This is a genomic window from Bacillus sp. RZ2MS9, assembly GCF_001816185.2.
Lineage (GTDB): Bacteria > Bacillota > Bacilli > Bacillales > Bacillaceae_G > Bacillus_A > Bacillus_A cereus.
Map to the genome: position 1 here is coordinate 2655662 of NZ_CP049978.1, position 57671 is coordinate 2713332.

Genomic DNA, 57671 nt, shown 5'->3' on the forward strand with positions numbered 1-57671 from the left:
GAACTATAAATCCTACACGATTATAGTCACCGTCTATTTTTATCTTAGCGTATTTTCCAAATTCATCTTCACCAGTAAATTCATAAGATGTACCATTTGCATTTTCTCCCCATAACCAAAGATTCCAGTCTTTTGTATTTCCAAGCTTTTCTTTGTAATGAATGATAATTTCAGTTGTTTTCGAATTTGAAACTGCCTTCACACTCTGAAAAGAGAAAACAGATGATAACATAATGATTAAAGTAAGTAATAAAACTGTTTTGTTAATTAATCTTTTTGTAATTTGCACCACATACACCCTTTCTTCAAATATTACTAACGATTTATTATGCTTTCACTGAATAAAACTGCTTAAATTTATCTAGAAATCTCTTTAACTTCACCTCCATATTGGCTATTTTCACGTATGTATTTCAATGACCTTTTAATACGAAAGCGTTTGCATTAACGCTTAAAAAAATAGATTTGTTTATGCCTTCATATATTTGTAAATACTAAAAGATCAGGGAAATCATTTTAAAGCAATCGTTTGTTATCGCTTTCATTTTATAGACTTTCTATCAAGAGGTCAATATATTATTAATTTTCTGTTTTTATACACTTTAAACCTTATTGATTTGTCACTACTTCTTAAAGAGAAAGCGCCTCATTATTGCTTAGTCAGTTTATTTTCAATAATACATTGCTACGTAAAAAAACAGCTAATATCCTTAAAATGACATTAGCTGTTTTTTCATAATGTATTAATATATGAATGAGAACTATATTTCTAAATTACTTAATTTTTGCTGCATCAAATGCTTTTTGAACTGCTTGAACTTCAGCTGTATTCGCACCATATTTATTAGTTGCCACTCGAATACATGCTGATCTCAATTCTTTGAAATTAGAAGTCATGTTTAACTCATCTGTATTTGCATAATAGAAAATATCAAACATTTTATCTTCACCAATTCCTTTAACAGTTACTCCGTTATGAGTTCCGCCTTTCGCAATGAGATACGCAACTTTATTAATAATACTTGAATTAAAATGAACACCGCCTTGATCCCATCCATTAAAATCGTTAAATTCACTGTAATCATCTGGATAAGGTACTCCAAGTGAAGATGGAACAGAAGCTGGGTTTTCCATATCACGGAAAACAGATCCCGTTTGTTCTCCCATTGTCCAGTTGAATTTTCCATTATTTACGTATTTCTCAATAGATGTTCCCATAATATCAGATAATGCCTCATTAATCGCACCGGATTCTCCGTAATATTCAAGATTAGATTCGCTAGAAGTAACAGCGTGTGTAAATTCATGTCCAGCTACGTCATATGCTTTAACAATAGGATCGCCATATACAAGCATACTTCCATTATTAGCACTTAATGCATTCTGCCAATTTTTCGGATCATTCGTCTCTTCAGAATCCCAAGCGTGTACAACTGAAACTACTTTTTGTCCTTTATTATCAAAGCTATTACGCTTGTATTTATCTTTATAAAAATCAAATACTTTTGTTGCTAAGTAATGAGCACTTACTGCTTTCGGATCGTTAAATGTTGCCGAAGTACTAGTCGCTAATGTACCAGGATAATAGCTTTCTTCTTTAGTAATATCTCTGTAATTCACATCATATGTTTCAATGCCTTGCCCTCTTGTATAATCAGCAAGAGCATATTTGCCATTACTTTGTTTAGAGATACCAAATGAACGAGAAATACCTAAATCATCTTTTCCTGTTCCAGTTAATGATGTAAGACTGCTTTGTTTACTTTTCTTTAAAGCTCCAACTAGTTTGTCACTGGCTTTTAAGTTAGATTCTTGTACCATATTTTTTAACATATCACCATTTTGTGCATTTACTAAATAAGTACCAGAAACATAGTTTGGTGTTGCAGCTTCAAAGGTAACTTGGTATGCATTTTTAGCTTGTCCATTATTTTCATCAACAAAAATAACCTCTTTAACTTCCGGCTCAGAAATAAACTTGAGATCGTTTCCGTACTTCGTATAAATAAATTGTTTTGCTTCATCTTTTGATAGATTAATAGGTTTTTTCAATTCTTCTTGTTTTAAATTTTGTGCGCTATCACCTGAAACACTTTTAATAACACCATTATTATCTACGTGTGCAGTTAATTGATGTCCATATACTTCTTTTCCTTCGTATGTTTGTTGCATACGCACAAGTGTAGTTCCATCATACGAACCACGTTTTTGAAGAACTTTATAATCTACTCCTGCTTCTCCATTGACTTGTTTTTGGGACAGAGCTTGCTCTGTTTTCTCCTTAAGTGCATCCTTTACTACATTTTCTGGTGCCTTTTGTGACGGTTGTGTAAGTTCACCCGAACGGAACGATTCCTCTTGAATTTGGGCTTGTAGTTGATCTGTTTCCTCTGCATGACCTACGCCATATGGTGCCACAGCTGTTAAAGCTAATCCTGTTGTTAATGCTACCTTAGTTAATGTCTTTTTGTTTTTCATTATTTCACCTCGTATAATTTTTGAAATAGAAAGCTTGTACAAAGTATACTGTCTATTTCTGTCGAAAAAAAGAGAAAATACGAAATTTATGTAACATTATGCAAAATTACATAAATTGTGGTCAATATTATAAATAATGAACGGAACACATATGTACATTAATTTGAATAAAAGAGAATCCTTATAGACGCTCATCCAATTGGTTAGTTATTAATTATCTATATTCATTCTAATAAAAGTATACTTACATCTAAATAACAACATAAAAACCCACTCTTTACTATTGTAAGAGTGGGTTTCATACTATTAAAATAACAATCACTATAAGAAACCTTATAATTTATATTTTTTTAGTAATCCTATTAAGTTTTTTATAAAATTCACCTTTTGTCTTTGCATGATTAAACTCATTTGGATTAATATTTGCTTTTTGTGAGAGTGCTACAATTTCTTCTTTTGAAATTGAGTCTTTCGTATTTATAGATGCTATATTTGTGTATTTTCCGTCTTCTGTTTTTGGAATTTCTAAAATCCCTTTATTCACGAGATCAACTACAGCCTTATGCTCTGAAGAATGTAAATCTACACCAGTAATTTTCCAATTACGCATAACTTTTGGAGTGTATACACCATTCTTTACCTCTTTTAAATATGTAATAGCAAGGTTACGAATGGTTCCGCCTGTTTCTCCAAATGCATTCTCTTGTTTAGATGACCAAATTTGTTCAAACTTACGCCCCTCTAAAGCTCCCCCTTTTGCCTGAAGAGCCTCCATTCTATATGCATTCATTCCCAGCGTCATAACATCGCTCGTTTTGATTGGTTTGTTTGTACGAATAGAGCGTAAATTTGTAATTCTACTTCCATATGGTTTTGTTAAGTCAATTTCGTATTTTACTCCTCCAAAGAAATCGTTCGTACTGTATTTAGATGCACGGCGGGTTTTATCAAAGCTAACGGTTACATCTCCGGCACGAGATGAGTTAAAATATCCTGCTGCCCATTCCATATAGTCTTTTAAATCTTTTCCAGAAATCTTATATACTGTAATTTCTCCCAAGGCATATTGGTAATTGTACGCAATATCTTTTTTCTTAATAGGACCTATATCCAAACGGGCATAATCATTATCAATTTGATGGGCTACTACATCTGCTTTACTGTAGTAGAGCATGACTTCATGAAAGAAATCTGATAAAGGTGTTTCTTGAATCTGAACACTTGGAATACCCTTTATTTCATTTTCAGGAACAAGATTTCTACCCTTTAATTGAGCGACTACAACATTTGCATCTCCTCTCGCATATTCATGAAAAGGTGTTAATGTTTCTTCAAGTGTAGGATCAGATAATATCGTTGTTCCATCAGCATTTTTTACAGGTATAGCGGTAGCAGTTTTATTTTTTAAAGTCAACTTCCCATCTTGCTTTGTAAAAGTAAGGTCAATACGTGAAATATGTGTTCCATATTTATCTGGTTCTGTAATAATTACGCCATTTACAACTTCTTTTTTTACAAGTTTATGCATGTGAGCCGCAAAAATAGCGCTTAGTTCCGGACAAGCATTTGCAATATCTTGAACACCAGTACCAGGGATACCATTCTCATTTTCTAATCCCATATGCATAACTCCTACCATTACATCTACTTTACCTTCTAATTCCTTAATTGCCTTTTTCGTCTCTTCTACCGGATTTTTCACCACTAAACCATCTAAGTGATCTGTCCCTTTTTCAAAATCACTAATCATTGGTGTATTCATACCAATAATCCCAACTTTAATTCCACCTTTTTCTACAATTGTATATGCAGGAAGAAAGCGCTCTCCATTTTCCTTATAAATATTTCCTGCTAACGTTTTTCCCTTATATTGCTCACTAACTTTTTTCAATGTATCTAATCCAAAATTGAATTCATGATTTCCAAATGCCCAGGCGTCATATCCCATTGTATTCATCGCTACCATCATTGGCGATTGTGGTTTATCGTTGAATAATTCTACTGAGTTTCCTTGAATTGTATCCCCAGCATCTACTAATATGGTATTTGGATTTTCTTGACGGACCTTCTTTATAACCGTATAAAGCTGCGTCAAACTTCCACTCATATTTGCTCCATCAAGCGCATAATCCCAAGGCATAAATCTACCATGAATATCTGCAGTACCTAACAATGTGATATTAACTTCAGATTCCTCAGCCTTAGAGATAGGTGGTTTGACTATTACTGCTGTTCCAAGCAGTAATAGAATTACAAAGTAACATACATAGTTCTTCCATTTCATTTTTTGCATAATAATAATATTTCTCCCCTTTTTGTACTTTCATAAAGTTGCTTGAACTTTAAAAATGTAACTTATTATTCAGGAAACTTCAACTACAAAAGATAATTTTGAAGGTGGTTCTGTTGCAAAATAAAGAGAATAAATTGCATACATCCCCTAACAGAATTGTATTTTATCGTTTCCTGACAGAATACCCCTTCCTTAAGCGTGTGAAGAGTACTTTCAAAATAAGGACATATCATTCATCATCATAAAATCATTATTTCAATTTACTAAAATTCGCATATAAAATATGTTATGATGATTATTTTTTTGAATTTCATTGTCGAAGTATTTCCTTCTCAATGAAAATACTTCCAAAAAAATAACCCCGCTCTTCATTTAAGACGGGGTTACACTTATACAGAAAATCGGATAGTTTCATATTTTCTTAAGCTTATTGGTTACTTTCAACTAATTTCATTCTATTTTTGTTTTCTTCTGAATCAATATGAATCAACCGTTTTCCCTGTTTATAATACGCATCAATAAATAGGGAATGATTTTTACTTTTCAATTTCACAAAGTAATTTTATCTCTTTTATTTGTGAAATATGACGCTGTTCATGTAAATAAATCAGTTCTATCCACTGATCAAGGGATAATTCTCCAAGAGCTGGATGCATCACTGCTTTTTTCGCTAATATAGACTCATCTTCTATTGTACTCAGGAAACGCATCAATTCTTTTCTTGATTCGTTTAGCATATTGAGCATTTGCTCCACTTCAAATGGTTCTATACTTGGTTCAATCATTTCTGGAGCTATAAACTTTTTCGTTCTATCTAATAAAATAGTGTGAATTTCTTTACGCTCATTTTGGGTACTATCTAACTTTTTTAATCCTGATGAAATAACTGTTATAACTCTCTCATCTAATAAAACTAAATGATGACAAACTTGTGCAATACTCCATTTATCCTTATCTGGTTTCCTATTAAATTGAGCATCACTCAACAAATTAATTTCCTCAACTAATTGATCTCTCGTTTCATAAAACTTGTCATTTACAAATGTATCCATGTGGATTCTCCTTTCATTGCAACCTACATACTTAAATTCCTACGCTAGAAATATTATCTTCAAAAAAAGTTTTTCTTTCACTACTATTCCAATTTCATTTTAAAGCTACAAATGAAATTATTTGTTTTTTATATCTTTTTAATTGGCACAAATAAATTAACCTTTAACTTTCCGTCTAGATCTTCAGCAACATTATTTAAGCAAAACTCTAAATTATCTCTATCATAATCTGCATCATACTCACTATTTGGTAGCCACTCTGCATACATGTATTGATACGCTTCACTTAATTTATGAGGTTCATCATAGAACTGGTATAGACCATATGTACCTCCATCTAATCTTTTAAATTGCACCTCATGATGCTTTTCTTTATCGAAGTTTTCAGGAATCGTAACACATGCATCATGCCGGCACTTATGACTTGCAACAAGTTCAGGATTATCTAATGATATTCCGATAAATGATTGCTCTGGTGGATAAAGTTTATTTTCAATTGACCAATTCAGTAACTTTCCCCAGTGATCTTGTGGTTCAAAGTAGCTACCAGTTCGTCTTATATATGCTACTTCTAATGGTGGAAATTTTTTTATAAAAACTTTCATTTACATCTTCTCCCCTATAAATATGTACACTGTTTATTTAGCTTTCTTTAAATATTTATTCCTTCTTAAATAAAAAGAATCCTCTAATCACATGAATTTTAATTGAAATACAATTGATTACTATTACTACTACTAAAGTAGTATGTACTTTCATACTTTTATTTGATTTTAAATTCTTTTTAAATCGATATATTAATTGTAAGAAAATAAAAAGGTGGAGGATTTTAATTGATTAAAGGAATATACGAAGCGCATTTACCAGTATAATGTCCTATCAATTTATCATTAAATAAATGTAAAAAATGACCCTATTTATTCATTTTTAATGCGTATGTATGTACATTTGTTAATTTATTCGATATATTATGGGTATTGAATGATTACGTGAAGTGTATAGGTCGCTTATATAACACCTTATATTTTTATATCCGTGAAAACTACAAAGTGTATGAAAATCCATTTGTCAAATGAATTTAGTGCGGAAGGAGGTTTGTGGTTACTTCATAGGGTATAATAATCAGTTTTTTACTGATAAAAATATAGGAGGCGACATAATGTTTCGTACGATTTCAAATTTCATGAGAGTAGCTGAGATAAGAAGGAAAATCCTTTTTACACTAGCGATGTTAATCGTTTTTCGAATTGGCACGTTTATTCCAGTTCCTCATACTAACGCAGAGGTATTAAAAGTACAAGATCAAGCTAACGTTCTAGGTATGTTAAACGTATTTGGCGGAGGAGCATTGCAACACTTCTCAATCTTTGCTGTAGGTATTACACCATATATTACAGCTTCCATCATAGTGCAGTTACTACAAATGGATGTTATACCTAAATTTTCGGAATGGGCAAAGCAAGGAGAAATGGGCCGTAAGAAATCAGCTCAATTCACTCGATACTTTACAATCATTCTCGCATTCATACAGGCCATCGGAATGTCTTATGGCTTTAATAATATAGCAGGTGGACAATTAATAACAGATCAAAGCTGGACTACATACTTATTTATTGCGACAGTTTTAACTGCAGGTACTGCATTTTTACTTTGGTTAGGCGAACAAATTACCGCTAACGGAGTTGGTAATGGTATTTCGATGATTATCTTCGCAGGTCTCGTTGCCGCCATTCCAAATGTTGCAAATCAAATTTATTTACAACAATTCCAAAATGCTGGCGATCAGCTATTTATGCACATAATAAAAATTGTTTTAATTGGACTCGTAATTTTAGCGATAGTTGTTGGTGTTATTTACATTCAACAAGCTGTACGTAAAATACCGATCCAATATGCAAAAGCTGTTTCAGGAAACAATCAATATCAAGGAGCAAAAAACACTCATTTACCGCTTAAAGTAAATAGTGCTGGTGTTATACCAGTTATCTTTGCTTCTGCATTTTTAATGACGCCGCGTACAATTGCGCAGCTCTTCCCTGATTCAAGCGTATCAAAATGGTTAGTTGCAAATCTTGATTTCGCACATCCAATTGGAATGACACTTTATGTCGGTCTTATCGTTGCTTTCACATACTTCTACGCATTTATTCAAGTAAATCCTGAACAAATGGCTGAGAATTTGAAAAAGCAAAATGGATATGTTCCTGGTATTCGTCCTGGTAAAGCAACTGAACAATATGTAACTAAAATTCTATACCGTTTAACATTTATCGGTGCAATTTTCTTAGGTGCTATTTCTATATTACCGCTCGTATTCACGAAAATTGCTACGTTACCACCTTCTGCTCAAATTGGTGGTACAAGCTTACTTATCATTGTCGGTGTAGCACTAGAAACTATGAAGACGTTAGAAAGCCAGCTTGTAAAACGTCATTATAAAGGCTTTATTAAAAAAGTGAATTAATTATTAAAAACACAGTTGGTTATTTTTCCAACTGTGTTTTTGATTTTATCAGTCCTGTAACATACAGGGCTATTGCTTTATTAAATTACATCTCCTTCTCTAATAACCGCCCTTTTTTGAAATAAGTCCGTAGTGTTGAACGATTGGCCAAAAATACACCAATCAATATAAGACAAGCCCCCATTCCCATTGTAGGATTTAAAGGTTCTCCTAAAATGATATATCCCACAATTATTGCAATTAATGGTGATACATATAACCACGTCGATGGAAATACTGGATTTGTTTTTGATAAGAGCCAGTAATATAATCCGTGTCCACCAATCGATCCGATAAATATGAGATATAAAATAGGCCATTGCACACTCCATGAAGTTAATACGGTTACATTTGGTTGTTCTACAATAATAGATGCGATTAGTAGTAAAATCCCTCCATAAAACATTTGAATACCGTTAATAAGAAATGGTGATACATTTGATAAATCTGACAGTATTTCTTTCGAACGAATAGAGCCTATTCCGTAAAATAACTCCCCTATAACTAACACAATACAAGCAATACTCCATATGAAACTTACTTGTTGATGCATTCCTGGTAAAGAAACAAATATAACACCTGCTAGTGCAATAACTAAAGCAACGAGTTGTTCCATTTGTAATTTCTCCCTATTCCTCTTTGCTTGTATTAATAAAATCATCATTGGTCCCGTAGCAGAAAGAACAGCAGCTAATCCCGAAGAAATATATTGTTCTGACCAATATAAACTTGCGAATGTCATAAATGTTAAACAAAATCCAGCATACATAATGCGTTTTGAAAATATATGTGGCATAATTTCTTTTCGCTTTAATTTAAAAATAATCATAAGGATTATGCCCGCTAAAAAGAAGCGAATTCCTGCTGAAAACAACGGTGGCGCCCCTGCTTCAATTCCAATTTTTATCGTTAAAAATGTTGTCCCGAAAATAATACATACTAAAATGTAATTAAAAATGACCATTTTGCTTCCTCCTTTTTACTCTTAGAATGAGTATAGAGGCTATGGTGTATAACAGTGTATCGGTACATATAACAGTTACTTCAAGTTGTAGTTGATTCCCTATATATTTTTCGCTTTAATTAAGTTAAAAAGAAAAATAGGTGAACCTATGAAAATTGTATTGCGTAAAGAAACAAACATACCGTATTACAAGCAAATATATATGCAAATTGTTGACAGAATACAAAGTGGTATGCTTTCACATGGTGAATCTCTTCCTTCTTTACGTTGTATGGCCACAGATTTACAAATCAATGTATTAACAGTTCGTAAAGCGTATAAACAGTTAGAAACGAAAGGGTATATACGCATCGAACAAGGAAAAGGTGCTTACATATATAAACGGGTAAAGAAAGATTTCAAACCAATTCCGTATAAATGGCAACAAATGAAAACGATTAATGTTATGCGTTCTCAATATGCAATGAATAAGCACCGTAAATATTATAATTTTTCACAAGCAATTCTGTATCCTCGTCTGTTACCAAATCCATTTTTGGCAGATGAAATGCATAAATTGCTGGATAAAAATCCGATGTTGTTAGCAACTTATGGGCCAGTTCAAGGCGATTATGAATTGCGAGTTGAAATAGCAAATTACTTAAATGAACACCAGAAATTAGTGACAGACCCATCTCAATTATTAATTACAAGCGGCGCACAACAAGGAATTGATTTAATTGCTCAAACATTATTAAAACCTGGAGATATTGTATTAGTAGAAAGTCCATGTTACAGTGCTGCGCTTGATATTTTCATCAATAAAGGTGTTCAAATCATTCCCGTTTCTCTTGATAATCATGGAGTTCGCTCCGACTTAATTGATGATATTTGTCAAAGTAAAAATCCCGTTTTATTGTATACGAATCCCACCTTCCAGAATCCGACAGGTACAGTAATGAGTAAAGAACGAAGAATGGAACTTATAGAACTATCGGAGTTATATCAATTTTTTATTATTGAAGATGATTCTTTCGGAGAAATATATTTTGAGGATGCTATAATCCCGCCCCCAATCAAAAGTTTTGATAAGGATGGCCACGTAATATATATAAAAGGATTTAGTAAAACGTTAGCACCAGGACTGCGTATCGCGGCACTTATTGCCGATGGTCCTATTTTTGAATGGCTATATGCAGTAAAAGGTTCAATGGATATCGGTAGTCCTTTATTAACACAGAAGGCACTTCTACCGTTTTTACGTGCAGAACGTATGAAAAACCATTTAGAAAAATTACGTACAGCTTTACAAATGAGACGTGATTTAACAATTGATATATTATCGCCATTAAAAGAACTACACTTTGAAATACCAAATGGAGGTTTTAATTTATGGGTGACACTACCTGATTCGATAGATCCCTTTACCTTATTACAAAAAGCAAATGAAGTAGATGTCTCTTTTTTACCAGGAACAGCTTGTCTATTAAATTACGAAACAAATGATAACCAATTAAGAATTAGCTATTCAATGTTAAACGAGAAAGATATGGAAATTGGATTAGAAAAATTACACGATACAATACGAAACAGTATTTGTTAGAAGTAATATCACAATAGCTAACAATAAATAATACCTGAAAATGAAAATGTATAGTATGGGATATTATTTATTGTTGAGCTTTTTCGTTATTCTGAACAACCGGTTTTAAAACTTGTCTTTCTTTTAATTCTTCAACAATACCATATTGATCAATAACAATTGCTTTCATTTCCTCTCCTCCTTGCTGTTTATTTTAATAACATACAATTATTTCTCAAAATTTTTTGCCTTGAATTAACATATAATTATTTTTGGGGGTAATTATGCAAGAAGCATTATAAAGTGAAACTTTAATCAACCCTCGCCAATCGGGCTTTTCCGGGAAGTTGGTCCCCTCCCAACTTCTTTACTTTCCCGGAATTTTGAAATGGGACTCTTACTGCCCGGAAAATAGCGGGATAAATTCCAATACGAATCTTACACACATCTTAGAATCATCCAAAATTGTTTTATTAATTAAATTCAAAAGAAATGAGGCTAACTATATGAGTGAAAAGATATTTAAAATAAACGGAATTGATATATGTACAGAAAGCTTTGGGAACCCTAAGAACCCTGCTATTTTATTAATTATGGGCGCTACATGTTCCATGGTTTATTGGGATGAAGAGTTTTGTGAGCTGTTGGCTAGTACGGGGAAGTTTGTTATTCGCTTTGATAACCGTGATGTTGGGCGCTCTGTTGCCTATGAACCTAGAACTTCCAATTACACAGTAACAGATATGGCTGAAGATGCAATTGGAGTACTAGATGCTTATCATATTGATAAAGCTCACCTATTTGGCATGTCATTAGGTGGTATGATTGCTCAAATTGCCGCTGTAAAACATCCCGAAAGAATTTTGACGCTAACTTTACTAGCGACTAGTGTAATAGGATCTGATGACAATACTCGCGATTTACCTCCAATGGATGAAAGGATTTTAACACATCATGTAAATGGCACAAGTATAGATTGGGCAAATAAAAATGATGTGGCAGAGTATTTAGTTTCAGGATCTCGTCTATTATGTGGATCAGAACGAATATTTGATGAAAATAGAGTTTATAAACAAGTAAAACAAGAAATAGAACGCGCAAACAATTTATTAAGTATGTTTAATCACGCTTTACTTCAAGGTGATGATGCATATGAAGGTGTACTTCAATCCATACAAGCACCTACATTAGTTATTCACGGAACAGACGATACAGCACTACCATTTGAACATGGCCTCGCACTAATTGATGAAATTCCAAACTCAGTACTATTAACCCTTAAAGGGGCAGGCCATGAAAACCATCCAGATGACTGGGAAAGCATAATTAATGCTGTTTCTAAACATACATCTAAAATTTAGATAAATAACTAATGGAAGGGTCACAAATTGTATTGTGCCCCTTCCATTTACAAACAAAACCCCATCACTGTATTCGTATGTATAGTGATGGGGACTTCTTATATTTTTCTATGTTTAAAAAAATGGACAATCTAATTGATCAACAGATTCCCATAATTTTTTTTTTGCATTTTCAGTGGATGTATTTGTGTCTAGTGTCATGTTTTTAAAAGGGTTTACTTCGACTTTTAATAAGGATGAAGGCTCCACATATAATGAGAAAACATGGCTGCTTGGTAAAGCTTTAGAAACATCAATATCTCCTACTTGTTTAAATAGTTGCTGCGCAGCAAAGAAGAAGAAATTAGTTGGATTTGATTGTTTATTCAGCCACGCAAGCATTTCAGGTGATACCGATTTATGAATATTGATTTTTACTCGATCACCACGTTTATATCGCCTAGATCGCATACTTCCACCAACTAACTTATCGTTAAGTTTGTAAATCCTAACTCTTTTTGCTTATGCTCTCTATATTTTGGCGAACAAGTATAGACTAATAATCCTCGTGCATTTGTAAATAACGGATTATCTACAAAGATTACATTTTTGAGTCGTCCTTTTTGCTTTAAAATCATTTTTAAACTGTTTTTAATAATTACTGCACCCCCGCCATAAATAAACACGTATGGATCGTCTTTCATATCATCAATTTTATTTATAATATCTGTTGCAACACGCGCTGCTAAACCTAATAGCGCTGGCTGTGATTCCTCAACTAATAATGTATTTCTCGGATGCTTATCATTTAAATAAATTTGATTGAATTCTGTAATGCTATCAATCGTTTTAGTTGGATACTTCCGGTTCCATCTCGTAATGATTTGTAGTAACGTCTCTTTTACACCATAAGATAAACCTTTACTTAGTTGCGGACGGAAATTCACCCCTAATGAAACGACTTCTTCTGTCGTCCCTGCGCCAATATCAAAAGAGAGTAGAGTTTTATCTACAAAATCAATTTCAGAAACTTGATTTTGCTCACATTCTATTTTATGTTTCACAACATTTCCTTCTTCATCGTATACAATGCCCCACGTCCCAGAAGCACCCTCAGGTAGGCATTTACAATACTCAATTGAAACATTAATTGTCACATCGCGTCCGTTCGGATAATGGAAAATAACCTTATGATTTCCCATATAACGTTTTGCATTTTCAGCAGCTATTTCTTGTGTAATAAGCTGCATAGGAAGAGCGACAGATAAATCATAACGAATATTAATATGGCTAGAAGTTGGACTTTGACGCATAGCGCTTACCGCCAAACCTGATAGTATTGTAATAACCATTAACTCATCCGTTGACTTATTTGATTTCTTCTCTACCTCAGTACCTTTTAATTGATCTTGAATGACTTTTTCTCCAACGATGTATCGTACATTATTTAGCATTAACGATGGCGAACTTATAGTCACATCAATGTGGTTTTCTAATTCAGATAATGAAACATCTACCTCATCTAAGAGTCCTGTAGGCTCACCTATATATAAAGAATAAATACTCGGAATAAAAATAGGGTCTTGCCCTTTCACCATTAACTTCAAACCGTTGTTTCCTGCATCTGCACCAGCTTTTAAAAGTATAGACATAACTACCCCCTAAATTAATCTGACATCCCTTCCAAATATATGCGAGCCCATTCTTTTACATTCAAATGTATTGTAATTTTTTATTTATCATAGAACTAAAATATTACATACTTACATATTTCGTGTAAAAAGTATTTGACATGATACTTTTCCAATTTTATACTTATATTTGTAAAGAGTTTTTTACAATCGAGGGGGCAATTATTTATTGAATACTAAAAAAACTATTTTTATAATCATTGTTTTAGCATTAATTGCAATACTAGTACATGGCACATATAAATACATAACTGAAGGTTCTATTTTGGGTGGTACGATTTTTGCAATTTCGTTAATACTTAGTAATTTAATTAATTACATTACTTGGGGAGATCCCCACGGTGTATCAGAAGAAAGTCAAGATGAAATGGGACAACAAATTACATATAAAAGCTTTAAAATTGCATATTTTGTGCTTGTAATTGTAATGTTCCTTATATTAATCTTCTCTGAAGGATTTTCTATGGGGGCTAATTTAGATGGAGTAAAAAACCTCCCTCTGTTCATCGCAATTTGCTCTTCCTTCTTTATTTATCCTATTGTCGAACTCGTAGTTGCAAAACAATATAAATAAAAAGATGAGGTTTTCTACATGTAGAAAACCTCATCTTTTTATATTTACATACCCTCTACAATTGCTTTTAATTTGTTCACAGTCCGCCAATTCCTAACTGTAGCTGGTGTATGTAACTTCTGAAACTGGTTCATTAATTTAGAATTTCGAATGCTATTTTTGAAAAACAAATAAACGACTTTCTCATCTATATAGCAATCTTCAAGTTCACTTTTAAATATAAGCAATTGACTACTCTCTTCTTCAGAAAGTACATTCGCTAAAAAAGCAACATGAACACTTTCTCCTTCTAACAATGAATGAACTTCATACGGACATTGCTTAATAATATTTATAAATTCATCATGTGTTCTTAGCATGACTGGAACATCGAAATCAAATTCATTTTTTATTTCCGTTTGTATTCGGTCTTTTAGAAAGTTTATATCTTCCTCAGATTCGAACACGATATTACCACTTTGTATATACGTTTTCACTTGTTTTAACCCTATTGATTCAAACACTCGTTTTAACTCAGCCATTTTGATTACTTTATGTCCACCGACATTGATTCCTCTTAGTAATGCAATATAAAGTGTCATACTATTCCCCCCACAATAAAATGAACTTATCAATTGAATCGATTTCCCCACTCATATTTCTCGGATATTTGTTTTAATTCTTCTAACATATCATGAATAGATAATACCTCAAATAAAATAATATACTCACTTGAAAAATGGTGATGATAATGATTTGGTTTATAATCTTTTAAATCATTTTTATAACTCCAAGTTGAGATATTAAAAAATTCACAAACTAACACTGTAAGAAAAACTGCAATCCCAGTTTTAATCACTCTTCCCCCAACGATATTCCATTTTCTATCTTGATTTATTTTTTATATCCTTCATTTCTATTTCATTTTATATACATATATTGTATATTATTAAAATAAAAAAACCTACTACATGAATATTCAAGAGTAAGTTTTCTATCTCATTATTTCATTATAGACAAATGCATTATTATTTGTTGGCCTATTGGTCCCATTCTTCTAAAACCTTTATCTTGGAAGCCGACTTTTGCATATAAATTTTGTGCAGGAATATTTCTTTCATTCACAGCAAGTACAACTTCATTTTTTATTGGAAAATAACGTTTTACAAACTCGTCTAATAATAACAATGACTTTTTAGCGTATCCCTTTCTTTGTCTATTGTGATTTATAGAAAATGAGGTTAAAAGTAAAGCGTTTTTATTGTCTGTGAATTCCTGTACTCTATCGCCTGTTTGCAATGCGAAAAGACCCACCGGTACCCCATTGTAATCTAAAATAACAATCACATTTTTTGTACGATCACTTTTTGCTTTCTCCAGTAATGCGCTTGGATCTGATGTAAACTGAACTTGTTCACTTGGTAAAGTAAATGTTTGTATAACTTCTTTATATTTCTCCTTATACGGAACTAATTGAATTTCCCCTGTGTGTATGTTCATGCTAAACTCTCCCATTTTTTAGCTTATTAACTTATACCTTGCTGTGCTTTTGAATGCACTCTTCCATCTAAAAAGGTAATTTCAACAAATGAATTTGGATTGTTTCCTTTCCAAGCAAAAATTTGTTTAATTTGTGTAGAATGTTCTACCCCTTCTTCTATAAGTAAATCTCCTTCAAAACCAATTAAATCTTTCACTTCTGTATAAGTCATCCCTTCATTTATACTCGAAAAATGATTTATATTGATAGACTCTTTCTGTTGCCTTTCCATCACAGTAGAAGAAGTTGCTGTTTGATTTTTCACTTCTTTTCTCTGTTCACACGCTGTCATACTGAAACCTAAGCATAAACTAAACAATATACATGCGCTTTTTTTCATCATAACAGTTGTCCCTCCCATCATAATTAAACCATATTTTTCCTTAAAAATAAACTGAATATTTAATATTATATTTAAAAACCTCGTACAATTAAGTACGAGGCTAATTTCATTTATTCAAATGATTATTTGATTGATCATCCTGTTCTTTTCTTAACTCTTGTTCTTCATCTTTCGGTAATTGTTTATCATTATCTTTAATTGGATTCGTTTCTCTATTTTCTATCATATCATTTGGAACTTGTGGCATTACTCGGCCCACAATAGCGGCTAATTCATCTAGTATACCTTCACCTGTTTTTCCTTTTTTAATTTGCTTTCCGATTTGTTTGAGCCGTTCATACGTATCAACATCTGCTACAACGACTGCATTAGCACCGTCAGGGTCATTTTTTAAACTTTCTGCAACAGAGTATTTAATTGATTCAACTCGAGTTCGATCAAGTTTTGCTTTTACATCAATACCTACAATAGCATATTTTCCAACAACGACCGCTGTTGCATCATTCACACCTGGCACACTTGCTGCTAAAGATGCTAAATGATCTGCTGCTTTTTCATTTGGCTTATTTGATTTATTCGTATAATTAACATTTTTCATTGAAACATTTTTTTGTTCCGGCTTTTCATTTGGATTGTCTTTTTTTCCAATACTGCATCCAGTTATAACGAAGCAAAGCATCAATATATATATTAGAGTTTTCATTATTTTCACCACTTCACTATTAAGGTTTAATCATAAATTTTTTCAACAGCTTGCATTTTCTTTACCTTTTCCTCGGCCCCGCTATTAGCATTAATGAATATTTGGTACGTATCTTTTCCTAAAGTGCCTACAAATTCATAGCAAAGTACTTCATTATGCAAATCATTGACTACTAAAGCTTTACGTTCTTCCATGACTTTTACATCCGGATTGATTTTCTTTCTTGCTTCTGCTGCAGTTAGCTTTGCCGATGGAACTGTTCGCTTTTGATGTGACGCTAAATATTCTTTTGCGGAGAACCCAACGATAGAACCATCATCTAAAGCAATTTTCATTTGGATTGCTTCTGGATAAATTCGTACTCCATTTTCATTTACTACATACGTAAATACACCAACATTATCATATTGAGAGCTATCATAAAGCTCCATATTATTAAACTTATGGTCCTTTAAAAATTTCAAACCTTTACTACCTGCATCGTTTAAACTAACTTTCTGTTCTTTAATTTCGCGGTTATTCATAACCCAAATTGGATATCCGCCTTTTCCGGTAATATCCATATAGAACTCGTTGTTCGTTGCTTCATCTTTAATTTTCACACTATAGAAGGATTCTTTCGCACCTTTTCCGCTTTTCTCAACATCTACTTTTTCATTTCCTTTTAAATTCAAAAACGATTTGGCAATTTTCGCCGCTTCATCTTTAGAAATTGCCTTTCCTTCCGCTTCAAATCCGCCTTTTTTATTTTTTTGCGCACTTGTAAAGGTCGGTCCGAAGTTTGTAGAAGAATATGATGTTACGTTTTTCTCTACAGTTTTCAATCCATCAATAATTGTGTTATCTGCTGGATCGCGATTTGATGCAAGTGCCATTTCTACATCCATCCAGCGTAAATTATTTTTCAAAACAAGATGTTGTACTTTTCTTAGTTCATCTTGTATATTTCCTGCATTTGAATATAAAGTTTGCAACGTTTTATATTCTTGCTCATTTAACGGTTCTTTTTCTAAATCACGAATGGCTGCACGGTAACTAAAATCACCGATATTCGCTAAAAATTCTTCCGTTTTATTAAATGGCATTAATGTTAAAGGAAGTTGCCCTACATCTGAGCGAGCTTCAGATGTTAAACGCCATACATCCGCTAATGCAGGTGATAAAGATGATCGTGAATTCATCGCAAGTGTTGTGCCAATTTTATCGTGTAATAAATCGACTTCGTATGCTAAATCATGGAATGCACGTTGATAGCTATTTTCCGCTCGAATTAAAACTGCATTTTTCTCTTGGTGCTCTTTATAGCCCCAATAGCCTGTTCCTACTACACCGACTGTTAATAATACAATGATAATACCTCGTAACATTGTCCCACCTCCCCTCTATTTACAGAAAATATGTTTACCGATTTTTTTAATTTGTGGACGAGTCCAAATCCATTTACTAGTCGCGGTATCTGGATTGAAATAATATAAAGCATTTCCTGTTGGATCCCATCCGTTAATCGCATCTAAAACTGCTTTTTTTGCTGTTTCATTTGGCGTTAAATATATTTGCCCATCGGCTACCGCTGTAAATGCTCTAGGCTCAAAGATTACACCTGAAACAGTATTTGGGAATGACGCACTTGTAACACGGTTCAAAATGACAGCAGCTACTGCAACTTGTCCTAAATACGGTTCACCACGCGATTCTCCGTATACTGCGTTTGCCATAAGCTGAATATCATTTTGAGAATAACCGTTCGGAACATTTGTCCCTTTATTTTGAGGTGGTTTATTCTCTTGTGCAGTGCCACCGCTATTTCCTTTATTCGTTGTCGTCCCTTTATTAGCAGTTGACTTGTCATACTTCGTTGCCTTCACGAGCATTTGCTTCGTTTTAGCTCCAGCTAAACCATCAACGGGTAATCCGAATTTCTCTTGAAAATTCCGAAGTGCCCAATATGTACCCCATCCGAAAACACCATCCACTTTTCCCGTATAAAACCCGTTATATTTCAAACGAGATTGCAGTTCAATGACATCTTCGCCAGATGCTCCTCTTTGAATAACTTGATTAGAAAAAGCTTCTACATTCTTTAATTGTATACTACTGACCATTAAAGACAGTCCTATGAACGCAAGTAAAACTGCTATTTTAAAAATAGCTTTTTGGCGCATAATTTTCCCTCCTTAATTACGGAAATGATTTCTTGGTTATGTTTTGTAAAAGCCTCGCTTTTATGTAAAGAAGACAAAAAAATCCAAACTCATATCGTTGAAAAAATATGTAAACAATATACAAAAAAGATAAAAGGAGTTCATCATGAAGAAATTGTTAAAGCGTGTCGCACTTGTCATTCTGTTCCTAACAACATGTTCAAATATATATACAGGCTCATCAATTGTTCATGCGCAGCCGCCGTATGCCAAATGGGGTAAGCTTGCCGTAGAAAAGACGAAAGAACAATACCCAAAAGCAGAAATTATTGACTATCTTCATATAGGTAGAAAACCAAAAACAGTTCAAATAACTGTTGAAAAATTTAAATTGTGGTTACGTGAGAACGGAAAAGAATACGGTGTTTTTGTTGATGTAGAATTTGAAACGAAGACGGAGAAATTTATAAAGTTGTCGTTTCAGAAGACGAGTAGATAAAGTGAAACCTTAATCAGTGGGGGTTTTGTTCATCTCCCACTAATCATCAGCCCTCACCAATCGGACTTTTACGGGCGGCCCGACAAATAGCTGGATAAAGTGAAACCCCCACTGTTAAAAACAGACACAGTGGGGTTCTTGCATTTCTAAAATTCTTTTCTAAAGTTTCGATTCCCTAAAAATCTTACCAATATACAAATAGCACCAATTACAACTGCTATCCCTATACTGTATAAAAGTACTTTACCATATCCACCTATTCTCGGATCTAAAAACGGATATGGATACCAATTCACGATTGGACCACGTATTAAGCTATATACAACGTAAAAAAACGGGAATAAAAGCCAACTTGCAGCTTGTTTCCAAGTGATTTTCTTAATAGGTGGATTTAAAATCCAATCTAAAAGCATTGTAATCGGCATGATATAATGTAGCACAGTATTTACCCATGGTATTGCCGTTTGAAGTGACTCTTCTAACCCTCTTAGTAACAAAAAATAAATGAGTCCTGTCGTAAGTATATATACCGTCGCCGCACCACGAAGTATACTAAACTGCTCTGAGCGACCAAATGTAGCTGTTCCGATACTACTTAAAAGGAGAATACATGCAACTAAAATGTTACTTTCGATAGTAAAGAAACTAAAAAAGTTAACTGGATTGAACGGTTTCACTTGTGCCCTGATTATGAATTGCGTAATAATGGCGCTACATACTAGAAGACTTAAACAGAATCTAAATAAAGATAAAATTTTTTCATCCTTCATACATTCCCTCCTTTTCTTATATATAATTAGAATTTCCCTGTACATGCTCAATAAATAGTTTTAATGGAACGAGCCCACGTTTTGGCATATGACTACTTATAATAGCTACTACTTCTAACTGAGGAATGATAACGATGTATTGTCCGCCGTATCCCATAGCGAAATATATACAATACGGTATGTGAAATCTTTCGGTATGTAATACCCACCAGTGATATCCATATGCGCCGACATGTTCATATGTTTCAAAATGCGCCCTACTTGACTCTTCTAACCATTTCGCTGATACAATTTCTTTTTCATTCCAATATCCATTTTGCAAACATAATTTTCCTAATTTTAATAAATCGGTAGATTTCATTTTCATACCGAAGCCGCCGACATATATACCCTGCGGATCTTGTTGCCACTCGTATTCGTTAATTTCTAATGGATTAAATAAATATTTCTTTGCAAACCGCTCTGTCGACATTCCAGTAGCTTCTTGAATAATATAGCTCAGTAAATGAGAAGAACCTGAATTATAATTCATTTTTGTAGCAGGTTCTTCAATTATTGGCTTTTCTAATATGTACTGTACCCAGTTCTCTGATTCTACAAAGTCATTTGGGAATACTACTCCATTCCCAAACTCTTTCCAGTCCTCACCAGTAGTCATTGTTAATAAGTGATATAGTGTTAAATTATGTTTTCCCCTAGGTACATTTTCAATCCACTCTGTGATCGGTGTATGTATATCATTTATATAGCCCTTATCAACTGCAATACCAATTAATAAAGATACGATACTTTTTGTAATCGAATTTATTTTATATAAGTTATTTGCACATTCGGGTGTTTTATAATACTCAGTTGTTAATTGTCCTTTTTGATAAACAAGAAATGTATTCACTTTTTTCTTTTCGAATTTATTTTCTAGTTGCTTGAAATCCAAAAACTTTACCTCCATTTAAATAGTTAATCCATTTATTATATCTTGTTCCTTCATTTTAAACATAATTGTGCTCAAATAAAAATAAACCTGTCAGCCATAATGAACTGACAGGTTTATTTTTATAATTTCGTACGAACATTCCAAAGCTCTGGGAAGAATTGTTGATCAAGTACTCGCTTTAAATAAGAAACACCGGAGGATCCACCTGTACCCATTTTATGTCCAATAATTCTTTCTACTGTTTTCATATGACGGAAACGCCATTGTTGTAGCCAGTCTTCAATATCAATCAATTTTTCAGCAAGCTGATATAAATTCCAATATTTTTTCACATCCGCATACACTTCTAACCATGCTGCTTCTACTGTTGCATCTTCTTCATAAGGCTGCGTAATATCACGGTTTAACACATCTTTATGAATAGGGAATCCTTCTTTTACTAATGCTTGAATCGCGACATCATATAGACTTGGTGCATGTAGCGCTTTATGAAGTCGTGCATGTAATTCTGGATCCTTTTCATAAATTTTTAATGCATGTGGCGTTTTATAGCCAAGTGCATACTCAATCATACGATATTGATACGATTGAAAACCTGAAGCTTGACCGAGTGAATCACGAAACTCAATATATTCTGATGGTGTTAATGTCGCAAGAATATCCCAAGATTGAATAATTTGAGACTGAATTTTTGATACACGTGCTAACATTTTAAAAGCTGGTTGTAATTTATCTTGTTTAATAGATTCAATCGCCGCATTTAGCTCATGTAAAATGAGCTTCATCCAAAGCTCACTTGCTTGGTGAATAACGATAAATAACATTTCATCATGATGGTCTGATAATCTTTTTTGAGAAGATAGTAAACTATCTAATTGTAAATATTCCCCATACGTCATATTCTCTTTAAAATCCGTATGAATCCCTTTTTCCATAATTACTTTTTCATTTTCTTTCATATTAGCCAAACGCCCCTTTTATATGATTCTACTTATATTGGTCTAATAACGGCTCGAACTGGACTTCCATCCGCATCAGTTAATGCAAGTGGTAATGCAATCAATTCATAATCACCGTCTGCTACATGATCTAGTACGACATTTTCTAAAATATGAATTCCATGTTTAAATAATTGATGATGCGCTGCTAATTCTTTATCATCTAGCGGATCAACTGATGGGACATCTACTCCGATTAAACGAATACCTTTCTCCGAAAGAAAAGGTGCTATGTCTGCACGTAAATGAGGGATCACATCTGGAAATTCTTCAGCTTTTCCATGTGAAGATGTACGTAATAATAATCGTTCTACACCTTCTAAATGAAAGCTTTCTAATTCCTTTTTTCCGATGCTTTCAAGATTAGAAACGTCAATAATCCGTGCTGGGCCAACATAAACTTGAACATCTAAATCCAATACTTTCTTTCCATCATTATCAAAATGAAATGGTGCATCAATATGAGTGCCTGTATGAATACTCATCGTTAACTTTCCAACATTTACTGAGCCACTTTCTTCTTTTGACCATGAAACTTCATATGAGAACGGTGTGTCTCCTGGCCACGTTGCAATATCATTATTTAGCGGTTGTGAAATATCAATCCACTCTGATGTTTTCATGCTTATGCCACAACCTCTCGCTTATTTTCAAACTGTTTATACTCTTCTTCTTTCATAATTTTCTTTAATATTTGTACAGATTTCCACACTTCTTCATATATGTTATATAAAGCGACCGGCGCAAGTCTTACTCCATTAGGTGCTCGGAAATCAGGGATAACTCCATTTGCTTTTAGCGCTTTACAAATACGTGCTGCTTCTGCATGTTCTAAATATATGTGCCCGCCACGTTTTTCATCCTCTAATGGATTTCCAATTGTAAATCCGAAATCTTTTAATTCGTGATCAATTAAATTCAGCATATATCTTGTAATATGTAAAGATTTTTCGCGTAAACGTTCAATACCAGCATCTTTAAACATTTCAAGAGAACCAATTAAAGGTGCTGTACTTAATACGTGCGGTGTACCAATTTGATAAGCACCTGCATGATCGGCAGCTGTTAATGTATGCTCCATATCAAACTGTTTATCTTTTCTAGAACTAAACCATCCAGACAATCCTGGCAGTCTATTAAAATGTTTACTATTTACATAAAGGCCTGCAACACTACCCGGTCCTGCATTTAAATATTTATAATTGCACCAAACAGCAAAATCGACATCCCAATCTTTGAAATGATGCGGAATAGATCCTATTGAATGGCATAAATCAAATCCAATGTGAATGCCGCGTTTATGAGCTTCCGTTGTTAAACGTTTCATATCAAGAATTTGACCACTTCTATATAAAACAGAAGGTAATAAAATTAAAGCGATATCATCTTCCATCGCATGGATAATATCTTCTTCAGAAAGTGTTCTACCATCTCGGCTTTTCACTCTTACTAAATGCTCCTCTGGATCTAATCCTTTTAAACGAATTTGACTTTGAAGTGCATAAATATCTGATGGGAAAGTCAATTCATCCGCAAGTATTTTTGTACGTATTCCTTTCGGCTCATAAAACGTCGCAATAACTTGGTGTATATTCGCAGTTGTGGAACCGGTTACAATAGTTTCTTCCGGTAAAGCTCCAATAAGAGGGGCTGTAAGTTTACCTAATTTCTCTGAAAGGAAAAACCACGGATGCTCACCTTCTGTCCAGCCGTCAATACCATACTCTTTCCACGAATCTAGCAAAGTAAGTAATGATTTCTCTGCTCTTTTTGAAAGTAGCCCTAATGAGTTTCCATCTAAATATATAGTACCTTCTTTTTTATAGAATTCAGTTTGAAAATCTTTCAGTTCATCATGTTTATCACATTCAAGCGCATACTCATAAGTTGGTTGAAATGGTTCTTTATACATGGTGTCACCTTCTCTTAATTTTCTTTTTATTCTAACTAATTGAAATATATCACCTTAATTGATACAACGTCAATGATATTATGTCAGTTGACTTTATATATGAACTTCTTTTACAATACAATTATATTTTCAGATATTTCAGTATAAAGAGGTGATTCTTTGAAAAACAGTACCCTTTCATCAAGAAAACACCGCTCCTTAGAAACGAAGAAGAAACTATTACACTCTGGTTACACTATTTTTATACGTAACGGATTTCAAAAAACGACAATTACACAAATTATTAAACATGCAGAAACCGGATATGGTACAGCATATGTATACTTCAAAAACAAAGATGATCTCCTAATTAGTTTAATGGAAGATGTTATGAATCGTTTTTATAATATCGCTGAACGCTCTTTTTCTCCACAAACAAAAGAGGAAGCACGTATAATGATCCAAAATCAAGTTAGAGCATTCCTGCAATTAGCAGATGAAGAACGCGCTATTTTGCAAGTTGTAGAGGAAGCGATAGGATTATCAAGAGAAATACGGCAAAAATGGGATGAGATTCGGGAACGTTTTATAACAAGCATTAAACAGGATATTACTTACTCTCAAGAAAGTGGATTAGCACAACCTAATTTAAATAAAGAGATTGTAGCACGCGGTTGGTTCGCGATGAATGAATCGTTTCTTTGGACTATTATGCAAAATGACAAAAAGATTAACTTAGAGGAAATTGTGTATACGTTAACGGAGATGTATACGACCGGGTTATATAAATAGCACACCTTCAATAAATAAGGTGTGCTATTTTACATCTATAAAAATATATTATCCGGGTATGGTAGTGCTAAAGGAGGCTTTTCAGAAAATGAGAAATATTGTAGTTTTAAAGATTCACCATCTATCGATTTCAGTTTTCCACTAGTAATTTCACATTCAAACACAACAACAATATATTCTACTTGATCGCCATTCGGATATATATGACGGAACCTTTCCCCTCCAAATACCCCTTTTTGTTTTTTCACTTGTACTTTCAATCCTGTTTCTTCCCATACTTCCCGAATTACTGCTTCTTCTGGAGTTTCTCCAGGTTCAATTGCTCCAGCCGGCAAACTCCAATATTCTCCGCCAGGATATTGAAATAAGAGTTCTCCCTGCTCGTTTTTAATAACTGCAGCTACACTTGGCATGAATATTAGTTCATGTCCTAATTGCTCCCGGATTTTTTTATAATATAGCGACATCGACATATAATTCTCTCCCACTCCATTAATGAATAACTGTATTTTCTGACATATATTCTATAATAATACCAATAACAATTTCTATATAGAAAGGATAAGAAAATGACCCAAGTACAACTAGTAAATAGCTTTCTATCATTTTTAGGAACGACAAAACAGCCTACTAGCTTAAAGTTTTTAAATGAGCTTATTAAAGCTCATCAAGAAAAAGTAAAAGAACCAATACACTTATCAAATATGAAAGAACTTATTTCAAGGTCTAACGATTGGCATACATCTCCTGTATTAAAGAAAATTCAGATTTTCGGTTATATCGATGGTATTCCAACTTCTATTAATGATAATGTTTTAAAACGATATTTCCAAGGTAAGAAAAGAGAACAAATCATTACATCTTCTGAACTTAATTATTGGATAACAGAAAGATTTTGTGTTGATAAAGAAATATATGAAAGAGCTATTGAGATTTTCAATGAAAAATTTTCAAATAGAATATTACAAACAAGTTCTTTAATATCTTTAGGCTGAGGTAAATAGCTAGTTGAAGGAGCAATTTCAAAATTAAAGCTTATATGTCCACATCCAGTTAGCCACATATAGTGACATTTCAACTCTTCATCGAACATATATTTCACAATATCTATAAATAATAAATCTCCTGCGTATTGCAACAGAAACTCCATATTCGAGCTACAAGTATAATAATTGTCAATGTCATCAAGATTTTTTATATTATATTCCGCCAAATCCCATAAAAAATCTTCTTTTAATATATTTTTAATTTTTTCAACAATGCTTATCCCCCCGAATTTTCCCAAGAATAACTCTCTAATCTACTTAAAATAATTTCAGTAAATTCTTCAGCAATGTCCTTAGAAATCTCACCACGATTTCCAATAATATCCCAAGCAATATTAATTGAAGTCCATCTCATCAATGAATTCTTTTCAAATTTTAAAAACTCTATTATTTCCTCCTCTTTCATTTCACTTAGAATTGCTTTTAATTCACTTTCTTCTAATTTACTTCTTTGATCATAATCAGTTTGATTTAGTATTTTTACATATTCCTTACTTTCTTGATAAAAAGCAATCTTTACTTGTTCTGGTGATAAATCCGCTAATAGTTTTTCAATTTCTTCAGCGCCTATTTCTTTACCTTTATTTATACATTTGAAATAACATCCCATTTTAACTTTTCATTAATTTCACTCATAAGTTGGGGTATTACTACTTCACCATATTTTTTAAAACATTCATGAGTTCCTTCGTAATTTTAAAATAAAGTTTGATTAAAAATATCGTGTTAACCCGTATTCTATGGTCAATAAAAAGAATCCATTTTGAAAAAGATTGATCAAAATGGATTCTTATCCAGCAGGTTTATGTTTTGGTTTTATAAAAAAGTTTGATCATTTTCTATCAATGAAAACAATTAATTGACTATTTTTATTATGAAGAGGTCGGAGCAGGAAATTCATCAATTTTGATACGAAGTAAACTATAAGGTTTCTGTCGTAAGTCTTTTCCATAATGAAATCTAGGCTGTCGATGTAATTGGTTCACAATGACATACAAATATTGATCCGGACCAATTGAAAAAGTATCCGGCCACAAAATTCTCGGATCATGTGCGATAGCTTCCATTATGCCATTTGGCAATATCTTACGGATACTGTTGTTTTCATAATCTCCAGCATAAACAGCTCCCTTTGCATCGGTGATCATTCCATCAGACGCACCTTTTTCTCCCCAATACTCCACATGATAAGGTAAATTCATGTCCGGTATCGTTCTGTCTCTCAAGGCTTCTGTTGAGATCGAGAACAAATGCCGACTGGTTAGTGGAGCAAAAAATAATATCTTTCCATCGGGAGAAATCGCAAGACTATCAGACGCCAACCTAAATGGAGAAGTTGAACCGTCTTTGTTTCGATTCATTAAAATTTGACCTTCTACTTTCGGTAAAAAATAGGGATCGGGTGAAGTTGAATTTGCTCCATTTAACCGTCTAAACGCGTTTCCATTTGATAAATCTACGACGATAATAGCTCCTGGTCCTCTTGAAGATGAATCCGTTATATAGGCATAACCTGCTTTTCCAACACGAAAATCAAAACGGACATCATTCAGATAAGTTGTAGGCAGGACAACATCTTCTGTAAAGGTATATACTTTTCTTATTGTATTGGTTTCTAAATCAACAGCGACTAATTTTGCCCCCCCTTTAATAGGTTCAGAAAAATTGGGTGCCGCTGTATCTAATATCCAAAGCGTTCCCCTTCCATCAGCAACTACACTTTGGACACTGATGAAAGTCATTGGGATATTCTCGGGATTAACCAAATTGGTTTGTAAATTAGGATAAGGCTGCAATTTATCCTCAAAAATTTCCGCCACCGTAAATTTAACATCGTCTCCCCATTTCGGAAAGCAAATGAAAATACGACCGGTTTCTGAAACAGTAACACCTGTAGGCATAGCCCCATAAAATGCATAAACTAGTTCTAAATTACCGAAATATTTTTCACTAGGTAACATAGGTTTCATAATATCCTCCTCAAGCATTCAAACGGGATATCTCCTATATATGATTTATATTTTTTCTAGTGCATGTTTCTTAATAAGTTTTTCTATACGAAAAGATGATTGAATTGATTGTTTTCGAAATTTAATAAGTCTGTCAGAAGAAAGGAAACATTTTAATTTAAAGGTCTCCAGATGAAGTAGAATTCAATTAGCAGGTAGCGAAGTTCAACATTCCCGAATCAACGTTAAGCTAGTATAAAAAATGGGGAAATATCCCCCTTTAAATTTGTGAAAAAATGTACTTAAGCTAAACTGCCCGTTAGTTTAAGTGTAACACTTCACAAACAATATTTTGAGTATTCTTATTATTCCTGTTTCCTCAACAATCTGGCCCTTTAATTGAACAATACAACTGAAATTTAAGGGCCAAAAGAAAAATCTTATATTAATACAGGGTTTTATCAATCTTTTTTATAAATTATCAAACTTTATTTTAAGTCAATACTACACTTTATTCCATGTTCCATGAGTGACTAACGGGTGCTTTGAACAAGAAAATAAAGGGGAGTACATATTATACATGACTAATATGCGCTCACCTTTATTTTTTTAGGATTTTTAGCTTTTAGGTCTTGATAATAATTTTTAGTGGTTTTATTAACAATTTATATTTAGTAAAATTGCTTTTTATGAATTTAATATAAGTCCAAAGAATTTCCTGGTCAATATAATAACGTATATCAGCACACTTTTTCTTTATTCAGTCTACTTACAATTCCAACTATAAATTTATATTCAATCCTCCTCTTCTTAGTTTTTTTAAACCCTTCTTTCGTATCAAAAATAAAACACGTTTTCCGAAACCAAATTCGTACATATAAAGACTCAAAATAAATAGGTTTTATAATTCCTCGTTCCTCAAATTCAGTTCCATCTTTATTTTCAGTTTCTGTTCGAACGAACCACCTATTTCCGAAGCCAATTTCAATATACTTCACATAAGTCCCCCTTTCGGAAATTAATTTCTAACTGTTCTATTATTTCCCCGGTAAGCGCACATTCCGACAGAACATGAGCCCACAAAGAAAAAGTAGATTGCAAAAATCTACTTTATAACTTATATTTTTGCATTCGTTTATAAAATGTACTACGGGGTACATTTAATAGTTTTGCAGCTAACGAAACATTTCCATTTGTCTTTTGTAATGCTTCAATCATGCTATCACGCTGTATTTTTTCGCGAAAATGTAATGTATGTTCTGTTTTATTTTCAACTTGTAACTCAAGTTGTTGTTGATTTCCCCTCATTGTTTGTAACAAAAAATCTACTTGTTTTTCGCATATTTCCCGTCCTTGCGACAAAATGTAAATGCGTTCTAATACATTTACTAGTTCCCGAATATTTCCGGGCCATGTATGTTGTAAAAATTGATTGTATATACTCTTTGGAAATACAACATTCCAATTCTTCTGTTCGCAAAAGTGTTGTATAAAATATGGGATATCCTCTTTTCTTTCTATTAACGATGGAACATATAACGGATAAACGTGCAAACGATAATATAAATCTTGACGGAATTTCCCTTCTTCTACTAACCGTAGTAAATCTTTATGTGTGGCAGTAATAATACGAATATTTACTGGTACCAATTTTGAACTCCCAATTGGAGTTATTGTGCGTTCTTGTAAAACACGCAATAATGCTACTTGCATCTCTGGTGGTACTTCACCAATTTCATCTAAAAATAATGTTCCTCCGTTTGCTTGTTCAAATTTCCCTTTATATCCTTGACGTCGCGCACCTGTAAACGCACCTTCAGCATAACCGAACAATTCACTTTCCATTAATTCTTTAGGCAAAGAACCGCAGTTAACAGCTATAAAGGGCCCGTCTTTTCTTGGACTATTTTCATGAATCGCTCTCGCGACATATTCCTTTCCTACTCCTGTCTCACCACATACATACACACTAGCATCAGTCGGTGAAACAAGCTTAATTTCTTCTAGTGTGTGTTGAAATGCTCTGCTTGTCCCGGTAACTCCTGAAAAAGTAATCCCTTTTATAAATGTGAGAGCAGAATATGTATTCATTTGTTTATTTTCCTTTAAATACATACATTTCCCAATCATTCTTTCATTACTATATACTGGTATCTCTAATTTAGTTTCCAATCCATGGTGCATTAACTCTTCAAGTTTCATTCTTGACCAATTATTTATTCGTTCACGAACGCTCTTACTCGCAGAAACGATAACATCACGATGATTACAAATAACTACTTGTTCATCACTATCAATGACATCTAAAAAACGATGGATTAAGTGTAATTCATTTTGATGAACTCTTATGCTACATTCACGTTCTATCGCATGTGCAATTGAAGTTACCATACCGAGCATATATGGATGCGAAAATTCAATCGGACACGAGAAATCTAGAACACCAATTAATTTCCCATCATCATTATGAATGGGAGCAGCCGCACAACTCCAGCTATGAGATGCCACGGTGTAATGTTCAGCACCACTTATCATAATAACTTCTTCAATTTCTAGCGCTGTTCCAATTGCATTTGTACCAACAGCTGATTCCGTCCATTTTACACCTTCAATAAAATTAATATGTTTCGCTCGCTTTAACGTTTGTTTATTTCCACTTAACGATAGAACATAACCATCTGGATCGATTAATAATGCCATCATTTGTAGTTCATCAATGGTTTTTCTCATATTTTGTATTTGAGGTAATGCGATATCAAGGAAAATTTCACTCTTTTTCTTTTGTTCTTGAAAAATGTTAGAAGACAAAATTTTCTGACCTTTATTCATGTGAGGATTAACATTAGCCTGTTTACATCGATGCCACGATTCTGAAATTCTTTGATTTATGCGATTTGAATCAAGAACACCTTCATTAACAAACTTTTTCCATGTATGTAAGTAAAACGGTGAAGCTAACATTGTATCATCTCCCTTTTAATTGTTTTGGAGATTTATAAAACATACTTTTATTATAAAACTGAATAAAAGCGTTTTCAATACAACTAGCAAGACGACACAAATATGTTAATAATTTGAATATCTTAATGCACTTCTTTATTCTTTTTTAGTAGCACTATATTTTGTATAATGGACGCAAAGAAAATACATAACCAAAACCACTTTTGTGGATTACCATTTATAAAGAAAACAATCACGGCTATTGCAAATAAAATAGTGGATGCTAAACTAAAATATAATTTTGTTTTAATTTCTCTTATCCCTCACCCCTCTGTTACTTTACAGTACATACTAACTCTTCATTTTTCATCTCTACTATGTACTCCTGTAAAACATATTCTTTCCCTCCATGGTTTTCATACCATTCATGTATTCCTTTAATATGCCTCTCGTCACTTCTAATTTTCGATTCTATTTCATTATACTGTTCATAACTATCATATTCCCATATGGCAAATACTTCAGACGTACCATTCTTATTATCTTTCATCCAGCGTCCTATTAGCCTAGAACCATGCTTTAATTGATTAGGTAAGTTCGTGTGATTGAAATGATCATTAAATACTTCTATGAATTCATTTTTCACTACATAGTACTTCCTTCTGTAAAACATACTTCTTCACCTCTTTCATGAAAAGTATTAGTAAATCTTCCCATCACTACCGTATTATAATACTTTCCATCCGATAGTCTTTTGTCATTTTTCAAAATGCCTTCTACTTCAAAACCTAATTTTTTATAAAGATGAATAGCTTTCTCGTTTGTCTCTAATACTTGTAAAGATATTTTATTTACTGCATTTTCGTCAGCCCATTTAATAGATTGTTGTAATAGGCTCTTCCCCATTCTATATCCCCAAAACTCTTTTAAAATACAAACGCCAAACTCCACTTTATGAGATAATCTCTTAAAATTTGATCCTTCACATCTTGAAAATCCAACAATTCGATTGTGCACTTCTACAACTAAAAAGAGATTCTTCGTTTCTTCACTATCTGTTTTTATTATTTTTTGAAACCCTAGGTCATCTATAAATCCCTCTCCAGCATCTCTATCCATATTTTCAGTTTCTCCATCAATCTGAACTCTAATTTTCGATAACTGCTCAGCATCTTTTTCAGCTGCAGAACGAATTGTATAAGTTAATCCATTTATATGATACTCTTGCTCTTTTACAATCATGTCAAACTCCTTTCAAATCAATATAATGGCGCTATTACAACTTGTTTACCTTGTTTCTCAAATTCCTGAACAGTTTCTTTACTAGCCTCTTCGTCAGTTATAATAAGGTCAACTTCTTTTAGAGACTCTCCTCTTATAAAACAATCTATTCCAAGTTTATTATGCGGAGCTAAACAAATATTTCTTCTAGCAATTTCACTTACTCTTTTACTAAAATAAGCAACTTCAGGTGTTGCAGTACTAATACCTTGTAATGAAATGCCTCCACCTGTAGAGAAATAAAGATCAATAGAAAATCTACTTATCAATTCAGAGGCAAATGTATCAGTAATATTTCCTGAAGGCTTTACTTTTCCACCAATTAAATATGTATCGATGTTCTTATATTCTCTTAGATGACCAGCTATTTCTATAGAATTCGTAATAACCGTAAATGATACTTCCGGTAAATATTTCAGCATCGCATTATGAACGGGAGCCCCGCCAATAAAAATAGAATCATCTTCTTGTATATAAGATGTCGCAACTTTTGCAATTGTGTTCTCATATATTGAGCTATCACTATAACGTTTAGCTGGTTCCGCAGCTAAGTTCCTCACTCGCGTAAGTTCAATTGCACCTCCGTGCGTTCTTTTTAATAAACCATCCTTTTCCATAATAGACAAATCTCTTCTTATAGAATCAATAGACATTTCAAATCTTTCCGCAAGTTCCTTTGCGATTACTCTTCCATCTGTATTAAGTAGTTCTAAGATTCTCTCTCGACGTTCTTCAGTAAACATGTTATCACCACCGTTATTGGAGATTCAGAAACTTAAACTTTATTTTAATTATATGTATGCCTCTTCTGTTTTACAATATTTTCAGTTCTTATTTATTCCGTTTTATACAGTCTTCTCCCCCTTTCTATCCCATTAATTTGCCAACCGAATAAATGTATATCTGTATATTACGCAAAAATACTTTCATTTACCTTCCTGTTGATGTAAAATTATTCCTATGTTTTACTTTTTAATACAGAAAGGGATTACTATGAAATCATTAATCAAAACGACATGTACAGCATTATTATTTACTGGAATATTAACAGGATGTAATAGCAATACTACATCAAAACAAGAAAAGAGCGCTCTCGAAAAGAATGCAATGCACTATGGAGAAATAGTTAAAAACGAATACTATAGAGCAACAGTTGAAAATGCAAAGTTTGAAAAAATAGACAAAGAGCGGCGCCTTACTACTCGTGTTATGATTAATAATGTTCGGGACGATGGACAAACTATTGATCTTTCGGAAATAAAATATTTCATACAAGATGAAAAAACTGGTCAGAAATATGAAGGTGAAGCTCATCCGATAGATGACGAGCACTATAAAAATGTTCCACACGAATTCTCTTTAACTACTGACGTTGTGTTTGAACTGAAAACTTCACCAAAAGATTTAAATAATATGTATTTATACATAGATAGCAAAGCTGCGCCGTTAACAAATACATATTGGAAGCTTGATAATTTAGTATCTAAATAGAAAGACCAGTCTTAAATGACTGGTCTTTTTACATTCATACATTTACCTTTCATTAACACTTATATTCATTTTCTAATAACAACTTGAATAACATCAGCTAAACCAGTGTGCCCTTTCCCTTCAACTCGCTCTTGTTCGCCATTAAAGAAATGAATTACCTTATGTTCTTCACACCAAGTAAGGATATCAATTGGATCATACAGCATATCAACATCTTTTGGTCCACCAGTACCATAGTTTATTTGTTTTTTTGAGTAAACTTCAAACATAATTAAACCATCAGGCTTTATCGTTTGTATCATTTTACCTAATATCATTTTTTTATAATCATCATGAAAATGTCCAAATACCATAATTGCTGCATCATATTCATTTTCTGGCAAACTATCAGCTAATAAATCTACTTTTTTTGTATGCACGTTTACGTTATGCTTCTCTGCCAATTTTTTTGTCTTCTCTAATCCATCTTCCGAATAATCAATAGCTGTTACTTCGTTCCCTTGTCTTGCTAGAAATACAGCATTTCTACCTTCTCCCTCCGCAAATGCTATTACTTTATTGTGATTTGCTAAACGAAATGCTTGTTCTTTAATAAATGTATTAGGTTCTTCCCCGTAAAAATATTCATCTGATTTATATCGATCATTCCAAAATTTAGTCATCATCTTCTCTCCTTCTTCATATCATTTTCTAACTACAATTAAAGATATCAAAGAGTCTTTTTATCCTTAATTAATTTAAAAATAAAAGCAGATTAAAAATCCACTTTTATTTTTTTCGCAAGATCTACGATTTTTTGATTTCGTAACTCTTCTTCCATTTTCTCTTCTGCTGCGAGCATTACTTCATTAATTAAACATCCAGGTTTGTCATGTAAACAACATTCAAACAATGATGTTTTACCTTCAATTGCATGTATAATATCTAAAAATGAAATATCTTCCCAATTCTTACTAAGTGAGTAACCGCCCTTTGGACCAGATGATGAATGTATCATCCCTTCCTTCGTCAACTTAGTTAGTATTTTAGACAAGTACGTTGGTGAAACATTTTGCATTTCTGCTAATTGGTGAACACTAACTAACTTATTTGGTGTAGCCTTTGCCAGAAAAAGCATTGTATGAAGAGCATAATTTGTAGCTTTAGAATATTTCATAATACAGCTCCTATTGTAGACTTCATGTATCTACAATAACTTTATTTTTTTATTATGTCAAACGTTTGTAATACTCCATACAACATTATTTCTTCACAAGTAATACATCTGCCGCACAAATCGTCACTTCTCTAAATGGAGAGTCAAATAAAACACCTAGTTCAAAACCATCTTCAGTAAGAGCTATTTCATGATATAACCACCAAGCATTTTCAAAGTTTTCCGGCATAGAACACTTTGTTACTCCTATAAAGGTTACTTCAAGTTTATCAAATTCACTAAAAGTACCACTGCAATCTAATACGATAGACAAAGTATCTTCTGATTCTCTCTTTATTACTTTAATTACACTATCGTGTAGTAATGTCTTGTGTAACTGAGCGACATTTGACGGAAGTTTTTTCTCAATGGAATTAAAATATTCTACGTATAATTGATCTAATTGTGCCACTCTTTTCTCATAATCTGTTGTCCACTTTTGCATACGTTTTTTCAGTTCACCTAATGGGTATTCTGAATTAATTGTGATGTTTTGTATAATTGAGTATATCGATTCAGGAAGGAATTTTAATAAATCTATTTTCCTTTCCTCTATTTCTTCCTTTAAACTTTGTATATCCATTTCTGACCATTCTTTTATAGACTCTATAAAACTTACAAATTCTAAAACTTGCATTTTTTTATACCAATCTCTTGTAAAATATTTCAATGACACCTCTCCTAAAACATTTTTAAATCCAGTAAAAACAATATATCCACTTATTATATCATTCCAATAACTATTTTTTCTAAAGAAAAAATGTAAAACTGTAAATATTCCGCCTATTATTTCTAAAACTTCAGAATATTTACAAAAGTATAAAATTAGAATACATTTTAGCTGTACAAGATTCACCTGTACAAAAATTCAAACAAAAAGGGATGGTTATATGTTGAAGAAATTAGTAGCAGGAACATTAGTAGCGGGTTTTGCATTAACTGGAGGACTAGGTGCGGTAAGTGCTGAAGAAAAAAGCAACACAATTAAGTCATTTGATTATTTAAAAGTGGATGAGCAAAATGTTAATTCATTTGCAAAATTAAATGATCAGGATAAGAAAAATATCCAAATTACTATGGTATTACCAGAGCAAAATGAAAATGGGGATTGGCTAGCTTATGGTTTTACTAGTCGTGAAACATTAGATGCGTATATTGAAAAGGATAAAAAAGCAATTAAAAATAAAATTAATCCTTTAGGTAGCGGTGCTGGTAGTACTGATTTTTATGAACATAAAGATAAAGGTGGCCAATACATTTACTGGAGTAGCGGCTTTAAAAACTTACCATCTAGCTGGAATGACAGAATTTCTTCTGTAAGTACAGCGTCACCTTCTGCAAGTTATTCAACGACACTTTGGGAGCACACTTCAACACAAGGATATGGAAAAGGCGTTTTATTTAAACACGCTGATTGGTACGGTAAAACTGCTAATTTAGCTGCTGATTGGAACGATATTACTTCAGCGATTGAAATTAAATAGTAATAAGACATTTAATTTCTTCTATAAAAATTCAAACCACTATTCTCTCTTTCATTTAGAGAATAGTGGTTTATCATATTTCTATTTAAGCATGTACAGCATGTCCTACTGCTTGCATTAACGCTTCATGAATCGCCTCAGATAAAGTTGGATGTGCTGCAATATAATCTCTCATTATATCAGCGGTAACTTCTGTATGAATCATTACGGTTCCTTGACCAATAAGTTCAGTTGCATAAGGACCGATAATAGAAATCCCTACAATTTCTTGGTATTTAGGTTCCACAATGACTTTTACTTTCCCTACTTGTTCTCCTAAAATAAGAGCTTTTCCGTTCGCTGTAAAAGGAAATTCTCCGATGAGAATATCACCATATTGTTCTCTTGCACCTTTTTCACTTAACCCGACACTAGCTATTTCTGGAGCTGTGTATATACATCGAGGCACAGCGTGATAATTTACTTTCACGTCTTCTCCACTTGCGTGTAATGCTGCTGTCGTCCCTTCATGGAAGGCAACGTGAGCAAGCTGAATTCCACCGATCACATCACCAGCTGCGTAAATATGTAATACGTTCGTTTGCATATGTTCGTTCACAGCAATCCCTTTATTTGAAAACTGAACCCCTGCTTTTTCTAAATCTAATTGTTGTACACGTGGTTTTCGGCCGACAGAAATGAGAACATATTCCGGGTTAGCTTCTTGGATACTGAAGCTTGCTTCTTATAATTATTTAATCCTTTTAAAGCAGCTCCTGTAAATATTTCTACGCCATCACTTTCTAATTTCTCTCTTAAAATATGTGCGATATCTTCATCTTCACCTGGTAATAATTGCGGTGCCATTTCAACAATCGTAACTTTTGTCCCAAGGCGACTATAAATACTTGCAAACTCGCATCCTATTACACCACCGCCAATGATTAACAATGAAGATGGTACACTCTCAAGAGACATCGCATGGCTACTATTTAAAATCCATTTTCCATCAAACGGAGCGAATGGTAATTCTGTAGGTTCGGAACCAGCTGCGATAATAAACCTCTCTCCATCCACTACTTCTTCTTTATTTCCTTGTACAACTCGCACACGATGATCCGTTTCGAATTTCGCTTTTCCTTTTACAACTTTAATTTTATTTTTCTTCATTAAATATTGTATTCCTTGGACGAGTTGCATTACGATTTGTGATTTCCTTGCCTGTATTTGATCCCAATCAATTGATATACTTCCTGTATTAAGCGTAACCCCATAATCATTCGCTTTTCTCACAATGTCATGCACTTCTGCACTTTCTAACAATGATTTCGTCGGCATACACCCAACATTTAAACACGTTCCGCCAAGGTCAGCTTCATCAATAAGAGTGACCTCTTTTCCATTTTGAGCCGCGGTAATTGCCGCTACATATCCAGCTGGTCCGCCTCCAATTACAACTAATTTACTCATTCTCTCACCTTCTCTTTATAAAAGAATTGTTATAGGTTCTTCTAAATAATATTTAATTGTGCGTAAAAATGCAGCTGCTGGTGCACCGTCTAGTACACGATGATCGAATGTTAAACTTAAAGGTAACATACTACCTTTTTTAAATTTTTTCCCTTTATATACAGGAACATGTTCAATTGCGCCAATACCTAAAATACCAGTCTCAGGTGTATTTAATACAGGTGTGAAATATTCAATACCAAAGCTACCTAAATTACTAATTGTAAATGTCGTTCCGTGCATATCATCACTACTTAAGCTACCTGCTCGCGCCTTTTGTGCCATATCCTTAATCTCTTTAGACAACTCTACTAAAGATAAATTATTTGCAAAGCGAATAGCTGGAACGACTAATCCTTTTTCTAATGCGACTGCCATGCCTAAATGCACATGTTCAAATTGATGAATGGCATCATCTATATAAGCGCTGTTCATTTCTTTATGCTCTCTAAGTGCTAATACAACAGCACGAGAAACGAAATCCGTAATGGTTAGTTTGTTTTCGTATCGTTTTTGCACAACTTCCGCTATGTCTTTATGTAATGCAACTAAATCTGTAACATCTACTTTCATCGTTAACGTTAATTGCGCACTATTTTGTAAGCTTGCATGCATACGACTCGCAATTGCTTTTCTCATACCAGTAACAGGAACGACTGTACTTTCTTCTTGTTCAGGTACTTCTGGATTTGCTACTCTTTCTTCTAGCGCCTTTAATACATCTGCCTTTGTAATCCTTCCGCCAGGACCTGTACCAACTAATGCCTTGATATCCAGATTTTCAGACTTTGCAATTTTCTTCGCTACAGGTGAAATTTTAATTCTTTGCTTCGCTACTTCTTTCCCATTTGGTTCTTGATTTTGTACTTCTATATTAGATGTTTTTTCTTCTACCACATGTGTGCTTTCCTGCATTTCTACTTTTTCATTTGGTTTACCGATGTAGCAAATTACAGTACCAGGCGGCACTCCTTCATCTTCACTTACAGCTATATCAAGTACCGTACCATCAGCTGGCGCTTCAATTTCCGTTTCAATTTTTTCTGAATTAATACTAGCAATTAGTTCTCCTTTTGCTACATTATCGCCTGCTTTAATATTCCAGCTCGTAATAATACCTTCTTTCATCGCCATACCTAACTTCGGCATTACAACTTCTACAGCCATGTGTCTCTCTCCCTTCTCATCGTTTTATTACACATGTAATAAAGATTGGTCTCCAATCATTTCTGATACAGTTTCAATTACTTTTTCTGGCGTTGGCAAATACAACTTTTCAAGTGGTGGTGAGAACGGAACAGGTGTATGTGGTGCTGTAATTCGTTTAATAGGTGCATCTAACAAATCAAAACCTTTATCCGCTACAATTGCCGCAATATCTGTTGCGATACTACATCTTGGATTCGCTTCGTCAATAACGATAAGACGATTTGTTTTTTCAACAGATGATAAAATAGTATCTTCATCAAGCGGTGATAAAGATCGTGGATCAATTACTTCTACTTCAAGCCCCTTTTTCGATAATTGCTTTGCAGCTGCAAGTGCTGTATGAACTTGTTTTCCGATTGCGACAATTGTTACATCAGAACCTTCTCGTTTAATATCTGCTTTTCCTAAAGAAATTGTATAATACCCTTCCGGCACTTCACCTTTCATATTGTAAAGTGTTTTATCTTCAAAGAAGATTACCGGGTCGTCATCTTCAATTGCCGCTAATAATAAGCCTTTTGCGTCATATGGAGTAGAAGGAACGACAACTTTTATACCTGGAATGCTCGTAAATAAGGCATACAAACTTTGTGAATGTTGTGCAGCTGCACTAAAACCAGCACCATGCATCGTACGTACTGTAACGGGTACTTTTGCTTTACCTCCAAACATATAACGGAATTTCGCACCTTGGTTTAATACTTGGTCAAGACAACTACCAATAAAATCATTAAACATTAACTCAGCTATCGGACGTAACCCAGTTGCAGCAGCTGCCATCGCAGCTCCCATATAACCCGCTTCAGAAATTGGTGTATCCAATATACGATTTCGGCCAAACTCTTGTACAAGTCCTTTCGTAACACCAAGAACACCACCCCAAGCTTCATCATCTTGCAGATGATCAACTTGTGCACCGCCTGCAACATCTTCACCTATTAAAATTACATTTTCATCACGACGCATTGAGATTTTCATCGCTTCATTAATTGCAGTTGACATACTTACTGTTCTAGTCATAATTTTTCACCCTCCTCTTATTTGTAAGAAACGTATACATCTTTTAATAATTCTTCATCGTCTGGGTATGGACTATTTTCACTAAATTCAATGGATCTTTGTACTGCATCATCTACTGCTTTTTCCATATCAACAAGTTCAGATTCCGTTAATAAACCTTCATGAATTAAATGCTTACGGAAATTCACAATCGCATCTTTTTCATTTAAATGTTCTTCTTTTTCTTCTGATGTTTTATATGTTTGCGCTTCACCTTCAAAATGACCGTAATTACGATATGTCATACATTCAATAATTGTTGGACCATCACCATTACGCGCACGTTCCACTGCTTCCGCAGCAGCTTTATATACAGCTAGAAGATCTTTTCCATCTACTTGAACGCCTGGAATATTATAAGCTTTTGCACGATCCGCAATAGAATCACAACTTGAAGCATATTCAAATGTAGTTGCTTCACCGTAACCGTTATTTTCTGCAATAAAAATAACTGGTAACTTCCAAATCGCCGCTAAATTAACCCCTTCATGGAATGTTCCTTCATTATTTGCTCCGTCACCGAAGAAACAAACACTTACATCTTTTGTTCCTTTATATTTAGCTGTCAATGCTGAACCGCAAGCAAGTGGGAAACCCCCGCCTACAATGCCATTAGCACCAAGCATTCCTTTATCTAAATCCGCAATATGCATGGAACCGCCTTTACCTTTACATAATCCTGTTGCTTTCCCGAAAAGTTCAGCCATCATACCATTTAAATCACAACCTTTTGCGATACAATGTCCATGACCTCTATGTGTACTTGTAATACTGTCACTATGCGTTAAGTGGGCACATACACCAACTGCTACCGCTTCTTCACCTGCGTATAAATGAACAAAACCTGGCAAAACGCCTTGCGCGAACAATTCATGCACCTTATCTTCAAACTTACGAATCTCTAACATTTTTTCGTACATCCAACGAGCTTGTTCTTTCGTAATTTCATTCCCTTTACTTTCAGTTGTTTTTAACATGTCCAGCCCTCCTATTTTCTTGTTCGTCTGTTATATTGCAAGTACCGTGCCAAATTCTAATCCTTGATTTAATAGGTTTTCTCTTTTCTTTCATAATAAAAAAGTGGACAAAATGAGACATCTGTCTCGTTTTGTCCACTTTTGTTCACCTAATTTGAGAACTATTATCTTATTCATTATCAAAGCTCTGCTGTAATTTTCGGATGTAAATAATTTGGCCAATATGATATGCATTATGAGTTGTTACATTCGCTAACACTTCCCACCACTTTGCAGAAACAGGAAATCCTACTACATCACTTTCAACCTTTTCTTCATTTATAAGATTTTGCCATTGTAACAGTTTTTCTAGTAGTTTTTCCCGTAATTCATCGAAAGTTTGATTATCTGAAAGCATAAAACTTTTGTTATTATCTCCTATAGAGGGTACTGCATTAACATTTGATTCTTTATACCTAGTTTGCCACGTAGAGTTCCAATACAGTAAATGTTGTACAATTTCAGCTATACTATTACTCTCTTCATTCGGTTTCCAGAAAGCTTCCCTCTCAGATAAATCCTTAACTGCATCTGAAAATGGCATATACCAACTGGGATCATTTGCATTTGCTAATAACTGATCTGCTAATACATCTTTCACATGGACCATTTTTCTTCCCTCCTGTTAAAAAGATTCATTTCATGACAATACTCACTTCTCTAAATACGCTGAGTTTGTAAGATTTCCTCTTTTTAAGCATAACCCCATACATATGCACATAAAGAAACCGAAAGCACCTAATACATAAGCTAATGCATAACCACTTCTCTCAATAACCCAGCCCGCAATTCCAGGTCCAATCATTTGCCCAACTGCATAGAAAACAGATATAAAACTAATTGCCATTGAGACATATTTCGGAGATACTTGCTTTGAAGCTGCAACTTGAATTAATAATAGTATACCTCCGAGGCTAGAACCCCAAATAATTGCCGACACGATAAAACCAGTTATATTTCCAAATATAATTGGAGCCATATCACCTATAATAGCTAATAAAAGCGCACTACATAAACTCTTCTTTATACCAATTCGATCCGAAATAAATCCCCAGACAGATGCTCCTACGATTGAAAAGATGCCAGCAATTGCATAAACAGTCCCCGAAATTGATGCTGAGATACCACTATCAATCATAAAACTAGTTTGATATAAATTTGGAATTAAATATACAACACCAACAATAAAATACATCCATGCAATGATATATAGTTCTTTCGTTTTCCATAAAAACGATTTATTACTCATTTTTTGCTCATCTTCAGTAACTTCTGGATTTTTCAAAACAACTGAAGCGGCAAATACAATGATACATGTAATAACTCCAAACAAAAACCATGCACCACGCCAACTATACTCAGGAAATGTGCGCACTACATAAGGAACAATTATTCCACTAAATAGCATACCTATACCTGCACCGCTTAATAACAGTCCCATTACAGTTCCTCTTTTGTCTGGAAACCACCCTACCGTTATTGACATGAGTGGTGTATATACAAGAGCACTACCAGCTCCAGCACATAGCATACAAAAAGCAACTATCCAAAACGAAGAAACAAACGCTAATCCCATTAAGCTTATAACGACGAACCAACTGCCTATTAATAAAACTGATTTTGCGCCAAAACGGATAGTAAATATTCCAGATGTTCCTACAGTTAATAAATAACCTAAAAAAAGTATGGTTCCTAGCATACCTGATTGAGCCGTAGATAAGTGAAGTCCTTCCTGCATAAATGGCAGTATAATTCCATATGCCATACGGGCGAAACCAGTTGTTGTTATAATAAGAAAGATTCCTATTAATACAAATATCCAAAAATGACTTTCATTCCGCTCTTTCATTTAAATTCCTCCATAAAAAATTATTTCCAATTGGATGTTGATTGTAATTATAATGATTATGACAAAATACAACTACCAAATGGTGGAGGAGTTTACGGTATAACGGATTTTTAATACATACGCAAAATTTCAGAAGGTTTCATTCCATATTTCTTTTTAAATGACTCTGAAAAATGACTAATATTATTGTATCCAACAGCAACTGCCGTTTCGGTCACATTACTAGTTCCCGAACGCAATAAAAGCATTGCTCTTTCCATTCGCTGTTCTCTTAAATATGCAAATGTGGACGTGCCAAATAATTCTTTAAAACCAATTTTTAATTTATAATCATTTAATCCTACTATTTTAGCCAATTCTAATAATGATGGGGGTGACTCCATTCTTTGAAGTAAAATTTCTTCAGCTTGTTTTATTTTATTTAAATCCTTTTTGGATAATTGGCTCCTTTTATTTGCATCACAATCATTCAGTAATACTTTCCCAAAGTATATAGAAAGCAATTCGAGCGCTTTACTTTCTATTTCGAGTTGATTAATACGATCCTTTTGGGGATTCTCTAACATTCTCTTAATAATATTAGATGTTAGGGCATCAATGGGGGTTTGAAACTTTTTAAAAGATTGATTTCCTATTATAGTATGAAAATCATGAATTTTTTCAATAGCACAATTTAGCATGAAATGATTAAACAACTGTACAGGAATTCCAATTGCTAATGAATATAGTGGAGTTTCTTTTTCATATTCAAATAGAACTTCAAAGTCATTCATAAAATATAAATAGCTATTCCCAGCCATTAATTTATTTGTAGAGTAACCAACTTGTACTTCCCCGGATCCTTGTAAACAAAAATTAAGTTCCACCATTGCTGCATCCGATGCAAATTGAATGCGATGGTTTTTATGAAACTGGTAATTTGATAGCACTATTTCCATTCCAGAAAACGAGCTCCACCTTCGCACTTCACCCATACCTATTGTTTTTGGCACATACATATATCTTTCTTCTACAACTTGTAACCCATGAAAATATTTACTAAAAATATCATGAAAACTGTTAGTCTTCATGAAATCCACACTCCTTTTATATACAAATTACAATCAATTGATAATTATTTTCAATTATAACAAATATCTTTATACAATAAATAGCTTTTACCTTTATATCTCGTTATGATAAAAGAAAAAGAAAGCGAGCCGACAATGAATAAAAAAATTGCAATTATTACTGGGGCTTCAAGTGGATTCGGCCTATTAGCAACGCTTGAACTTGCGAAAAAAGACTATTTAGTCATTGCTACAATGCGAAACCTAGAAAAACAAGGAACCTTACTATCTCAAGTTACTGAACTCAACTTACAGCAAAATATAAAAGTTCAACAATTAGATGTAACCGATCAAAATTCTATACATAACTTCCAATTATTTTTAAAAGAAATACAAAAAGTAGACCTTCTTGTTAATAACGCAGGATATGCAAATGGGGGCTTTGTAGAAGAAATTCCAGTAGAGGAATACCGCAAACAATTTGAAACGAACCTATTTGGGGCTATATCAATTACCCAGCTTGTCTTACCGTATATGAGAAAACAAAGAAGTGGAAAAATCATTAATATTAGCAGCATTAGCGGCCAAGTTGGATTCCCTGGTTTATCTCCTTATGTATCTTCAAAATATGCATTAGAAGGCTGGAGTGAATCACTTCGCTTAGAAGGAAAACCTTTCGGAATAGATGTTGCTTTAATTGAACCAGGTTCTTATAACACAAACATATGGGAGGTTGGGAAACAACTCGCTGAAAACCAATCTGATACAACATCTCCTTACAAAGAGTATATGGATAAAATACAAAAACATATTAATAGCGGCAGTGATACATTTGGTAATCCGATAGATGTTGCTAATAAAATTGTAGAAATTGCTGAATCTAAGCGTACAAATTTACGATATCCAATCGGTAAAGGTGTGAAATTTATGATCTTTGCGAAGAAGATTCTTCCTTGGAGATTGTGGGAATATCTTGTTTTGAGGAGTTTTAGGAAGTTGTAAATAAAAAGAGTAACTATCAAGATAAATAATGGTAGCTACTCTTTTTAAATATTCATCATAAAAAAACAAAACGATATTAATATGTAGAAAGAGGATCAAAATAAAGTAACATTGAAACCATAAAAACAAATGCAAAGAATCCAATTATAGAAAGAATATATTCCTTTGTTTCTCTGTTATACTTCCATTCCATCCATACGCGTAATAAGGAAATTGCTCCAAAATAAGTAAGTACAGCAATTCCTATATTAGCATTTTCTACTTTGAACAGATAAATAAAACTTACTATAAGATATATGATAAAAAGACCTATTTCTAATTTTACATGTAAACCATTTATATGTTTATATATCCAAACATTCCCCTTTGGCATATTTAATTTTTTCCTTAAAAACTTTTCTAAAAAATATCCTCCAATTATCATACTAATAACTATAATCCAAATAGTAGAGTTGCCCATTGCATTCCCTCCTATTAAATTAATTATGTTTTCGTAACAAAGTGGACTATATAATTTTTTAATGTTTCGATAATATCTTCATTTTCTTTATGCTTACTTCTTTAGTAGTAGTTTTATCAAGACATGTTTTATGTATTGTACAACAACAATCTATTTCCCATCCTTTTCTTCGGGATGTATAACCTTTTTCTTGCTATTTTTTCAAAATGAATGTAGATAGTACTCATAAAATTAATAGAGTTATTTTTCTAATTGACAAAAAAACCTATCCTTTTATTTTCTTACTTTCATTTTCTCCGGCTGATCACTCGGATACGTAGCATTCCTTTTATTTTCTACGTCCCAACTAATAATTGTCGCACTATCACGTCCCAACTGATGATGCACGTGTTCTAAAACATTGTGAATATTTTCTTTAAGTGTTTTATCATTTCTGTTCATAGCATTATACAAATTTACAGGTATTTCATATCGGCGTTCCCCGCATTCTAATACTCCATCTGTCACCATTACAATTCGGTTCTTTCCAGTACGTAATTCACGAATACCTGATGAATAGCAAGGAACAGGTAAATCAAATGTGTTTACATTTCCAATCCATTCGTAAAAATGACGTTGATTTAATGCATATTGTCCTAACTTATGTAACTCTTCATGAAATACATACACTAAACAATCACCGATAGAAAGCCACCATATATAATTTTCTTTCCTTACACATAGTAAGCAAGCTGTTTCACCTTTAATTTTTTTGCACTTTTCCTTAAATGAAGATGCCTGAAAAATTGTCAGTATATGATTTTCAACAGATTGAAACACTGTATTAATTGGTTCATTCAAAATTACTTTTATATTTTCATATTCTTTTTCGATTGTATTTACTACTAAATCAACACTTTCTGCACTATTATGTCCATCTAATATAGCTGCAAATTCCCATTCACCATTTGACCAAACTAATGCACCATCTTCATTCTTTTTCGCTCCAGCACTTTTATTCCCGCCATATTTACCAAGTACAATATCACCATATTGTTTAACTGAAATTTCTCCTAAACACATTTCTATATTTCCAACCCATGAATATTGTGTATTATTTTTTGTATGCATACTCATTTACCATATACTTTCGTATTCTTTCACATAGTTTTTTTATTTTCTCTTCGTCACCATATGGTGCGCCAGTCCATTTCGCTATCTCGGTTGGTGACCAAAACTCTTTTGGTGTATTCGGATAACGCGGAATAATGTGCATATGCATATGTGGTACACCATTTCCTGAAACAAAAGTGTAAATATGCTCTGCACCTTCGCTTTCTTTTAGCGCTTTACTTACTCTACTTGTTATAAGTCCGAACGCTTTCGCTTCTTCATCTGTTAGTTCAGCAAGGCCAGGTACATGTCTTTTTATATCTATCATTACATAACCCAGGTATGTTTCTTCACTATCCCAGTGGACATGTCCAACGTAAACGAGTTCATCTTCGTAAATAGCTCCACCTGGAACTATAATATTTCCTATATGTTTTTTGCAAATGAAACAGTTTTGTTCTATTTGATTGTTTGTTGACATATCCATCACCTTCCTTTTCATATATAATATCACAAAAAAAGGAAAAACAGGTTTCGTATTCCGAATTTTCATTCTTTTGATACAACAATTTTTGAAATGAATTTACATCTCATTATTTCTTCAAAAACGCAATCACAATTATAATCCCAATTACAATTCCTATTACTAAATTATTTGTAAAGTGCCCTTGAAATACACCAATTACAACCCCTATACCGACACCTATTGCCAAAGCATCATTTCTTTTTTTATTTTTAGCCAAAATCACATCTCCTCCCACCATTTCTCCCTAAATAACATACATTTACTTGAATGTATTAATATACGCACTATCTCGCTTAAATATTTCCAAAAAATGTACTGTAACTTCACATATAATATTTTCCATTTTCTGTACATACTCCTTTTATATTGGAAAATTTTCAAGTAACTATTAATTATACATAGGCATTTACTATAAGAAAGCTTCGTAATTTATTGAAGGAGGAACGATTCAAATGTATCCTCATTGGAATCCAAATATAAATCAACAGTATGTTTATTCCCCTCATCCCGCAAGGAATACATTGCATCATGATTCACAATATATGATGCAGCGTATTGCAAGTCTTGAAAATCAATTAACTAAATTAATCTCATTAATCGAGGAAAATAATCAATTAATTAAATCAATGGAACAACAAAAAAACCAAGTTTGTGCACCAGCTGGAGGTTCTGTTATCGTTCGTATGTGATTTGGATGCAATAAAAAACACACTTTGTATTATAAAAGTGTGTTTTTTATTCATTATTTTCTTTTCGTATGGAACCCTTGTGTAATTCGATCTAATATAATTGCGATTACTACGATAGCTAATCCAGCTTCAAATCCCATTCCGATATTAACTTGTGTTACAGAGCGATATACATCAACTCCAAGTCCTGGAGCTCCTACAAGTGATGCTGTTACAACCATCGATAACGAAAGCATAATGCTTTGGTTCACACCAGCCATAATCGTTCCGGTTGCAAGTGGTAATTGTACTTTAAATAGTTTTTGTGATGCTGTGGATCCAAATGCATTCGCTGCTTCAATTAAATCTTCTGGAACTTGTCTAATTCCTAAGTCAGTAAAACGAATTGTCGGTGGCATTGCAAAGATTACTGATGCAATAATTCCAGGTACTACACCTACTCCGAAAAATGTAATCGCTGGAATAAGGTATACGAATGCAGGCATTGTTTGCATAAAATCTAATGTTGGTTTTAAAAATTTTGAGAAACGTTCATTTTGAGATGCTAATATACCAATTGGAATTCCGACAATAATTGAAATAATAACAGACGTAAGTACGAGTGCCAATGTTTGCATCGTTTGTGCCCAGTAGTTAATATTCAAAATAAATAATAATCCAATAAGCGTAAAAATGACTAAAGATAATTTCCTCGTTGTGTACCAAATGAGGAAACATAAGATAATAATCATCAATATGGCGGGTATTATTGTTAAAAAATTAGTGAGTAAATCAACAAATCCGCCAATAATATAAGAGAATCCTCGGAATAAGCCTTCAAAGTGCTCATATAAACTTGCAACAAATGAGTCGACCCATTCCCCTAATGGAATCCGCGGTATACTATTCATCGTCTTTCACCTCTTCCTCAATGTTTCCTGCAAGAGCTTGAATGACACTTTCACGTTTAATAATTCCTCTTAGCCTTTTCTTCTCATCGATTACTGGTAACGGATATTTCATCTCTGCCATTTTTGCATATGTCTCTTCCAGTAAAGTATCCAAATACACATGCGGAATATCATTAAGTAATAAATCAGCAATCGGCCACTGTTTTTGTACTGCTTTACTCGCATCATCCGCAGTTAATATACCTAAAAACTCATACTTTTTGTTTACAACATATACAGTTGAAACACCTGCATTCCTCATAATTTGAAGGGCTACACGAGGTCCACGATCAATTAATAAAGTTTCTGGTCGTTTTAAAATAGACTCCGCCGTAATTACTTTTCCTAAATTCACATCCGCAACAAACTTTTCTACAAATTCATTAGCGGGGCTCATCATAATTTCTTCTGGTGTTCCAATTTGGACGATTTCTCCATCTTTCATTAATGCGATACGATCTCCAATTCGAAGCGCTTCGTCTAAATCATGCGTAATAAATATAATCGTTTTTTCCATTTTATCTTGTAACTCTAACAATTCATCTTGCATTTCTTTTCGAATAAGTGGATCTAATGCACTGAATGACTCGTCCATTAGTAATACATCTGGATTATTCGTTAGTGCCCTTGCGATTCCAACGCGCTGTTGCATACCACCACTAAGTTGACTTGGGTAATTATCTTTATGATGATCGAGTCCTACTAACTGTAGCGATTCTAACGCTTTTTTCTCTCGCTCTTCAACCGGAACTCCTTGTATTTCTAAACCATATGCAACATTTTGTATAACTGTACGATGCGGAAATAGAGCGAATTTCTGAAATACCATACTCATTTTCGTTCTTCTTACTCTCCGTAACTCTTCTTTTCCCATCGTTGCGATGTCTTCACCATCTATGTATATATGACCTGCAGTTGGTTTAATCAATTGATTTAACATACGAACTAGCGTAGATTTCCCGCTACCAGACAAACCCATAATAACGAAAATCTCTCCAGAGTAAACTTCAAACGTTGCTTTTTTCACCCCAACGTTCATTCCTGTCTCTTTTAAAATTTCCGATTTACTTTTTCCTTCTTTTAATAAGGAAAGGGCCCTTTGCGGATGTTTCCCGAATACTTTTGTTACGTTTTCAACACGCACCTTTGTATTATCCATGTCACTACTCCTTTTCTACCCATCTATTCACATAGTGTTGCGATTTTACAAAGAAATATTACATAAAAATGACATTCATAAGATTTCTTTAAAATTCTCGTTTCCGTTCATAATAAGAATGCTTACTTATACATTTATTTTATAAGGCAAACGTTACTTAGGAGGTTTTCGATGCGAAAGAAAATTTGGTTTATATGCCTTGCATTATTTATTACTATGATTTTCACTTCATGTAATGCAACAAATGCAAATTCGAAAGGAAAAATTAAACTTGGTGTAACAAGTTGGAAAGAAAATATTGCAACCGCAAACATGTGGAAAGTTTTATTAGAAGAAAAAGGCTACAAAGTTGAGCTCATGTATTTAGAAAAAGCCGCAATTTGGACTGGTGTCGCTCGTGGTGATGTTGATGCGAATTTAGAAGTATGGCTACCAGTTACAGATAAACCGCTAAACGATCGTTATAAAGATGATATTGTCTTAAAATCAAAATGGTACGAAGGTACTGGACTAGGTTTAGTCGTCCCTTCTTATATGAAAAACATAAACAGTATCGAAGATTTAAATGCTCATAAAGATGAACTAGAGAATAAAATTGTCGGTATCGAACCCGGTAGTAGTCTTATGAATTTAACGAATAAAGCAATGAAAGAATATGATATAAAACTAAAACTTGTCCAATCCTCTGAAGCTGCGATGATGAGTGAACTAAAGAAAGCATATACGAAAAAGAAACCAATCGCTGTTACGCTTTGGAATCCGCATTGGGGCTTTTCAGAATTTGACTTAAAATATTTAAAAGACCCTAAGAAAGTATATGGTGAAAAAGATGACATTTATTACTCTGTTCGTAAAGGTTTCGAAAAAGACCATCCGGATATCATAAAATACTTTGACAAATGGAAGATGAACGATGAACAGCTTGGTACATTAATGGTCGAGTTAAATAAAACGAAAGATCCCGAAGAAGCGGCGCGAAAATGGATTAAGAAGAATCAAGCGCTAGTTGATGAATGGATAAAAGATTAATAAAAATAGGCTAGAGGGTTAGCATATCCTCTAGCCTGTTTTTAACTTATTTTTTCGTAACAACGTTATCTACAATCCCATATGCCTTCGCTTCTTCTGCAGTCATAAAATAATCTCTTTCTGTATCATGTGCTACTCTTTCAATCGGTTGCCCCGTTTTTTCTGCAATCATTTTATTAATATCATGCTTTAACTTTAATATTCTTTTCGCAGTTATTTCAATTTCTGTTGCTTGCCCTTGTGCACCACCAAGCGGCTGATGAATCATAATTTCACTGTTAGGGAGAGCAAACCGTTTTCCTTTTGCCCCTGATAATAATAACAATGCACCGAATGATGCCGCAAAGCCCATGCATAGCGTTTGCACATCTGGTTTAATTAAATTCATCGTATCTAATATTGCAAAACCTGCTGTCGTTGAACCGCCAGGGCTATTGATGTATAAGAATATATCTTTTTCTGCATCTTCTGCTTCTAAAAATAATAATTGCGCTACGACACTACTCGCTACTTGATCATTAATTTCTGAGCCGATAATAATAATGCGGTCTTTCAATAACCTTGAATATATATCATAGGAACGTTCTCCTAATTTTGTTTGTTCTACTACATATGGAATTGCATTCATTTTAAATCCCTCCAATACTTGTTATGCTGCGTAAAGCATATAACTGTAGGAAGAAGGGTTTTTCACATTAAATAATAAGACTGGCTGTTTAGATGGTAACTTAGTAAAATCTATTGTCGGAAGAAGCTTCGTTAATAATTCCGGTCTTTCCTCACGAATAGATGTTACAACAACTTCAATATCCTCTGTGAATTCGACTATCTCAATCCCTTCTTCACTTACAGTTTTCAGCCTATTTCTACTCCGAAATAAAGAAGCTTTCACTGCACCTTCTGATACAGAACACACTTTAGCAATATCAGCGATACTATATTGAAAAACATCTTTTAATAATAAAATTGCGGATTGCTGTACATTTAATGAAGACAATACTTTCCCTACCATTTCATGCAAATCTGCAATGTTCTCATGTGGTTCTTCAAATGTGATTTGTTCTCTTATTTTTTCATGAACAGACTTAGACTTCATCTGATCTAACCAACGATTTCTTGCTATTTTATAGACGAGTGTCATACAAATATCTTTATTTCTATATTTTTGAAGCACTTTACACACTGTTTCTTGGGCGAGATCTTCCCCATCCCATTTGTTTTTCGTTAAAAAAGTACAGTATCTTTTTAACTCTCCATATTGTTCAATTAAAAAGTTTATATTTGAATGATTCATATCGATATGATTCTTTAAAACATGAGTTACTTTTGTGCACAAAATAACCACTCCTTTTCAGCGCTTACTTAATAAACGATTCAACATTAAAAAAAGTTACGGGGATATAAAAAAATAATGTTTATGTTCAATAATTCGCGGTCATAAATATGTTATGTACAATTTTACGTGAGGAGGAACAAATTTGCCAAAATTAACAATTGAAGGTACGGGAACTTTTGATGTGAAAGAAGGAACAAAGTTAGTATTAGCAATTGAAGATAGCGGTGTCAACATTCTTCATCGTTGCGGCGGGAATGCACGTTGTACAACTTGTAGAGTAGAAATACTAGCAGGTGATTTCTGTGAAGCGAGTGCGAATGAGAAACATGCAATGACGGAAAAAGGAATTGAAGATCATTTACGATTATCTTGTCAAATGCGTGTACATAAAGATATAGTCGTTCGTCCGGTACTTACAGTTGAAAATTCAGGTCTTGATGCTGGGCCACGCCCGGCGGAGTAAAGTGATGAATTTAAAACAGCTCGCTGGCGAATATGCTGCTAACTTTGTAAATGATGGCATGAAAATTGGGCTTGGTACAGGTTCTACTGTATATTGGACAATACAAAAATTAGGTGAACGTGTAAAAGAAGGATTATCATTTCAAGCTGTACCGACATCAAAGGAAACTGAAGCATTAGCACAGCAACTAAATATCCCCCTAATTTCGTTAAACGACGTACAAAGCCTTGATCTTACAATTGATGGAGCGGATGAAATTGATTCAAATTTACAACTTATAAAAGGCGGTGGTGGTGCATTACTTCGTGAAAAAATCGTTGCCTCTTCCTCTAAAGAACTAATTATCATTGCTGATGAATCGAAATTTGTAACACATTTAGGTAATTTTCCATTACCTGTTGAAATCATCCCTTTTTCATGGAAACAAACCGAAAATAAAATTCAGTCTTTAGGGTGTCAAACCACATTACGTTTGAAAAATGATGAAACTTATATAACCGATAACAATAACATGATTATCGATTGTATATTCCCTAATCATATTTCTAATCCTGCCCATTTACACACCCAATTAAAAATGATTACTGGTGTAGTTGAAACAGGGTTGTTTATAAGTATGACGAGTACAGCAATTATTGGTACTAAAAATGGGATAAAGAAATTGTAATAAAAGCTAACTTTTTAAAGTTGGCTTTTTAGTATGTTCTTCTTCTCTTAATAGTGCTTTATTATGATATACTAGGAAAACGCAAACTGATTACACTAGAAAGGACTGAACATTTTGCAATTCAAACTTATAACAGAACTTGCTGATTTAGAAACTGCCTTTCATATTCGAAAAGAAGTATTTGTAAAAGAACAAGGTGTCCCTCTTGCAGATGAATTCGATACATTCGATGAAATCGGAGAGCAATGTAAACATATTTTAGTTTATTATCATGAACTTCCTGTAGGCACAGGTCGTATACGATTTGTTGATGGTGTCGGAAAATTAGAACGTATTTGTATTTTAAAAGATTATCGTACATACGGATTAGGTAAAGTCATCATTCAAACGTTAGAAGAACTTGCTCGTAACGAACAAGTTACGAAAGTGAAACTACACGGTCAAACACAAGCTGAAGGATTTTATAAAAAATTAGACTATGAAACTTCTTCTGATATATTTATGGAAGATGGCATTCCGCACATACTTATGACGAAAATGTTATCATAATAAAAAGGGTAGTATATGAATCTTATGTATTCATACACTACCCTTTTTTATTAATAGAAAAGTGAATTCTCAAGATTACCTTTTGCATCAAAGCCCATCATCTCTTAGTTCATACCTAAGTAAAGCTTACACTGTTTTCCATAATGATAATGCATAAATCCAGTTTGGATCACCATTTCCTTGATAACTCTGGACTGCTTCATATACTTTTCCTTCGTGTAGAACTCTATCTCCCTTTTTATATGCTTTTTTTGCATCCCACGCTTCATATGAAGCGCTTTCGGTTTTTGTAGTAATTGTGAATATATCACTCTGTACGGATTCATTTCCAGCTACATCAACAGCTTTCACTACATATTTATAAGTAGTATTAGCGAGCAGATTTTTATCCAAATAAGAAGTTGTATTGGATGTTGCAATCTTTTTCATTGATCCTTCTGTTTCTCTATAAATATCATAATGGTCTACACCAATATTATCGTCAGATGGACTCCACATTAAATCCACACTTGACGCTGTCGTTCCCATACTATGTAATCCTTTTGGTTGTGTTGGTGCTTCTGTATCAGGAGTCTCAACTGTCGTTTTTACTGTAAGCGCTGTACTTTCTGTCGATACATTGCCAGCTGCGTCAATTGCTTTTACAGTATAAGAGTATTCTGTACTTGGCTGTAACTTCTTATCAATAAAATGAGTCCCTGGTACTGTATCAATCATCTCTCCGTTACGGAAGATTTGATATCCTTTTACCCCTACATTATCCGTAGAAGCGTTCCATGTTAGTTCTACACTATTCGCTGTTACTTTTTGCGTCTGAAGTCCATTTGGAATACTTGGTGCTTCTATGTCTGGTTTCACATCATTAATAAGATTAACATCAATTACATTATAGAATGCATTTGCTGTATCAGCTACATCCCATACTGCTAAAATCACATGATATCCACTACGATCAGTAGGTACATTGATTTTATGAGTTAAATTATTTGAAGCTGCAGAACCATCATGTTGTACAGTTCCAATTGGTTCGAAATCTGCTCTTGTTAGCGCTTTATTTGGATTCCATCCTTTTTTAGTAATATAGTAATGCCACTTACTCGTTAAGTGAGGCGCAGTATACTTCCAAGTAAATGTATTTTCCCCACCAGTGATTGTATTTTTAAACCAACGATTTGCTGTTTGTTGATCTAAAATACCACCAAATTTTCCGCCTGCTGAAGCAATTTGTCCATCTACTGGACCACCTTGTGGGAACCCTTTTGGAGCTTCTAAACTTTGTGGTTCATACATAACACTTCCACAGTTTACATTTAGCGCACCATAAGTTGGACTACATAAAGCGGATCGGCTACCGGGCTTTTCAACAAAACCGTGCGCATAAGCATTTTGAGGAATAAGTGTCGTACTAATAATTCCAGCTGTTAATGCTACAACTCCTAAACTTTTTTTGTTCATTTTCATATTTTGTAGTTGTTTTAAAAATCGATTATTCATGTTCATGTCCCCTTCTTGTTATACTTTGTAGTGGAATGTGGGCTTTGATGTAAAAGAATAACAAGAGACAAACTTGTACCGATGTATGTGTTAATTATGCATACACCGCAGTGAAAATATATTTTTTCCTTGTGAAACATTTCACTTTATGAATATATCATGACATAGAACTCGCCTAAGCATGTGCAGAAGTTGTGCAGAAACAGTGAAATTATTACTAACATATAAAACCACATCCTGAAATCATAAAGTAAAACTTTAATTAGTTGGGGTTTTACGGTCGGTTAATACGGGATAAAATAAAAGTGTGCAGCAGAAATTGTAGACTTAGTTCTCAAAATTCACATTTAGTATTTTCATTTTTTCCATTTAAACAATTCTTCTCTTCCTACAACAGAAAAGTGTCTATATCATTTAATATAGACACTTTTTTCATGTATAACTTTATATTTATTACTGACCTACAAATGTAAAGATTTCATCAACAGCTTCTTTATATCCACCCGATGTTCGGAATGATTCCTTCAAATTCAAAGCAGCCTCTTTATATGAAGGGTTATTTAAAACTAACTCCACACTTTCACGCAATTTCTCCACGGTTAATTCATTCATATGTAATTGAACTCCTGCTCCAAGACTCTCCACTTGCTTTGCGATTGCTGGCTGATCTGCACTTTGCGGTATTACAACGAGCGGAATCCCATTATACAGTCCTTCATGCACACTGTTCATCCCGCCGTGTGTAATAAATAGTTTCGTATAAGTAAGCAGTTCGGTTTGAGGCACATAGTTTTTCACAATGAAGTTTTTAGGGATTTCGCCTAGATCACTTATTTTTGTTTTATTACCAATAGACATGACAATTGTATGCTCGCTATTCTCAAAGGCCTTCATACACAGTTTATAAAAATCAATCGCTTCATTAAAAACAGTACCTAATGAAATATAAATCGGACTTTTTTCTTGAATTGAAGTAAAATCAACGTCTCTGTTTTTTACTTGTGCAGAGATAGATGGTCCTACAAATTTATATGTTTCATCAAACGTATCACCAAAAGGCTGGAACTCCTTAATTGTATACACAATAGTAAGGGGTGCAGGATTACAGAAAACTTCATACGGTGATTTTATTTCAACACCATATTTTTCAGCAATTCCCTTCGTTAAGTTTTGAAAATCATTCTGTATTTTATCATGAATTTCTACTGGGATATTTTTTGACAGATGACCTAACATTTGCTCAAAAGATTTTTCATCCTGCGCAAAAGATGTACATGAATTTATAGATGGCAATTTAAGAATTTGAGCAATTAAGTGCCCACAGCCAAACATAGAATCATGAATTATGTAATCAAAATGTTCACCTTCAATTTGTTCTAGAACACTAGGTATAACAACATCTGCTGTATGTAGAAGACCGTTTATTCTTTCCTGTAAATAATTTCTGCCTCCAGATAGAAACGCTTTTATAAATTTTTGATCGTCAATCGTTCGTACAGTAGCACCTGTCTTCTCAATTCGTTCCCTAAAAGCTTCTATTGAAAAATAAACGACCTCTTCACCACGAGAAATCAATTCTTCTACAACTTGTAAAGTTGGATTTATATGTCCTTCTGATCCAGCGTTAATAAATAAAACACGCGCCATAATAAACACTCCTTACGTTAAATCGTTTCTATGTTGGAAAAGTACGGATTCTCTCCATACTCTTTTCTTAGTTGTTCGTATCATGTTCCTACTAAATTGATCTAGCAAGTCTAAAACCGAGATCATCTATATGAAATGTAGGATGGCTTCGACGACGACAAGTAGCGCCGCACCCTCTCGCTGTTTCAGCCCAACTACCACCACGAAAAATGCGGTATGATCCGTACACTGTTTCATCATACAAATCATAACACCATTCCCAAACGTTCCCTAGCATATCATAAAGTCCCCATGCATTCGGTTCTTTTTGGCCAACGTCATGAATCTCTCCATTTGAATTTTCATTATACCACGCTATATCATGAAGTTTCCCGTATGTATATCCGGTTGTACTTGCTTTACATGCATATTGCCACTCTGCCTCACATGGTAATCGGTAGCCATTCGAATCTAAATTACATTTCACAATTTGACCACCATCACTAATAGAATAATATTCTTTTAATCCCGCTATTTTTGAAAGTACA

62 protein-coding genes and 1 pseudogene (2 of these 63 running past the window's edge) are annotated in these 57671 nt (G+C 33.6%); 15 read left to right on the forward strand and 48 right to left on the reverse strand.

What is annotated here, in order from left to right; translation table 11 throughout:
• The 5 genes from pulA to BHV55_RS13565 form a co-directional block, all read right to left on the reverse strand.
• Nucleotides 1-289 carry the start of a type I pullulanase gene (pulA, locus tag BHV55_RS13545; protein ID WP_070757846.1) on the reverse strand. The gene continues 2270 nt to the left of window position 1, outside the view, so 289 of the gene's 2559 nt are visible here — the first part of the coding sequence; it begins with the start codon at nt 287-289; the stop codon falls past the left edge of the window.
• Nucleotides 290-774: 485 nt separating this feature from the next.
• Nucleotides 775-2478, reverse strand: a complete 1704-nt coding sequence (locus tag BHV55_RS13550; RefSeq protein WP_070757848.1) for a M4 family metallopeptidase — start codon at nt 2476-2478, stop codon at nt 775-777.
• A gap of 340 nt (nt 2479-2818) precedes the next feature.
• Entirely contained in the window at nt 2819-4771 is a 1953-nt protein-coding gene (locus BHV55_RS13555) for a bifunctional metallophosphatase/5'-nucleotidase (RefSeq protein ID WP_001171076.1), read from the reverse strand.
• A 536-nt stretch (nt 4772-5307) separates the two neighbouring features.
• The gene (locus BHV55_RS13560; protein ID WP_000379370.1) at nt 5308-5823 is read right to left on the reverse strand and encodes a DinB family protein; all 516 of its coding nucleotides are present in this window, start codon (nt 5821-5823) and stop codon (nt 5308-5310) included.
• A gap of 128 nt (nt 5824-5951) precedes the next feature.
• Nucleotides 5952-6428: an AraC family transcriptional regulator gene (locus tag BHV55_RS13565; RefSeq protein WP_070757850.1), complete on the reverse strand. Its 477-nt coding sequence runs from the start codon at nt 6426-6428 to the stop codon at nt 5952-5954.
• A 554-nt stretch (nt 6429-6982) separates the two neighbouring features.
• Between BHV55_RS13565 and secY the strand changes: the two genes are divergently transcribed.
• Nucleotides 6983-8287 (forward strand): preprotein translocase subunit SecY, encoded by a 1305-nt coding sequence (gene secY / locus BHV55_RS13570; RefSeq protein ID WP_000490135.1) that lies wholly within the window; start codon nt 6983-6985, stop codon nt 8285-8287.
• Between the two features lie 85 nt (nt 8288-8372).
• Here secY and BHV55_RS13575 read toward each other — a convergent pair whose 3' ends face one another.
• Nucleotides 8373-9290, reverse strand: coding sequence for a DMT family transporter (locus tag BHV55_RS13575; RefSeq protein ID WP_070757852.1), 918 nt, complete (start codon nt 9288-9290; stop codon nt 8373-8375).
• A 148-nt stretch (nt 9291-9438) separates the two neighbouring features.
• Between BHV55_RS13575 and pdxR the strand changes: the two genes are divergently transcribed.
• On the forward strand, nt 9439-10872 hold the full coding sequence (gene pdxR, locus BHV55_RS13580) for a MocR-like pyridoxine biosynthesis transcription factor PdxR (protein ID WP_000706791.1): 1434 nt from the start codon (nt 9439-9441) through the stop codon (nt 10870-10872).
• A 485-nt stretch (nt 10873-11357) separates the two neighbouring features.
• Nucleotides 11358-12212, forward strand: a complete 855-nt coding sequence (gene mleBCA, locus BHV55_RS13585; protein WP_001290770.1) for a BCA family alpha/beta fold macrolide esterase — start codon at nt 11358-11360, stop codon at nt 12210-12212.
• A 114-nt stretch (nt 12213-12326) separates the two neighbouring features.
• On the opposite strand, the gene BHV55_RS13590 is transcribed toward mleBCA, so the two are convergent.
• Together BHV55_RS13590 and BHV55_RS13595 are read right to left on the reverse strand one after the other, a co-directional pair.
• Nucleotides 12327-12662: a hypothetical protein gene (locus tag BHV55_RS13590; RefSeq protein ID WP_001257760.1), complete on the reverse strand. Its 336-nt coding sequence runs from the start codon at nt 12660-12662 to the stop codon at nt 12327-12329.
• A gap of 11 nt (nt 12663-12673) precedes the next feature.
• The gene (locus tag BHV55_RS13595) at nt 12674-13843 is read right to left on the reverse strand and encodes a ParM/StbA family protein (RefSeq protein WP_000025622.1); all 1170 of its coding nucleotides are present in this window, start codon (nt 13841-13843) and stop codon (nt 12674-12676) included.
• Nucleotides 13844-14051: 208 nt separating this feature from the next.
• Between BHV55_RS13595 and BHV55_RS13600 the strand changes: the two genes are divergently transcribed.
• Nucleotides 14052-14456, forward strand: a complete 405-nt coding sequence (locus BHV55_RS13600; protein ID WP_001093143.1) for a hypothetical protein — start codon at nt 14052-14054, stop codon at nt 14454-14456.
• Between the two features lie 44 nt (nt 14457-14500).
• Here the strand turns inward: BHV55_RS13600 and BHV55_RS13605 are convergent, their stop codons facing one another.
• The 6 genes from BHV55_RS13605 to sleB all read right to left on the reverse strand — a co-directional run bounded on the left by BHV55_RS13605 (nt 14501) and on the right by sleB (nt 19183).
• Nucleotides 14501-15037, reverse strand: coding sequence for a DUF1697 domain-containing protein (locus tag BHV55_RS13605; RefSeq protein WP_000177395.1), 537 nt, complete (start codon nt 15035-15037; stop codon nt 14501-14503).
• 400 nt (nt 15038-15437) lie between these two features.
• Entirely contained in the window at nt 15438-15950 is a 513-nt protein-coding gene (locus BHV55_RS13615) for a GNAT family N-acetyltransferase (protein ID WP_139147423.1), read from the reverse strand.
• An 11-nt stretch (nt 15951-15961) separates the two neighbouring features.
• A complete protein-coding gene (locus BHV55_RS13620; protein ID WP_000976447.1) occupies nt 15962-16318 on the reverse strand; it encodes a hypothetical protein in 357 nt (118 codons plus the stop codon).
• Nucleotides 16319-16424: 106 nt separating this feature from the next.
• Nucleotides 16425-17021 carry a YhcN/YlaJ family sporulation lipoprotein gene (locus tag BHV55_RS13625; RefSeq protein WP_000854053.1) on the reverse strand — a complete coding sequence of 199 codons (597 nt, stop codon included), beginning with the start codon at nt 17019-17021 and terminating at the stop codon, nt 16425-16427.
• 26 nt (nt 17022-17047) lie between these two features.
• Nucleotides 17048-18388, reverse strand: coding sequence for a germination protein YpeB (ypeB, locus tag BHV55_RS13630; protein WP_000943727.1), 1341 nt, complete (start codon nt 18386-18388; stop codon nt 17048-17050).
• A gap of 15 nt (nt 18389-18403) precedes the next feature.
• Nucleotides 18404-19183, reverse strand: a complete 780-nt coding sequence (gene sleB, locus BHV55_RS13635) for a spore cortex-lytic enzyme (protein ID WP_001249053.1) — start codon at nt 19181-19183, stop codon at nt 18404-18406.
• 145 nt (nt 19184-19328) lie between these two features.
• Here sleB and BHV55_RS13640 point away from each other — a divergent pair, with 145 nt between their 5' ends.
• A complete protein-coding gene (locus tag BHV55_RS13640; protein WP_000734903.1) occupies nt 19329-19661 on the forward strand; it encodes a DUF3889 domain-containing protein in 333 nt (110 codons plus the stop codon).
• Between the two features lie 146 nt (nt 19662-19807).
• Here BHV55_RS13640 and BHV55_RS13645 read toward each other — a convergent pair whose 3' ends face one another.
• From BHV55_RS13645 to kynU, 5 genes are all read right to left on the reverse strand, one after another.
• Nucleotides 19808-20431, reverse strand: coding sequence for a Pr6Pr family membrane protein (locus tag BHV55_RS13645; RefSeq protein WP_070757854.1), 624 nt, complete (start codon nt 20429-20431; stop codon nt 19808-19810).
• Between the two features lie 16 nt (nt 20432-20447).
• Entirely contained in the window at nt 20448-21365 is a 918-nt protein-coding gene (locus BHV55_RS13650; protein WP_000346265.1) for a serine hydrolase domain-containing protein, read from the reverse strand.
• Nucleotides 21366-21484: 119 nt separating this feature from the next.
• Nucleotides 21485-22324, reverse strand: coding sequence for a tryptophan 2,3-dioxygenase (kynA, locus tag BHV55_RS13655; RefSeq protein WP_000661957.1), 840 nt, complete (start codon nt 22322-22324; stop codon nt 21485-21487).
• 32 nt (nt 22325-22356) lie between these two features.
• Complete coding sequence (gene kynB, locus BHV55_RS13660) at nt 22357-22986, reverse strand: arylformamidase (protein WP_000858061.1); 630 nt, start codon at nt 22984-22986, stop codon at nt 22357-22359.
• A gap of 2 nt (nt 22987-22988) precedes the next feature.
• A complete protein-coding gene (gene kynU / locus BHV55_RS13665; RefSeq protein WP_070757856.1) occupies nt 22989-24275 on the reverse strand; it encodes a kynureninase in 1287 nt (428 codons plus the stop codon).
• Between the two features lie 159 nt (nt 24276-24434).
• Here kynU and BHV55_RS13670 point away from each other — a divergent pair, with 159 nt between their 5' ends.
• Nucleotides 24435-25046 carry a TetR/AcrR family transcriptional regulator gene (locus tag BHV55_RS13670; RefSeq protein WP_000798551.1) on the forward strand — a complete coding sequence of 204 codons (612 nt, stop codon included), beginning with the start codon at nt 24435-24437 and terminating at the stop codon, nt 25044-25046.
• Nucleotides 25047-25081: 35 nt separating this feature from the next.
• Here BHV55_RS13670 and BHV55_RS13675 read toward each other — a convergent pair whose 3' ends face one another.
• Complete coding sequence (locus BHV55_RS13675) at nt 25082-25519, reverse strand: NUDIX hydrolase (RefSeq protein WP_000062927.1); 438 nt, start codon at nt 25517-25519, stop codon at nt 25082-25084.
• 96 nt (nt 25520-25615) lie between these two features.
• Here BHV55_RS13675 and BHV55_RS13680 point away from each other — a divergent pair, with 96 nt between their 5' ends.
• Entirely contained in the window at nt 25616-26041 is a 426-nt protein-coding gene (locus tag BHV55_RS13680) for a hypothetical protein (protein ID WP_048567616.1), read from the forward strand.
• 268 nt (nt 26042-26309) lie between these two features.
• On the opposite strand, the gene BHV55_RS13685 is transcribed toward BHV55_RS13680, so the two are convergent.
• The 7 genes from BHV55_RS13685 to BHV55_RS13715 form a co-directional block, all read right to left on the reverse strand.
• Nucleotides 26310-26702, reverse strand: coding sequence for a hypothetical protein (locus BHV55_RS13685; protein ID WP_000501980.1), 393 nt, complete (start codon nt 26700-26702; stop codon nt 26310-26312).
• Nucleotides 26703-26964: 262 nt separating this feature from the next.
• Nucleotides 26965-28062: an L-dopachrome tautomerase-related protein gene (locus BHV55_RS13690; protein ID WP_015382380.1), complete on the reverse strand. Its 1098-nt coding sequence runs from the start codon at nt 28060-28062 to the stop codon at nt 26965-26967.
• Between the two features lie 719 nt (nt 28063-28781).
• Nucleotides 28782-29039, reverse strand: a complete 258-nt coding sequence (locus BHV55_RS13695; protein WP_000873827.1) for a DUF3977 family protein — start codon at nt 29037-29039, stop codon at nt 28782-28784.
• Between the two features lie 112 nt (nt 29040-29151).
• Complete coding sequence (locus BHV55_RS13700) at nt 29152-31002, reverse strand: sigma-54-dependent Fis family transcriptional regulator (RefSeq protein ID WP_070757858.1); 1851 nt, start codon at nt 31000-31002, stop codon at nt 29152-29154.
• Between the two features lie 313 nt (nt 31003-31315).
• Complete coding sequence (locus BHV55_RS13705; RefSeq protein ID WP_000499983.1) at nt 31316-31654, reverse strand: NIPSNAP family protein; 339 nt, start codon at nt 31652-31654, stop codon at nt 31316-31318.
• A complete protein-coding gene (locus tag BHV55_RS13710; protein WP_000635686.1) occupies nt 31627-32223 on the reverse strand; it encodes a GNAT family N-acetyltransferase in 597 nt (198 codons plus the stop codon). Before BHV55_RS13710 ends, BHV55_RS13705 begins: the two co-directional genes overlap by 28 nt.
• 17 nt (nt 32224-32240) lie before the next feature.
• A complete protein-coding gene (locus BHV55_RS13715; RefSeq protein ID WP_000493660.1) occupies nt 32241-33005 on the reverse strand; it encodes a DeoR/GlpR family DNA-binding transcription regulator in 765 nt (254 codons plus the stop codon).
• Nucleotides 33006-33255: 250 nt separating this feature from the next.
• On the opposite strand from BHV55_RS13715, the gene BHV55_RS13720 reads away from it, so the two are divergent.
• Nucleotides 33256-33753: a hypothetical protein gene (locus BHV55_RS13720; protein WP_000838470.1), complete on the forward strand. Its 498-nt coding sequence runs from the start codon at nt 33256-33258 to the stop codon at nt 33751-33753.
• 65 nt (nt 33754-33818) lie between these two features.
• Here BHV55_RS13720 and BHV55_RS13725 read toward each other — a convergent pair whose 3' ends face one another.
• The 3 genes from BHV55_RS13725 to BHV55_RS13735 all read right to left on the reverse strand — a co-directional run bounded on the left by BHV55_RS13725 (nt 33819) and on the right by BHV55_RS13735 (nt 35618).
• The gene (locus BHV55_RS13725) at nt 33819-34418 is read right to left on the reverse strand and encodes a class I SAM-dependent methyltransferase (protein ID WP_070757860.1); all 600 of its coding nucleotides are present in this window, start codon (nt 34416-34418) and stop codon (nt 33819-33821) included.
• 89 nt (nt 34419-34507) lie between these two features.
• Entirely contained in the window at nt 34508-34909 is a 402-nt protein-coding gene (locus BHV55_RS13730) for an Rrf2 family transcriptional regulator (RefSeq protein WP_000877650.1), read from the reverse strand.
• Between the two features lie 85 nt (nt 34910-34994).
• On the reverse strand, nt 34995-35618 hold the full coding sequence (locus BHV55_RS13735) for a DUF4085 domain-containing protein (protein ID WP_070757862.1): 624 nt from the start codon (nt 35616-35618) through the stop codon (nt 34995-34997).
• 220 nt (nt 35619-35838) lie between these two features.
• Here BHV55_RS13735 and BHV55_RS13740 point away from each other — a divergent pair, with 220 nt between their 5' ends.
• A complete protein-coding gene (locus BHV55_RS13740; RefSeq protein WP_000914430.1) occupies nt 35839-36432 on the forward strand; it encodes a hypothetical protein in 594 nt (197 codons plus the stop codon).
• An 85-nt stretch (nt 36433-36517) separates the two neighbouring features.
• Here the strand turns inward: BHV55_RS13740 and lpdA are convergent.
• The 7 genes and pseudogenes from lpdA to BHV55_RS13775 form a co-directional block, all read right to left on the reverse strand.
• Nucleotides 36518-37881: pseudogene (gene lpdA, locus BHV55_RS13745) on the reverse strand (dihydrolipoyl dehydrogenase).
• A gap of 15 nt (nt 37882-37896) precedes the next feature.
• Nucleotides 37897-39087 (reverse strand): dihydrolipoamide acetyltransferase family protein, encoded by a 1191-nt coding sequence (locus tag BHV55_RS13750; protein ID WP_070757864.1) that lies wholly within the window; start codon nt 39085-39087, stop codon nt 37897-37899.
• 27 nt (nt 39088-39114) lie between these two features.
• Complete coding sequence (gene acoB, locus BHV55_RS13755; RefSeq protein WP_000198907.1) at nt 39115-40149, reverse strand: acetoin:2,6-dichlorophenolindophenol oxidoreductase subunit beta; 1035 nt, start codon at nt 40147-40149, stop codon at nt 39115-39117.
• 17 nt (nt 40150-40166) lie between these two features.
• Nucleotides 40167-41165, reverse strand: a complete 999-nt coding sequence (acoA, locus tag BHV55_RS13760; RefSeq protein ID WP_048567609.1) for an acetoin:2,6-dichlorophenolindophenol oxidoreductase subunit alpha — start codon at nt 41163-41165, stop codon at nt 40167-40169.
• Between the two features lie 169 nt (nt 41166-41334).
• Nucleotides 41335-41814 carry a DinB family protein gene (locus BHV55_RS13765; protein ID WP_000233797.1) on the reverse strand — a complete coding sequence of 160 codons (480 nt, stop codon included), beginning with the start codon at nt 41812-41814 and terminating at the stop codon, nt 41335-41337.
• Nucleotides 41815-41856: 42 nt separating this feature from the next.
• Nucleotides 41857-43053, reverse strand: a complete 1197-nt coding sequence (locus BHV55_RS13770; RefSeq protein WP_000664566.1) for an MFS transporter — start codon at nt 43051-43053, stop codon at nt 41857-41859.
• 110 nt (nt 43054-43163) lie between these two features.
• Entirely contained in the window at nt 43164-44123 is a 960-nt protein-coding gene (locus tag BHV55_RS13775) for a helix-turn-helix transcriptional regulator (protein ID WP_070757866.1), read from the reverse strand.
• A gap of 135 nt (nt 44124-44258) precedes the next feature.
• Between BHV55_RS13775 and BHV55_RS13780 the strand changes: the two genes are divergently transcribed.
• A complete protein-coding gene (locus BHV55_RS13780; protein WP_048567607.1) occupies nt 44259-45104 on the forward strand; it encodes an oxidoreductase in 846 nt (281 codons plus the stop codon).
• A gap of 76 nt (nt 45105-45180) precedes the next feature.
• On the opposite strand, the gene BHV55_RS13785 is transcribed toward BHV55_RS13780, so the two are convergent.
• The 4 genes from BHV55_RS13785 to BHV55_RS13800 all read right to left on the reverse strand — a co-directional run bounded on the left by BHV55_RS13785 (nt 45181) and on the right by BHV55_RS13800 (nt 47417).
• Nucleotides 45181-45564, reverse strand: coding sequence for a DUF4181 domain-containing protein (locus BHV55_RS13785; protein ID WP_000528450.1), 384 nt, complete (start codon nt 45562-45564; stop codon nt 45181-45183).
• Nucleotides 45565-45837: 273 nt separating this feature from the next.
• Nucleotides 45838-46674: a PP2C family serine/threonine-protein phosphatase gene (locus BHV55_RS13790; protein ID WP_053078835.1), complete on the reverse strand. Its 837-nt coding sequence runs from the start codon at nt 46672-46674 to the stop codon at nt 45838-45840.
• Nucleotides 46658-47158 carry an HIT family protein gene (locus BHV55_RS13795; protein ID WP_003284488.1) on the reverse strand — a complete coding sequence of 167 codons (501 nt, stop codon included), beginning with the start codon at nt 47156-47158 and terminating at the stop codon, nt 46658-46660. Before BHV55_RS13795 ends, BHV55_RS13790 begins: the two co-directional genes overlap by 17 nt.
• Before the next feature lie 91 nt (nt 47159-47249).
• On the reverse strand, nt 47250-47417 hold the full coding sequence (locus BHV55_RS13800) for a glycine zipper domain-containing protein (RefSeq protein ID WP_002196584.1): 168 nt from the start codon (nt 47415-47417) through the stop codon (nt 47250-47252).
• A 217-nt stretch (nt 47418-47634) separates the two neighbouring features.
• Here BHV55_RS13800 and BHV55_RS13805 point away from each other — a divergent pair, with 217 nt between their 5' ends.
• Nucleotides 47635-47871, forward strand: a complete 237-nt coding sequence (locus BHV55_RS13805) for a hypothetical protein (RefSeq protein ID WP_000283222.1) — start codon at nt 47635-47637, stop codon at nt 47869-47871.
• Nucleotides 47872-47924: 53 nt separating this feature from the next.
• Here the strand turns inward: BHV55_RS13805 and BHV55_RS13810 are convergent, their stop codons facing one another.
• Both BHV55_RS13810 and BHV55_RS13815 read right to left on the reverse strand, forming a co-directional pair.
• Nucleotides 47925-48761 (reverse strand): ABC transporter permease, encoded by an 837-nt coding sequence (locus tag BHV55_RS13810; protein ID WP_001084760.1) that lies wholly within the window; start codon nt 48759-48761, stop codon nt 47925-47927.
• Nucleotides 48754-49959: a quaternary amine ABC transporter ATP-binding protein gene (locus tag BHV55_RS13815; RefSeq protein ID WP_000370606.1), complete on the reverse strand. Its 1206-nt coding sequence runs from the start codon at nt 49957-49959 to the stop codon at nt 48754-48756. Before BHV55_RS13815 ends, BHV55_RS13810 begins: the two co-directional genes overlap by 8 nt.
• Before the next feature lie 171 nt (nt 49960-50130).
• Between BHV55_RS13815 and BHV55_RS13820 the strand changes: the two genes are divergently transcribed.
• A complete protein-coding gene (locus tag BHV55_RS13820; RefSeq protein WP_001227619.1) occupies nt 50131-50988 on the forward strand; it encodes a glycine betaine ABC transporter substrate-binding protein in 858 nt (285 codons plus the stop codon).
• Nucleotides 50989-51034: 46 nt separating this feature from the next.
• On the opposite strand, the gene clpP is transcribed toward BHV55_RS13820, so the two are convergent.
• Together clpP and BHV55_RS13830 are read right to left on the reverse strand one after the other, a co-directional pair.
• Nucleotides 51035-51616 (reverse strand): ATP-dependent Clp endopeptidase proteolytic subunit ClpP, encoded by a 582-nt coding sequence (gene clpP, locus BHV55_RS13825; protein ID WP_000991611.1) that lies wholly within the window; start codon nt 51614-51616, stop codon nt 51035-51037.
• A gap of 21 nt (nt 51617-51637) precedes the next feature.
• Complete coding sequence (locus tag BHV55_RS13830) at nt 51638-52324, reverse strand: RNA polymerase subunit sigma-70 (RefSeq protein ID WP_000337516.1); 687 nt, start codon at nt 52322-52324, stop codon at nt 51638-51640.
• A 142-nt stretch (nt 52325-52466) separates the two neighbouring features.
• Here BHV55_RS13830 and BHV55_RS13835 point away from each other — a divergent pair, with 142 nt between their 5' ends.
• The 3 genes from BHV55_RS13835 to BHV55_RS13845 all read left to right on the forward strand — a co-directional run bounded on the left by BHV55_RS13835 (nt 52467) and on the right by BHV55_RS13845 (nt 54003).
• On the forward strand, nt 52467-52787 hold the full coding sequence (locus BHV55_RS13835) for a 2Fe-2S iron-sulfur cluster-binding protein (RefSeq protein WP_001125395.1): 321 nt from the start codon (nt 52467-52469) through the stop codon (nt 52785-52787).
• A gap of 4 nt (nt 52788-52791) precedes the next feature.
• Nucleotides 52792-53454, forward strand: a complete 663-nt coding sequence (gene rpiA, locus BHV55_RS13840; RefSeq protein WP_001049987.1) for a ribose 5-phosphate isomerase A — start codon at nt 52792-52794, stop codon at nt 53452-53454.
• 114 nt (nt 53455-53568) lie between these two features.
• Nucleotides 53569-54003: a GNAT family N-acetyltransferase gene (locus tag BHV55_RS13845; RefSeq protein WP_070757868.1), complete on the forward strand. Its 435-nt coding sequence runs from the start codon at nt 53569-53571 to the stop codon at nt 54001-54003.
• 126 nt (nt 54004-54129) lie between these two features.
• Here BHV55_RS13845 and BHV55_RS13850 read toward each other — a convergent pair whose 3' ends face one another.
• The 3 genes from BHV55_RS13850 to BHV55_RS13860 all read right to left on the reverse strand — a co-directional run.
• Nucleotides 54130-55497, reverse strand: coding sequence for a lytic polysaccharide monooxygenase (locus BHV55_RS13850; RefSeq protein ID WP_001065164.1), 1368 nt, complete (start codon nt 55495-55497; stop codon nt 54130-54132).
• A gap of 453 nt (nt 55498-55950) precedes the next feature.
• A complete protein-coding gene (locus tag BHV55_RS13855; protein WP_000124891.1) occupies nt 55951-57144 on the reverse strand; it encodes a macrolide family glycosyltransferase in 1194 nt (397 codons plus the stop codon).
• A gap of 91 nt (nt 57145-57235) precedes the next feature.
• Nucleotides 57236-57671 carry the 3' portion of a formylglycine-generating enzyme family protein gene (locus BHV55_RS13860; RefSeq protein WP_070757870.1) on the reverse strand. The gene runs 245 nt beyond the window's last position, so the window shows 436 of its 681 coding nt (coding positions 246-681); the start codon falls outside the window, past its right edge — the gene reads right to left on this strand; the stop codon is at nt 57236-57238.

Coding starts and splice junctions, on each gene's coding strand:
- BHV55_RS13550 (WP_070757848.1), bottom strand. CDS start 2,478: ATGAAAAACAAAAAGACATTAACTAAGGTAGCATTAACAACAGGATTA.
- BHV55_RS13555 (WP_001171076.1), bottom strand. CDS start 4,771: ATGCAAAAAATGAAATGGAAGAACTATGTATGTTACTTTGTAATTCTA.
- BHV55_RS13560 (WP_000379370.1), bottom strand. CDS start 5,823: ATGGATACATTTGTAAATGACAAGTTTTATGAAACGAGAGATCAATTA.
- BHV55_RS13565 (WP_070757850.1), bottom strand. CDS start 6,428: ATGAAAGTTTTTATAAAAAAATTTCCACCATTAGAAGTAGCATATATA.
- secY (WP_000490135.1), top strand. CDS start 6,983: ATGTTTCGTACGATTTCAAATTTCATGAGAGTAGCTGAGATAAGAAGG.
- BHV55_RS13575 (WP_070757852.1), bottom strand. CDS start 9,290: ATGGTCATTTTTAATTACATTTTAGTATGTATTATTTTCGGGACAACA.
- pdxR (WP_000706791.1), top strand. CDS start 9,439: ATGAAAATTGTATTGCGTAAAGAAACAAACATACCGTATTACAAGCAA.
- mleBCA (WP_001290770.1), top strand. CDS start 11,358: ATGAGTGAAAAGATATTTAAAATAAACGGAATTGATATATGTACAGAA.
- BHV55_RS13590 (WP_001257760.1), bottom strand. CDS start 12,662: ATGCGATCTAGGCGATATAAACGTGGTGATCGAGTAAAAATCAATATT.
- BHV55_RS13595 (WP_000025622.1), bottom strand. CDS start 13,843: ATGTCTATACTTTTAAAAGCTGGTGCAGATGCAGGAAACAACGGTTTG.
- BHV55_RS13605 (WP_000177395.1), bottom strand. CDS start 15,037: ATGACACTTTATATTGCATTACTAAGAGGAATCAATGTCGGTGGACAT.
- BHV55_RS13615 (WP_139147423.1), bottom strand. CDS start 15,950: ATGGGAGAGTTTAGCATGAACATACACACAGGGGAAATTCAATTAGTT.
- BHV55_RS13620 (WP_000976447.1), bottom strand. CDS start 16,318: ATGATGAAAAAAAGCGCATGTATATTGTTTAGTTTATGCTTAGGTTTC.
- BHV55_RS13625 (WP_000854053.1), bottom strand. CDS start 17,021: ATGAAAACTCTAATATATATATTGATGCTTTGCTTCGTTATAACTGGA.
- ypeB (WP_000943727.1), bottom strand. CDS start 18,388: ATGTTACGAGGTATTATCATTGTATTATTAACAGTCGGTGTAGTAGGA.
- sleB (WP_001249053.1), bottom strand. CDS start 19,183: ATGCGCCAAAAAGCTATTTTTAAAATAGCAGTTTTACTTGCGTTCATA.
- BHV55_RS13640 (WP_000734903.1), top strand. CDS start 19,329: ATGAAGAAATTGTTAAAGCGTGTCGCACTTGTCATTCTGTTCCTAACA.
- BHV55_RS13645 (WP_070757854.1), bottom strand. CDS start 20,431: ATGAAGGATGAAAAAATTTTATCTTTATTTAGATTCTGTTTAAGTCTT.
- kynA (WP_000661957.1), bottom strand. CDS start 22,324: ATGAAAGAAAATGAAAAAGTAATTATGGAAAAAGGGATTCATACGGAT.
- kynB (WP_000858061.1), bottom strand. CDS start 22,986: ATGAAAACATCAGAGTGGATTGATATTTCACAACCGCTAAATAATGAT.
- kynU (WP_070757856.1), bottom strand. CDS start 24,275: ATGTATAAAGAACCATTTCAACCAACTTATGAGTATGCGCTTGAATGT.
- BHV55_RS13675 (WP_000062927.1), bottom strand. CDS start 25,519: ATGTCGATGTCGCTATATTATAAAAAAATCCGGGAGCAATTAGGACAT.
- BHV55_RS13680 (WP_048567616.1), top strand. CDS start 25,616: ATGACCCAAGTACAACTAGTAAATAGCTTTCTATCATTTTTAGGAACG.
- BHV55_RS13685 (WP_000501980.1), bottom strand. CDS start 26,702: ATGGGATGTTATTTCAAATGTATAAATAAAGGTAAAGAAATAGGCGCT.
- BHV55_RS13690 (WP_015382380.1), bottom strand. CDS start 28,062: ATGAAACCTATGTTACCTAGTGAAAAATATTTCGGTAATTTAGAACTA.
- BHV55_RS13700 (WP_070757858.1), bottom strand. CDS start 31,002: ATGTTAGCTTCACCGTTTTACTTACATACATGGAAAAAGTTTGTTAAT.
- BHV55_RS13705 (WP_000499983.1), bottom strand. CDS start 31,654: ATGTTTTACAGAAGGAAGTACTATGTAGTGAAAAATGAATTCATAGAA.
- BHV55_RS13710 (WP_000635686.1), bottom strand. CDS start 32,223: ATGATTGTAAAAGAGCAAGAGTATCATATAAATGGATTAACTTATACA.
- BHV55_RS13715 (WP_000493660.1), bottom strand. CDS start 33,005: ATGTTTACTGAAGAACGTCGAGAGAGAATCTTAGAACTACTTAATACA.
- BHV55_RS13720 (WP_000838470.1), top strand. CDS start 33,256: ATGAAATCATTAATCAAAACGACATGTACAGCATTATTATTTACTGGA.
- BHV55_RS13725 (WP_070757860.1), bottom strand. CDS start 34,418: ATGATGACTAAATTTTGGAATGATCGATATAAATCAGATGAATATTTT.
- BHV55_RS13730 (WP_000877650.1), bottom strand. CDS start 34,909: ATGAAATATTCTAAAGCTACAAATTATGCTCTTCATACAATGCTTTTT.
- BHV55_RS13740 (WP_000914430.1), top strand. CDS start 35,839: ATGTTGAAGAAATTAGTAGCAGGAACATTAGTAGCGGGTTTTGCATTA.
- BHV55_RS13750 (WP_070757864.1), bottom strand. CDS start 39,087: ATGGCTGTAGAAGTTGTAATGCCGAAGTTAGGTATGGCGATGAAAGAA.
- acoB (WP_000198907.1), bottom strand. CDS start 40,149: ATGACTAGAACAGTAAGTATGTCAACTGCAATTAATGAAGCGATGAAA.
- acoA (WP_048567609.1), bottom strand. CDS start 41,165: ATGTTAAAAACAACTGAAAGTAAAGGGAATGAAATTACGAAAGAACAA.
- BHV55_RS13765 (WP_000233797.1), bottom strand. CDS start 41,814: ATGGTCCATGTGAAAGATGTATTAGCAGATCAGTTATTAGCAAATGCA.
- BHV55_RS13770 (WP_000664566.1), bottom strand. CDS start 43,053: ATGAAAGAGCGGAATGAAAGTCATTTTTGGATATTTGTATTAATAGGA.
- BHV55_RS13775 (WP_070757866.1), bottom strand. CDS start 44,123: ATGAAGACTAACAGTTTTCATGATATTTTTAGTAAATATTTTCATGGG.
- BHV55_RS13780 (WP_048567607.1), top strand. CDS start 44,259: ATGAATAAAAAAATTGCAATTATTACTGGGGCTTCAAGTGGATTCGGC.
- BHV55_RS13785 (WP_000528450.1), bottom strand. CDS start 45,564: ATGGGCAACTCTACTATTTGGATTATAGTTATTAGTATGATAATTGGA.
- BHV55_RS13790 (WP_053078835.1), bottom strand. CDS start 46,674: ATGCATACAAAAAATAATACACAATATTCATGGGTTGGAAATATAGAA.
- BHV55_RS13795 (WP_003284488.1), bottom strand. CDS start 47,158: ATGAAAAGGAAGGTGATGGATATGTCAACAAACAATCAAATAGAACAA.
- BHV55_RS13805 (WP_000283222.1), top strand. CDS start 47,635: ATGTATCCTCATTGGAATCCAAATATAAATCAACAGTATGTTTATTCC.
- BHV55_RS13810 (WP_001084760.1), bottom strand. CDS start 48,761: ATGAATAGTATACCGCGGATTCCATTAGGGGAATGGGTCGACTCATTT.
- BHV55_RS13815 (WP_000370606.1), bottom strand. CDS start 49,959: ATGGATAATACAAAGGTGCGTGTTGAAAACGTAACAAAAGTATTCGGG.
- BHV55_RS13820 (WP_001227619.1), top strand. CDS start 50,131: ATGCGAAAGAAAATTTGGTTTATATGCCTTGCATTATTTATTACTATG.
- clpP (WP_000991611.1), bottom strand. CDS start 51,616: ATGAATGCAATTCCATATGTAGTAGAACAAACAAAATTAGGAGAACGT.
- rpiA (WP_001049987.1), top strand. CDS start 52,792: ATGAATTTAAAACAGCTCGCTGGCGAATATGCTGCTAACTTTGTAAAT.
- BHV55_RS13850 (WP_001065164.1), bottom strand. CDS start 55,497: ATGAATAATCGATTTTTAAAACAACTACAAAATATGAAAATGAACAAA.
- BHV55_RS13855 (WP_000124891.1), bottom strand. CDS start 57,144: ATGGCGCGTGTTTTATTTATTAACGCTGGATCAGAAGGACATATAAAT.